Source organism: Spirosoma gilvum, from assembly GCF_054776815.1.
This window is the reverse complement of sequence record NZ_BAAHBH010000005.1, coordinates 461,374-519,044: the sequence shown is the minus strand read 5'-3', so window position 1 is coordinate 519,044 and position 57,671 is coordinate 461,374. Positions and strand designations below refer to the sequence as shown.

Here is a 57,671-nt window from a genome sequence, read left to right as displayed (position 1 = left end):
AACGATTCATCACTGACCAGTTTTCCAGCCAGTTGCAGATTATTGAGTTTAATCAGATCGGTAGTAAGCATGATGGTGCGGTTTACGCCAGCCTGAGTTCACTCAACAACTGTTTAATAACCTTATCGGTGGTAATACCTTCGGCTTCGGCCCGGAAGTTGAGGGCGATACGGTGGCGAAGGATTGGGTAGGCCAGCGTCTGAATATCATCGGGGATCACCGAGAATCGCTCATTCAACACCGCACGCGCTTTGGCGCACAGCACCAATGCCTGACCAGCCCGTGGACCCGCTCCCCATTGGCACCATTGTTTGACAAACGACGAAGGCGAACCATCGGGGCGGGTGGCCCGGACGAGTTTATTGATGTAGTCGATCAACTCATCGCTGATATGTACCTGACGCGTCAGCTTCTGCAACTCAATGATTTCCTGGTCCGACAGTACCGTTTGTAGTTCGGGGCGGGCCGTACCCGTTGTGCTTTTCAGAACGTTCAGCTCTTCGTGCTCGGCGGGGTAGCTAAGCTTGATGTAGAGCAGAAAACGGTCGAGCTGCGCTTCAGGAAGGGGATAGGTTCCGGCCTGCTCAATGGGGTTTTGGGTCGCAATGATCAGGAATGGCTTCGGCAGTGGGTAGTCTTTTCCGCCATAGGTAACCTTATATTCCTGCATGGCTTCGAGCATGGCGGCCTGCGTTTTGGGGGGCGTCCGGTTGATCTCATCGGCCAAGACAACGTTGGCAAAAATAGGCCCCTGATTGAACACAAACACCTTGTGGCCCGTTTCGTGGTCGTCTTCCAGAATTTCGGTACCGACAATATCGCCCGGCATGAGGTCGGGCGTAAACTGGATGCGTTTGAACCGCATAGCCAGCGCGTCCGACATGGTTTTCACCATCAGGGTTTTGGCTAGTCCCGGTACCCCTTCGAGCAGGCAATGGCCACCTGCCAGTAAGGCAATCAATACCTCGCTGATGGCTTCCTGCTGACCGATAATTACCTTGCCAATTTCGTTGCGTAGCTGGGGTAATTTGGCCACCAGCTTTTTGTAGTGAGTTAAGTCTGTTGATTCCAATGTATTATCTATCAGGCTGTTTTAAAGAAAATGGATAATGAATAATGAAAAATGGATGGTGTGTTTTGCTGGTAATCAAACCATTAAAACTATTCATTTTACATTGTACATTATTCATTCCTTATATCATACATATACCATGGCGTAGGTGATAATATTGACGCCAAACTTAGTATTGTCTTCGGCCAGAAAGCGTTTATTACGGAAGTCGTAATCCCACTCGCAGCCATAATCTTTGTTGCTGTACAACACTCCAATGCGCCCGTTTATGGTAATGGCTTTCAGGTAATCATGCACCAGGTCGTCACCCCAGCCGTTCAGCTCGAACGACGTGGTTGGCGGACCATCGTCAAACTTAAAGAAACAGGTGTAAATGGGGTGTGTATTCGGAATTTTCTGCAAGGCTTTCGGGCCGAAGGTTCGGGCCATTTCCTGCTCGAATGATTTGGCAAACAGGCCATCGACATCATGGTTACAATCGTCGACGAAGACGAAGCCGCCATTTTGCACATACCGTTTGAAATGATCGCGCTCCTGAGCCGAAAACTCCACTAGTTTATGACCGCTGAGGTAACAGAACGGACTTTTAAACAAGTCGGGACTGCTCAGTTGCACCACCCGCTCCTTCTGATCGACCGGCAGGGTTGTATACTCGACCAATGAATGCATCAAATTAGACGGCATTCGCTGGTCAGTATCCCAGTCACCAGAGGTATACTGAATGCGGGTGAAAAAGAATGGTTTCAAACTTGTTTGTTGAGAAGTAGTATCAACCTCAATTCCAGTGGAATTTACAGAATAATACTATTGGGTGTTAATATTATATTCATCTTAGAATCGGTCAGTCAACTCAGAGCAACTGGCTGGATTCCTCAATTTCAATCCTAAAAATACATTTTCTGCGGCTAAATCGCTAGATGTCCAAAGAGGATTTTGCAAAAATCAGTAGAGGATTTACAAATGAGATGAAGAAGGGGTTAGGTAGAGGTTCTTGCAAAAGTCCTATAACGGTTTTTCCATGACAAAATCTTCCATCAGAAATCCGTCGCCAATGTCGATGTCTTCCTGTCCGACGATGGCGAAACCGACCCGTTCGTAGAATTGAATGGCTTTGTTGTTCCGATTGACATTTAGCCCTAATCGGTCGTTGTTGTTTGCCTTGGCTACTTCGGCCACTGTATCGATCAGCAAACGGCCCACGCCCTTACCCTGGCTAGCCGGGAGGAGGTAAATTTTGTGAATCTTGGTTAGCGATTGGCCTTTATAATTGAACTCATACGAACAGTATCCCAGGTATTCCTGGCTAGTATCGTCTTTAGCCAACAAGAAGACATGCTGCTTGTCGTTGGTCTGGCTTTTGAGTGAATCCAGACTGTACATCATATCGAGCATGTAGCTAATCTGGTCAGGTGATAGAATTTCGCCAAATGTATTAGGCCAGGTTCGATTGGCGATGTCCTGAATGATCGGTAAGTCTTGTTCGGTGGCTTGGGTAATAGTAATCATAAAAGATATAGCAGCTTTAACCAACTAGGCATAGGAATTCGTAGACACGGATTGAACGCAATTATTGTATGGCTTACGGAGTGATGAAGTTACGAAAGAAGTAGTGAAACGTCCGATATGGCTAAGGGGCGACACCGGGCTTGGTCCAGGCCATGAGCAGGCTGTCTTCGTAAGTACCATCCTGATTTCGGGTTTTGTTTTTCATACGCCCTTCCAGCACAAAGCCCAGGCTTTGATATAAGCCAATCGATTTCTGGTTCGAGGCTCTGGATTCGAGTTCTACCCGGCTTACCTCTGGAAATACCTTCTGAACATCATTAAGGAACGCCTGAAACAGTTTTTTGCCGACGCCTTTACCCTGATAAGCTGGATGTACGGCAATGGTTAAACCTGTCAGGATGTGGTCAAAAATACGCAGGCCGTATTTGGATGCGTGAATTTCGGCAACAACCGCGTCCGATTCGTTGATGGCAACCAGCATAAGACCATACTGGGCGGTTGTTTGAAAAAGGTTTTCGATATAGATCTTCGTAATTTCCGACTCAGTGCGGGCGATGCCCTGACTAATCCGGGCGACTTCCCGGTGAAGGGCAAGGATAGCGTCTTTGTCAAAGGGTGTTGCGTTTCGGATATGAACCATATAACTAAAAATTGGTCGACTAGCCTCCACTACAAATTAGATCATATCCGACAGGCTGATGAATGCTTGTTAGATTATTTGTTAAATGGATTTATGATGACAACCTGTTGATCTAATCCCACAAAGTCATCGACATTTTGAGTGATTAGGTGGCAATCGTTTTCGCGGGCAGTTGCTAAAATGATGGCATCAGGAAGCTTAATTTTACGAAGCTTTCGATACGTAATAACTCGGTCGGCTATGGCTTGATTGATAGAGAGGAGTTCTAATGAACTGAATAGCTTACGAGTAAATGACTCCTCGATTGCATCGGCAAATGGATAGCCAATAGCTTATCAACGAAACACATAATGTATCACCTGATTGGGCAAAATCGCTAACTGCCAGAGTCCCTTTTGATACATAAATAGCAATATTACTATCTAACAAGAGCTTATTCCCATTCATCGCGAAGTTGCTTTTGCCACGTCGATGGGTCTTCAATTTGTTTGAAGAAATCAGGAGATGCCTGATCCTTAAGAAGTTGATGGATGGTATCGAAGTTTGATGCCTGATCGGCAGGCGTTAACTCTCGAATAATGACTTCAACGTCCTTTCTAAAAGATCATCTACGTTTGGCAATTGAATGGTAGCACTTTCAAGGTGGATGTGATATGTGTGCGAAACCATGGTTAATAAGGTTTGTGACCCTGTAAAAATAACCTAAAAACAACAGAACCGCTATAATGCGGTTCTGTTGTTAAAATCCAGGGTGCTGGCATTACACCGCGTCTGATAAACTCGTAAACGTAAACTCCCGAATTTTCATGGGCGGAATCAGGTAGTTTTGGTCGGTTTCGGTACTGACAACGCGCTCCGGCTTGCCCAGCGATTCCAGGTTGTTGAGCATAATGATCGGACTTTCGTTGAAGCGGAAGTTTTTGACCGGGTGTTTGATCTTACCATTTTCAATGTAGAATGTCCCGTCACGGGTGAGGCCGGTAAGCAGGATAGTCTGTGGATCGACGGTGCGAATGTACCAGAGCTTCGTGACCAGAATACCACGCTGGGTGCTCTTGATCATCTCGTCCATCGACGCGTTTCCACCCATCATAATCAGGTTTCCGGGGAAGGGAATTGCTTTTTTACCTGTTTTCTGTGCCCAGAAGCGCGAGTATGACAGGTTTTTGACCACCCCTTTCTCGATCCACATGGTTTTTTCCTGAGGTCGCCCATCGCCCGACCAGGGCGATGCCGGTAGTTCAGGATGGGTGGGATCGGAGTAAATCGTAACGCGTTCATCGACAATCTTATCGCCCAACCGTGATTTACCACCTGCTTTGCTGAAGTACGACCGTCCTTCATCGGCCGACCGGGCATCCAGATTGAAGTAGATGTTTTCCAGTAGAACGGCAGCGGCTGTCGGCTCCAGAATAACGGTGTATTTGCCGGGTTCGATGGCGCGTGCTTCGGCCGAACCCTGCCCTTTTTGAATCGCTATTTTGGTGGCGGCTTCGGTATCCAGTTTATTGAAGTCGCTATACCCACGCGCCACGTAGCCAGAGCCTTTGCCATCTTCGGTCCGAACGGTCAGCGAAAAGTTGACGTTGGTGCTGGGGTAGTAGGCAAACAGCCCTTTCGAGTTCATCATGGCCGTGTAGCCATATTGGTCCTGTAAAAAGCCAGCCGCTACCAGTTTCTGATCGCGAGCCAACTTCAAGCTTTTGGCCACGGCATCGGCTCGGGTATCGGGGGTGATTTTGGCGGTAGAGTCGAAAAAACCGGCTGATTTGATATATTGTTGCGGCCCCAGAACGCCCACATATTCAGGGTTTTCGGGTGCCAGTCGGGCCAACTCTTCGGAGCGCCGAACTACTTTTTCGATGGATGCATCATCGAACTCATCGATGGTAGCTACGCCCACTTTTTTGCCAAAAGCAGACTGAACCACCAGATTTTTATTAATGAGCGAGCCGCTCGTCGATACTTCATTGCGGGCATAGCGCAGGTTACCCCGCTCTTCGCCCAGCAGATTGACCTCGCACTCGTCGGCTTTTGAATAGCTCAATACTTTTTGCAGCAGAGCCTTCGCTTCGGATTCTGTAAGTATGATTGCCATGTTTTTAGGTAGGAGCGAGGAGTTAGGAGCGAGGAGTGAGGAGCGAGAATGGCTGACGCATATTCTTTTGGCTTGCGCCAGCATTCTCGCTCCTCGCTCCTCACTCCTAACTCCTGTTTTTTATATTTTCCGGGCTGTATTGATCACATTAACACCATTGAAACGGGCGGTCGAACTACCGTGCGAAACGGCACTCGATTGGGGTGGCTGGCCTTTGCCGTCGAAAAATGAACCGCCTAAGCGGTAATCTTTTTCATCGCAAACGGCTACGCAGGAGTTCCAGAATTCCTGCGTGTTCGACTGATAGGCAACGTCTTTGAGCATACCCGCAATTTGACCGTCTTTGATTTCGTAATAGAGCTGGCCCCCAAACTGGAAGTTATAGCGCTGTTGATCAATTGAAAACGAGCCATCACCGATGATGTAAATCCCTTTCTTCACATCCTTGATCATCTCCTGAACCGACAGGGGTGTTTTGCCAGCCGCCAGCGACACGTTGGCCATCCGCTGAAACTGCACCGAACTCCAACTGTCGGCGTAGCAGCAACCCTGCGATTCCTTCTCGCCAATAATATGCACCTGATCCCGTATGGCCTGGTAATTGACTAGTGTACCATCCTTGACTAGATCCCATTTTTTGGTCTGAACGCCTTCGTCGTCATAGCCAACAGCGCCCAGCGAGCCAACCTGCGTTTTATCGGCAAAGAAATTGACCTGTTTGCTGCCGTAGTTGAAGTTTTTCGACTGCCATTTATCGAGCGTGGCGAAACTGGTTCCGGCAAAGTTAGCTTCGTAGCCCAGCACACGGTCGAGTTCGAGGGGGTGGCCGACAGATTCGTGAATGGTTAGCCACAGGTGTGAGGGGTCGAGTACCAGATCGTACTTACCCGCTTCGACCGATTTGGCGGTATGTTTGGCCTTCGCCTGCTGAGCAGCCGCAATGACATCTTCCAGCATGTCGTAGCCTTTGTTGTAACGGGTGGTGATGCCCGTAACTTTATCGGCTGGGTTGGTTTGCAGGTATTCGTAGCCCATACCGACGGGAGCGCTTAAGGCGTTACGGGTTTCAAATTTACCCGATTTGGCATCAATGGACGTAACGTTGAAAATGGGCCAGATCCGGTGAATGTCCTGATCGGCGTAGGTGCCATCGGTGGAGGCAAAATACTTTTGCTCGTTCACCATAAACAGCACCGAGTTGATGAAGTTGGCGCCATTTTTCATCGCTGCGCTGTTGACGCCCATCAACAGGTCCACTTTTTCTTTGATGGGGACTTCAAACGCATTTTTCGTAATGGGCGCTTTCCAGCTTACCTCACCGTAGCCTTTTTGCGGAGCTAACTGAACCGGCTGCTTCATCAGCTTTGCGTTGGCCTTGGCAATGGCAACGGCTTTTTCGGCCGCTTTGGCGGTATCGGCCTCACTTTTGGCATCGACTACAGCGGCAAAACCCCAGCAACCGTCGGCAATAACCCGAACCCCAACCCCGTACGATTCGGTGTTGACGATGTTCTGAACTTTGTCTTCGCGGGTAACCACAAATTGATTCAGGTAGCGACCTATCCTAACGTCGGTGTACGAAGCCCCTTTGCTCTTGGCAGCATTCATGGCTGCATCGGCCAGGCGTTTTTTGGTGGATACGTCCAGACCGGGTTCCAGTAACATTTCGGGGCTGACCGGTCGGGAAAAGGCAGGAAGCGAGGGCAGCAGGATACCAGCGGCTCCGATGCCCAGCAGTTGGTTGAAATCTCGACGATTCAAGGTTTGGTTCTCCTATTTTATTGAATGAATGAAGTGTAGTTAACACTAGGGCAAGTTACGGATTGAACATTAAAATCTGGAATTTTACCATAGTCACTACGCCAATTGCCAATGTTTGTTGGCTTTTTGCGAATAAAAGCCAAATGAGTAAAAAATGCTCCTGTTTACTGTTTGGATGGTAAAAGAGCCGTTTGAACGGTAAGTAGACAGTAGCCCGACCGGTCAGATTATTGAAAAATATAAAGGAGCTGTACAGCAAATACAGCTCCTTATGAATTAGGTTGAAATTGGTCTTTATACGGCGTCAGACAAGCTGGTAAACGTGAAATCCCGAATCTTCATCGGCGGAATCAGGTTGCCACCTGCCCGAACGGGTTTACCCAGGGCTTCGACATTGTTGAGCATGATAACCGGGCTTTCGTTGAATCGGAAGTTTTTAACCGGAAATTTGATCTGACCGTTTTCGATGTAGAATGTGCCGTCGCGGGTCAAGCCTGTGTAGAGCTGCGTTTGAGGGTCAACAGCGCGGATGTACCAGAAACGAGTGACCAGAATGCCCTTGTCGGTGCTTTTGATCAGATCGGCCAGCGATTGGGTTCCACCCATCATAATAAAACCACTTGGTCCTGGAACCGGCTTAACGCCTTTTTTCTCAGCCCAGTAGCGCGAATACGCCATATTCTTAACAACTCCGTTCTCGATCCAGGTACGTTTCTCCTGAGGGATGCCTTCGCCACCTCCTCCACCGAAGCGACCAGCACCACCGCCACCCCCTCCTCCGCCAAATGGCGATAGAGGTAGTTCGGCATTCATCGGGTCGGTAATAATGGTGACGCGTTCATCGAAGAGTTTTTCGCCTAAACGGGTGCCGCCCCCTTTCTTGCTCAGGAATGAGCGCCCTTCATCGGCACTGCGGGCGTCGATGCTACGCATCATGTTTTGCAGCAGTTCGACCGAAGCTGTTGGCTCCAGGATAACGGTATATTTCCCTGGCTCTAATGCTTTAGCGTTGACTGATGCCAACGCTTTTTGCATGGCAATTTCAGTAGATGCTTTGGTGCTGAGCTTACTAATGTCGGTTACGTCTGGATTAGCATAGCCAGAGCCGGTACCATCGGCGGTACGAACGGTGATCGAGAAATCAACGTTTGTCGATTTGTTATAGCCGAACAGTCCCTTGCTATTGCCAATGGCGGCAAAGCCGGTAGTATCTTCCATGTACCCCGCAGCCGTCAGGTTCTTTTTCTTGCAGGGGTCGATGCTGTCGAAAGCAGCCTGTGCCCGGAATTCAGGATTGATTTTGGCGGTGCTTTCGGCGTAAGTAGCTGTTTCCAGATACGTTTGCGGACCCAGCATAGGCATGTATTCCGGGTTTTCGGGGGCCAGTCGGGCTATTTCCTCAGCCCGCCGAACGGTTTTTTCCAGCGAGGCATCATCAAACTCGTTGATGGTGGCCGTACCTGAACGCTTGCCGAAAACGGCCGTTACCGACAGCCCCAGGTTGTCAGATTCACCGCTAGTAGACACCGAGTTTCGGGCATAGCGGATGTTGCCAGTTCGGCTTCCATTCAGCCCTACGCTCATTTCGTCCGCCTTCGAGTAAGACAGGACTTTATCTATTATCTTCTTTGCTTCGTCTTTACTTAAGATAGCCATGTCTTTCGATAGGAGTTAGGAGCGAGGAGTGAGGAGCGAGAATGGCTGACGCAACCCAATGGTTGCCGGATGGATTCTCACTCCTCGCTCCTCACTCCTAACTCCTGTTTTTTATATTTTCCGGGCTGTATTGATCACATTGACACCATTGAAACGGGCAGTTGCACTGCCGTGCGAAACGGCGCTCGATTGTGGCGGCTGGCCTTTCCCATCGTTGAAGGCACCGCCAAGCCGGTAGTCACGCTCATCGCAGACGGCTACGCAGGAGTTCCAGAATTCGCGGGTGTTGGCCTGGTAAGCCACGTCTTTCAGCATACCAACGATCTGACCATCTTTGATTTCGTAGAACAACTGGCCGCCAAACTGGAAGTTATAGCGCTGCTGATCGATGGAGAACGAGCCATCGCCGATAATGTAGATGCCTTTCTTCACATCCTTAATCATCTGATCGACGGTCAGCGGGGTTTTGCCTGGCGCCAGCGACACATTGGCCATGCGCTGGAACTGTACCGAGCTCCAGTTGTCGGCGTAGCAGCAACCTTGTGATTCTTTCTCACCAATGATGTGCACCTGATCCCGAATGGCCTGGTAGTTGACCAGGATACCATCCTTTACCAAATCCCAGCGTTTGGTTTTTACGCCTTCATCATCCCAACCAACAGCCCCTAACGAACCCGGCTGGATTTTATCCGCAAAGAAGTTGACCTCTTTGCTGCCGTAGTTGAAATTCTTGGTTTGCCATTTGTCGAGCGTAGCGAACGACGTACCGGCATAGTTGGCTTCGTAACCCAGTACCCGGTCGAGTTCGAGCGGGTGGCCCACCGATTCGTGGATGGTCAGCCACATGTGCGACGGGTCGAGAATCAGGTCATACTTACCCGCTTCGACCGATTTCGCCGACACTTTCTCTTTGGCCTGTTTGGCGGCTGCGACAATGTCTTCCATCATGTCGTAACCTTTGTTGTAGCGGGTCGTAACGCCCGTAACTTTATCGGCCGGGTTAGTTTGCAGGTAATCATACCCCATACCCATCGGCGCACTCAGGGAGTTGCGCGTGGAGAAGCGTCCGTTGGCAGGATCAATAGCGGTAACCGTGAAATTCGGTCCGATACGATGGATATCCTGATCGGCGTAGGTGCCATCAGTGGAGGCAAAATACTTCTGCTCGTTGATCTGGAACAGGACATTGTTGACGAAGTTGGCACCGTTTTGCATCGCAGCCGCGTTGGCCGCCAGCAGCAAGTCCACTTTTTCCTTAACGGGTACTTCAAAGGCGTTCCGTTTGATGGGTGCTTTCCAGCTTACTTCACCAAAGCCTTTCTGAGGAGCCAGTTGGACTGGTTCGGTCAGGAGCCGGGCGTTGGCTTTGGCAATGTTGACAGCGGTTTCGGCGGCCCTGGCAACAACCGACTCATCACGGGCGTCACCTACTGAGGCAAAGCCCCAGCAGCCGTTGGCAATGACGCGTACACCCACACCATACGATTCGGCGTTGATGATACCCTGTACCTTGTTTTCGCGGGTGAGCACAAACTGGTTCAGGTAGCGGCCAATGCGTACATCGGCATAGGTAGCCCCTTTCGACTTGGCGGCATTCAGCGCGGCATCGGCCAGGCGTTTCTTTTTTGAAACATCCATACCGGGTTCCAGTAGGGCTTCGGCAGGGACGTTACGGGAAAAAGCAGGCAAGCTGGGCATGATGATTCCAGCAGCACCCATGCCTAAAAGTTGGTTAAAATCTCGGCGGTTCAAGTTTGTTATTTAGTTAAGTAGATGATAGTCATTCAATGGCCTTTTTTAGTCATGGATTGTTTCAGCAACAAATGACAATTGAATGACCGTATTTTATACTGCGTCTGACAAGCTTGTGAAGGTAAAGTCTCTGATTTTGAGGGGTGGAACCAAGTTGCCACCGATACGGACGGGTTTCCCCATAGCTTCCAGGTTATTGAGCATGATAACCGGACTTTCGTTGAATCGGAAGTTTTTGACCGGAAACTTGATCTGACCGTTTTCGATGTAGAATGTGCCATCGCGGGTCAGGCCTGTATAAAGCAGCGTTTGCGGATCGACGGGGCGGATGTACCAAAGCCGGGTGACCAGGATGCCTTTCTCAGTGCCTTTGATCATGTCGGCCAGCGACTGCGTACCGCCTTCCATGATGAAGTTTCCGCCGGGAGGAGTTGCATGAACACCTTTCTTTTCGGCCCAGTAACGCGAATAAGGCATGTTTTTGACCACTCCTTTTTCAATCCAGGTTACTTTTTCCTGGGGCCGCCCATCGCCACTAAACGCACCACTGGGTACCTCTAAATTGGTTGGATCGGAGTAGATAGTGACGCGCTCATCGAAGAGTTTTTCACCCAGACGCGTACCGCCCCCTTTCTTACTCAGGAACGAACGACCTTCGTCGGCATTACGAGCGTCCATCGACCGGACCAGCGCCACCATAAGCGACGCATCGACGTTGGATACCAAAGCTGCTGGTTCCAGAATAACGGTGTATTTACCGGGTTCCAGCGCACGAGCGTTCACTGAGGCCATGGCTTTTTGCATGGCAACTTCAGTCATGTTTTTTGTGCTCAGTTTCGAGACATCCGTCACGTCCTGCGTGGCATAGCCAGAACCTAATCCATCGGCCGTTCGAACGGTAATCGAGAATTCGACGGAGGTTTCCCGGTTATAAGCCGATAGGCCTTTGCTGTTCCCGATGGCATTGAACCGGGTCGAATCTTCCATATACCCGGCAGCTACCAGATTCTTTTTGCGGCAGGGATCAAGGCTGTCGAACGTAGCCTGTGCGCGATAGGCCGGGTCCATCTTAGCCGTATTTTCGGAATACGGGTCTGTCGATAGATAGGTTTGTGGACCGAGGGCGGGCATGTACTCCGGATTTTCAGGCGCCAGCCGGGCAATTTCTTCAGCCCGCCGAACAGTTTTTTCCAACGACGCGTCGTCAAACTCGTTGACGGTGGCCGTACCGCTCTTTTTGCCAAAAACCGCCGTTACGCCCAGCGATAGATTCGTGCCTTCGCCACTGGTCGATACCGAGTTACGAGCATAGCGAATGTTGCCCGTCCGACCGCCCGACAGGTTGACGCTCATCTCGTCGGCTTTCGAGTACGAGAGAACTTTGTCGATTATTTTCTTTGCTTCTTCTTTACTTAAGATGATTGCCATGTTTTTGGATAGGAGTTAGTATGTAGGAGCGAGGAGTGAGAATGCTGACGCAAGCCAAAGAGAGTGTGCGTCAGCATTCTCACTCCTAATACTCGCTCCTCACTCCTGTTTTTTATATTTTCCGACCAGTATTGATTACGTTGACTCCGTTGAAGCGTGTGGTCGGGCATCCGTGCGAAACGGCGCTAACCTGCGAAGGCTGGCCCTTACCATCGAAGAACGACCCGAATGTTCGGTAATCGTCTTTGTCGCAAAGCTGGGCGCAGGAGTTCCAAAATTCCTGCGTGTTGGATTGGTAAGCTACATCATCGAGCATCCCGACGATTTCGCCATTCTTGATTTCGTAGAAGAGCTGGCCGCCAAACTGGAAGTTATACCGTTGCTGGTCAATGGAATACGAACCACGTCCGATGATGTAAATCCCTTTGTCGACACCCTTGATCATATCGGAAACCGAGCGTTTTTCAGTGCCGGGTTGCAGGGATACGTTCGGCATCCGCTGGAATTGTACCGAGTCCCAGTTATCGGCGTAGCAGCAGCCGTTTGACTCTTTTTCGCCCAGGATAGCTACCTGATCCCGAATGGCTTGGTAGTTGACCAGAATGCCATCTTTGATCAGATCCCATTTTTTGCAGGGAACGCCTTCGTCGTCGTAGCCAACGGTGCCAAGGGTGTTCGGCTGCGTTTTGTCGGCCACAATATTTACCAGTTTACTGCCGTAGTTGAACGACTTACTTTTCCATTTATCAAGCGTAGCAAAACTGGTTCCGGCGTAGTTGGCTTCATAACCTAGCACTCGGTCAAGTTCGGTCGGGTGGCCGACGGATTCGTGGATGGTCAGGCCGAGGTGGTTGGGGTCCAGAACGAGGTCGTACTTGCCGGGCTGAACGGTTTTGGCGGTCAGTTTTTCTTTCGCTTGTTTAGCAGCCAGCATGGCGTCTTCCACCATGTCGTACGAATTGCGGTAACCGATCAGGCCATTGGGAGCCGCAATTTTTTCAGAAGCCAACCCGTCGAGGTATTCATAGCCCATACCCATCGGCGAGCTGAGGGCATCTCGGGTTTTGAATTTACCGGCTGCCCGGTCTACGACCGAAACGGTGAATGTGGGCCAGATCCGGTGAACATCCTGGTCGATATACGACCCATCCGTAGAGGCAAAATACTTTTGTTCATTGATGAAAAACAGGTTTGAGGTCATGAAAGCTGCCCCGTTTTTCATGGCTTCCCCGTTTACCTTCATGAGCAGGTCGATTTTCTCCTGAACCGGAATTTCGAAGGCGTTTTTCTTGATGGGCGTTTTCCAGCTTACCTCGCCCACACCCTTCTGCGGAGCCAGTTGAACGGGTTCGGTCTGGAGTTTCGAGTTCGCTTTGGCAATTGCTACGGCGGTTTCGGCAGCTTTGGCAATTCCGTCGGGGGTTACGTTGCTGGTAGCGGCAAAGCCCCAGGTTCCGTTGGCGATTACCCGAATTCCTACCCCAAACGACTCGGCGTTGACGATGTTCTGCACTTTCATTTCGCGGGTGAACATGAACTGTTGCAGATAGCGTCCAATACGGACATCGGTGTAGGTGGCACCTTTACTTTTGGCTGCGTTAAGGGCAATATCAGCCAGGCGTTTCTTGGTGGCGTTGTCGATGCCTACACCCCGGCCACTGGCTTCCAGCAGGTATTCGGACGACACAGAGTTGCCCAATACCGGCACTCCAGTTGTCAGCAGGCTACCAATGCCTAATCCAGACAACTGGATAAAATTTCGTCTTTGCATGTAGAAAATGAAAACTTAAAGGGGTTACTTGTTGATGACTAAGCGGGTAATCCCGTAAAAAGCTACGAATATGGCTAAAAATGCTGAAGAGATAGTAATTGAAAAGCTATTTTATGAAGAATGGTAATTGTAAGTGCCGTGCTTTACCTAATATTATTCGGTAAAAATACTTATTGGCAACACATTTTATAGAAGGTAAAAAACGAATCCAACAACCATACAGGCTATGCAGGCGCAACAATGGGAAGAGTTTATTCAGGATGTGCTGATTTCCATTCATGCCAATATCCGTGACCTTGAAGAAAAACGAGGCTTTGCGGATCCTATAGAATACGATTATATTGATGGAAGGCTCTTTAGCTATGTCGAAATGCTGGCCATTCTGCGTGCATCGGCCCGCGATACCGGTATTGATCCAAGGTCGATTGGTTTGTAGTTTAAAGTTTCAGGTTGGCTGACGCATCAATTAACCCTGCGTCAGCCAACCTGAAACTTTAAACTATTTTTACAACCGCACGAGCGTTCGGGTGGCGGTGGCTGGCTGATTAAAGCCAAGTTCAAAAAAGTTCTCGATTTTTAGTTTACCACCCTGTAGCTCAATCTGGTAACCCGTTCGTTTCGAAGAGCTGGATAGCATATTCTGGACCAGAATTGTATTGCCCTGAACTTCATACTGATAAATACCACTGCCTATTTTCGGTAGAAGATACCCGCCGGAATTGACCTCTTTGCCCCGGTTCACCTGTAGGCTATTGGGCAGTGGAACCCCGTTGAATGTTGGATTAAAAATGAGCGTGTCTTTACGAGCCGAGCTTTCGATCCAAGTGCCTGTTAATGTCTCAGGGGAAACCGTATCAGATTGCTTACAAGCCAGAAAGCCAACACTGAGTAGCAGAAGAGAGCAGATAGAGCGTGTACGCATAGGAAGGTTTTTGTAGTATAGACTCAACTTAGAGAAGCAGGGTTGGAAAGAGGCTGAAAATTGTAGAGGATGGGTTAACGAGTTAAACGGGTTTTCATACCACTTACTAACTCAAAAGTACCTATCAGTAAGTTGGGCTTTATAAGTCGGTGTGTTTCTGTTCATTTTGTGATTGGTTGCTAGATAGTAGTCCGTAACGATACTGAACCCTACTCACCTTCACGAAATGTTTGGCTTTATTTTCTTCTTTCTGACAGCCTGTTTTTATATAGGACTGGCCATGATTACTGCCTCTAAACCGAACCTTACTGGCGAAAACGCCATGGGCTACGGACTGGGATTATTCTTTATTGGGGCCGGATTTACACTGACCAGCCTGGCACTTTCGATCACTATTCGCATAACGGGTGGTTTTGACTGGATTTCACAGGATACCGGTACCCGTACGCTGGTTGTATTGTTGACCTGGTTGGTTGTGGCCGTAACCACTGTCTTTTGCGCCATATTCAAATGGGAGTGGTATAATGATACCCTTTACCCAGAGTTTTTACGTTGGCTGGCCGTTCGCAATGGGCAGATCTGGCTGTCGTTACCCTGGTTAGTAACCTGTGCGCTTTCGATTAATACGAACTGGCAAGCTTCGGTTTCGCCCTATGCGTTAAAAATGCCTTTCTGGTTTGCTCTTGGTGTAGGCGTCGTATATAGTGGAGGGTTATTGTTTGGCTATCTGCGTGAATCGGCAAAGTCAATCGAGATTCGAACGGCAGAAGATCAAGAGCAGCGAGACCGATGGCATCAGCAAACGTTAGATGAGATTGCTGTCCAAAAACCAACCGATCCCATTATTAATCTGTTGAGCCACTCGAATCGCTTTCGGGATGACGATGTGCGGGAAGCTGCCCTCGCTAAGATACAAGCGCACCCAAATTGGGAAGCAGAAATCCTTGAGTTATTGAAAGACAAACGAAGCTATCGGGAAGTGTACTATTTTCTGGATGGTAATCAGGTGGAGCATCCCGATCAGTTTTTAGAGCCACTTAACCAGAGTATTTTGTGGCTGGCCGAAACCATAAAAGGAGATATTGTAGACAGCAACAACCTTCAGCACTGGAGTTTCGATATGTATGGGATCGACCGAGTACTGAGAGCCATCGACGAACAGTTTATCAATCGGGGAGTTGATTTTTATCCAAGCGTAGTCAAACTGAAACAAGCACTGGATACGCCACCTCCCGAGCGATTCAAAGATGTCCGATTTTCGATAACCGGAGAAGTTGATAGGTGGCTGAAAAGCCACAGGAAGTGAGTAGGCTGTTACTTCCTGTTAAGTAACTTCCCGAAAGCTTTGAGCTTTCGGGAAGTTAAAAACGGCCGTTATTTTTTTGCCTTTTTAGGCTTGGTTTCTTTCGCTTCAGCCTTTTTCTCTGGCTCTGGTGCCGATTTGGCCTTTGATTCTTTGGTCGCTTTAGGGGCTGTGGTTGGTGTTGCTTCCGCGCCCATAACCGAACCACGAACAAACGTTCCCCAGGTTAAATTGTCGCCCCCTTTCTGCGCTTTTTTCGCCCGATCGATGGCCATATTAGCAGCCGCTTCTACCACCCAGTCGAAGTTTTCCTGGCCTACCGAATGCACATCTGCATCGGGAGCGGGGTTGCAAAAGTCAATAGCGATGGGGATACCGTCGCGTACGGCAAATTCGACCGTATTGAAGTCGTAGCCCAGGCCATGATTGAGTTTTAATACATAGTCGGTCATGGTAGCCAGTAGCTTTTTGCCTGCATCGCCAGTGGTTTTCATTTGGGCTGCGTACCGTAGGTGGTGCGGATTGCGGGGTTCATATGGCATAATCCGAACATCTTTTCCACCAATGCAATAGCACCGGAAATAGTCGGTAAAGTCGATCGCTTCCTGATAGAGCATTACCAACTGACCCGTTTCGTCATAGGCTTTAAACATCTGATCTGGATTGTCAACTTTATACACGCTTTTCCAGCCACCACCCGCATGAGGTTTCATAAAGGCCGGAAAACCGATGTGGTTAAAAATGCCCTCCCAGTCCATATGCCGCAGATTTCGGAATGAGTTATGATTCGTATCGTCTGGGCGCTCTTTAGAAGGCAGTAAGATAGTTTTTGGAACAGGAACGCCTAACTGGACGGCCAGGGCATTATTGAAAAATTTCTCATCGGCACTCCACCAGAACGGGTTATTAACAACGGCGGTACCGGTTAGGGCTGCATTTTTCAGAAAAGCCTTATAGAAAGGCACATCCTGCGAAATCCGATCGATAATAACGGCATAGTCGGTAGGGACACTTTGCTCAACCTGTTCGATGGAAACAAATTCGGCCGGAAACCCACTTTGCTTTTCGTTTACGCGGTCGACAAATGCCTGAGGAAAGGTATTTTCCTGCCCAAACAGGATGCCTATTTTGGTTTTCTTGTTCATAATGAAAGGGTCAATTGCTGACTAAAGTGATAACAAAGAACCTGAGTATCTGTTCAGTTGAGGTGGCAAGTTGCGGTTGTTTTCGATGAAAAACAAAAAAGCTCAACGTTGAGAATGTTGAGCTTTTTGTAGCGGTATAACTAATATTTAATTATAGAATACTGAACAAACGTATTTACTTAATACCAGGCCATCATCGTTATATTGTTGAATATAAAGATGTAAGCCTTGATCGGTGAGCCGAAAATTTGGTTTGACAAAATCGAATGTTAACATAAGTCAAGTGAGGTAAATAGTGTTATTAGGACACTAATGTGCAACTATTGTGCTAGATTAGTATTTTTCTGTAGAAATTTTTATATCCTTCTTAGTGTAATGTATATATAATTTTATATTAATGTTTTCAGGTGATGCTCCATATGGGAGACATAATCCTCAAATAGCCACCCTAGCGTTAATTTTTCAATAGTATTGTTAACTTGGTTGGAATAGGGAAGTTGAATAGGTAGTGCTAATACTTCGAAAGGAAGATTGTCGATTACGTATACGATCTGTGTATTCAGACTGCCCCAAAGCAGCAGTAAGTGGGGCAAAGGCAGCATCTGATAGTGATTGACAGCTACCAATTTATTCTGGTCATAGCGCTGTACCGGGTAGGGCTCTTCGGCAAATTGAGCATCAGTAAATCGTTTCAGATTATTGATGGCCGAATCAATCAGATGGCCCAGTATTTCTTTACGCGACCATTTGCCAGGAGTATTCAGTGTAAGCTCCTGCTCCGATAGGGCATTGAGTGCAGCAGGAACGTCGATAATGTACGTACGGAGCCGATCCAGAGCGTTCATAAAAAAAGTGACTGGAATAGTGCTACTACAAGATGAATAAAAAAGCGGCTTTCCAGCCGCCTTACTCAGATCATACTTAAATATCTCGGGAACTGATCTTTCCAGACAGGCCAGTCGTGGTTGCCCCAGGGAGTTACATCCAACCGATGTCGGATGCCTTTTCGGCTCAAAATACCCGACATATGGTAGTTATCGTCTTTGCAAAAATCGTATTCCGACGTGCCTAGCACAATATTCATGTGGTAGAACTCATCATTATGGGCGTTGGGCAGAAAGTCGGGTGGGTTGTTGTAATAAACGTTATCGTCGTAGTAGCCACTCAGAAACGATCTGATGTCGAAAGCGGCTCCCATGGTGAACAGATGACCCACTTGTTCGGGATGACGGAAGGCAAAATTCAACGCATGATACCCACCAAACGAAGCCCCTGAAACACCCACTTTTTGGACATTACATTCGCGCTGTATGCCAGGTACCAGTTCTTCGTGCAGAAAACGGTCGTAGAGCACGTGGTTCCAGATACGGGTGCCGGGATGGAGGTGTTTGGCATACCAACTATCGCGGTCTATACTGTCGATGCAAAACAATTTGACTTTCCCGGTTTCAACGAACCAACGAGCCGTTTCGGTCAGACCAAAGTTTTTATATTCATAATAACGTCCCATCGAAGTGGGAAACAGCAAGACAGGGTATCCCCAGTTGCCATAAACCAGCATGTCAATATCACGGCCAAGGTGATGCGAATACCATCTGCGATAATCTTCCTGCACGTTGTTAGTGGGTTGATGAGAATCGATAAAATTTGGTTGAAAATAGGATAAATCGCGGTCTCAGACAAAAACAAAGCCATCGGTGTCAAAAAAATTAGCTACTTTGTGAATTGTGATCACTACGCTTCTAGCTTTTTTTGTGCTTATGGCTGACTTTGTACCGGCCCCTTCTTACGCTGAACCACCCACCGTAACGGTTCAGCGCGATGATTCATTACACTCTGTACCGCTTAATCGGACGGTCCATCTGGACATTGTGCTCCCGCCCGGTTACGAGACTTCTCAAAAACAATATCCAGTGTTGTATCTGAATGATGGTCAGGATTTAGAACGGCTCAGAATGAAGACTGTTCTGGAGTCGCTGTATCAGAAACAGACAATTCGGCCTTTTGTGCTGGTTGCCATTCATGCTGGTGACCGCATTCAGGAGTATGGAACAGCGGCTCAGGCCGATTATATGCAACGAGGGAGTAAGGCAGGTCTGTACACTGATTTTGTATTGACCGAATTGCTTCCCTATATCAAGAAACATTATCGGGTTCGTGCCGATCCGGCAGACGCTGTATTTGCTGGCTTCTCATTAGGTGGTCTATCCGCGTTTGATATTGTGTTTCATCATCCCGATCATTTTTCGAAAGCAGGGGTATTCTCCGGCTCGTTCTGGTGGCGTAGTAAAAGTACGGCCGACGGCTACCGCGACGAAACCGACCGAATCATGCACGACCTGGTCAGGAAAGGTTCTTACCACAAATCGCTCAAATTCTGGTTTGAAACCGGCACAGAAGACGAATCCAGCGACCGGAATAACAACGGCGTAATCGATTCCATCGACGATACACTCGATCTGATGAGCGAGTTGGTCAAAAAAGGATATACCTATTCGGCAGGGTCGCCATCGTCCGACATCCGGTATGTCGAAATTAAAGGTGGTAAGCACAATCAGGATACCTGGAGCGAAATTATGCCTGACTTCCTGACGTGGGCCTTTTCTAACGAGTGAAAAGATGGAAAACAGAGTGACCGCACTAGGTTTACTCATAATCAATAGTTTCCTACTACTGCTATAGGCTCAGTTTGCATAGACAATGCGGAGCTTCTGGTTATGCCTACTCCTTTTTACCTGCATTCGCCCTGTTGTATGTATTTTGTGTAACTGGATTTACACAAAAGCGCAACTTAAAGATAGGCAGATAGTTATATTTTGAAATTAGTTAGATTTCTTAAGTAATTAATTGGGCGTTATCGATAAGATCGCGTACTTTTCAGGAATAAGTAACCCCTCACGTACTCAACGGCCAGTACTCTATAAGTTTAAGAGTAACGGACTCTCCAGTGTCTGCGCCCCGACAGACACTATGAGTCAATTCTGATCACTATTTAAGGCTTAACTAGCGAAGTACTGGTGACGTTTTCTGACCCACCGAAACATACTATTACCTCAAACCAACTAAGATGAACTACAGGAAATCAGTACTCCAGTCGGAGAAGCACCAGTTTGTTCAGCAACTACGTAACGAAAACCACCCAATTCATCCAGCCGCCGTAAAAACCTCCTTTTCAAGAGAAGCTATGGCAGGCCTTGAAGAAAGGGTAAAGGGACGTATCGTCTGGCCCTGGTCGCCAAGTTATAACCAGGATCGTCAGGAATTTGATAATATCTATCCGGCCTATCCGCTGGTTATTATTTACGCAGTCACTTATTCTGATGTACGAATTAGCTTAGAATTTGCTCATAAATATAGCCTCCATACGGCTATCCGTTCGGGTGGACACAGCTTTGCTGGCTATTCGGTCTGTGATGGATTGGTAATTGATGTAAGCGGACTCAATAATATATATGTAGATGTAGCTAACCAGACCGCCTGGATTGAAACAGGCTGCAATTTCGAAAAAATCTGTCCGACTTTGGAGCTTTATCATCTACACATACCAAGTGGGGGCTGTCCTACGGTTTGCATTGGGGGGTATATGCAGGGTGGAGGCTATGGTATGACATCGCGGATGTATGGAATGAATTGTGACAATGTGCTGGCGTGTACAGTTATGCTTGCCGATGGTCGTATTGTGGTTGCAAGCGATACACAAAACGAGGATTTGTTTTGGGCCATCCGAGGAGGAACAGGTGGTAATTTCGGAGTTCTGCTCAGTATTAAATACAAGCTGCACCGGCTAGGTAAAATCTATGGATTACAATTGAAATGGCCAATTGAGCCGGCTATTGATATTGCAGCCGAAGTATTGTACACCATACAGGAAAAGTATTTGCAGCCTGATGCTTTTCCTAACCTCGGTATTGAAACCATACTGACATCCGACCCCAATGATACAAAAAGCATATTTTTCTGTGCAACATGGATTGGCGACCAGGATGCGTTTATGGAAGTATTACAACCGCTACTCCATCTCGGAATGCCCGAAGCGTTACCAATAAAATTTGACAACTATTCCGTTATAAACGAATATGTTTTGCAAGACACGCCGAATACTCCCGACGATGTGGAAGCCTACTCACGAAGCACCATTATTGAGCGTTCGCTGAGTTGTTCGGAGTGGAAAGATATTCTGCAATTCTTTCTGACTGCCCCTAATCAGTACACCATGATAGACCTTGAGTGTTATGGGGGGCAAATCAACAAAATCCCGGAAGGTACCAATGCGTTCATCCATCGCACTGCCAAAATGGATTTTTTCTGCCTTTCTTTTTTCGACGCTAAAACAAACGATCAAAAGGAGTGCGAAGAATGGATGGAAGCTTACTATCGGTTTATGGCAACCTATAGTAATGGGCACTCCTATCAGAACTATCCTGACCGCAATCAGAAAGATTTTAGGTGGGCCTACTGGGGTACTTATTACAACCAATTGGTAGCAATCAAGAACAAGTACGATCCGACTAATTTTTTTCATTATCAGCAGTCTATTGGGCCGGGCCTTCTCGAAGACAATAACCAGATACTCTTATTTATACCGAAAGAAATTATCTATGAAACCTATTAGTTGGGTACTACTGATTTTTTTGGTTTGTAGGGGTGGATATGGATTAGGGCAAACACCCGTATTGGTTAATTCGAACGAACGGTTAATGATAGGGCAGGAGATCGACTATTTGATCGATTCCAGCAGAAGTTTGACGATCGATGATGTACTCCGAAAACCTTTTCAAAAGGGCAAGGCTGAAATTCTGAACTTAGGTACAATCCCGGATAATGTATGGATTCGATTTTCCGTAGCCAGCAAAACCGAGAAGGAGCTTTATCTTGAAATTGTAGCACCGCTCATTGATACGCTTCAGCTAGTTGAGATTCAAAACGGATCGCCTAAAGTGCTGTTTGAAGGGGGTATGGGTAAACCGTTCAGGGAGCGGCCCATTCGTTCAGAGAATTGGCTCTTCAACCTTAATCTGAACGATGGAGCTATGCATACCTATTACCTGAAAGTGCATAGTTTGTTTCCATTTCAGATGCCCATTGCTGTTTCTGCAAAAAACAAATATGCCGAGTACAATCAAGGGTATCACCTGTTCTGGGGGCTTTACATTGGCTTCATCCTGTTCGCTTTCATTTATAACTTTTTTATCTACCTGGTGGTCAGGGAAAGACGATATCTTTATTATATTTTATATATTCTGTTTTCGCTTACATTTTATCTGGGCCTCCAGGGCTACGACTTTCAGTTTTTATGGCCCGATTATCCTTATCTGAATTATCTGTTACCCGTTGCCATTTGCATTAACAATGTTCTGGTGACGCTATTCACGATGGATTTTCTGGATATTACCCGTAACCAAAAACTTGAATATTACTTCAGTCTTGCCCTGATCGCCAGCTTTTCAGGAGTAGCACTCATTAACCTGGCGGGTGGTATCGCTATAGCCGTAGGGCTTGGACAGTTGCTGAGCCTGGTTGCTTGTCTATTCTACATCGTGGCCGCCGTTCATAGTTATCGGCGTCGGGTGCCGGGTGCCCGGTACTTTCTGGTGGCCTGGACCATCTTCCTGGTACTTGTTTTCATTTACATTCTGGGTTTGAATAATGCGGTTCCCGTTAATTTTTTCACTTCGCATTGCATCTTCTTTGGGCATATGACAGAGGTGGGATTACTCTCCTTTGCACTGGCTAGTCGGATTAACTGGCTTAAATTGGAGAATGAGCGAAAACAAAAAGAGATTATCTATCAATTGCGACTGAATGAGGAAATTCAGTTGGAAGCTAACCGTGTACTCGAACAAAAAGTAATTGAACGGACCGCCGAGTTAAAAGCGTCGCAGGCTTTACTGATCCAAAAAGAAAAACTGGCTAGTTTGGGCGAGCTGACGGCTGGCATTGCCCACGAGGTACAGAATCCGCTCAATTTTGTCAACAATTTTTCGCAGGTATGTGTAGAGCTTGTCGATGAGATAAATGGGGAAATTCAGGAAGGTCGTATAGACGAGGTGCGGCTAATTACGGGTGACTTACGTCAGAATCTGGAAAAAATTACTCACCACGGCAATAGGGCCAGTAATATTGTCAAAGGTATGCTGGAACACTCCCGCATAGGCCCTGGAGAGATACAGCCGACTAATCTGAATGTACTAGCTAATGAATATCTACGGATAGCTTATCATGGGCAGCAAGCTAAAGACAAAACGTTTACTGTGTCGCTCAGAACCGAATTTGATGCGAAACTGCCTATCCTCAATCTTGGTCCACAGGAGATTGGTCAGGTGTTGTTAAACCTCTATAATAATGCTTTCTACGCCGTTTGGCAACGGTCCAAAAGCTCCCAGCCTGGAGGTACCTATGAACCAACTATCTGGGTAAGTACGCACGCAACGCCAGGAATGGTCCATATACAGGTTCGAGACAACGGCCCTGGCATTGCCGACAGCATTAAAGCAAAGATTTTTCATCCTTTTTTTACGACCAAACCAACTGGTGAGGGCACAGGGCTAGGTCTTTCGTTGAGCTATGATATTGTTACGAAAGGATATGGGGGCGAATTGTGGGTAGTGAGTTCTGAAGGAGAAGGGGCAGAGTTTAACATTAAATTACCCGTTTAGCCGACGCATTAATTTTTATGTATTAATCAAGGCAGAAATGAGCTGGTTTCTGATAGAGACGAAAGCTCAGCATAAGCACAACGAAAAGTGTGGCTGAATGGTAAGCTGCTGAGAAAAGCAGAAGCATGTCGATTAATTAACCAAGCTACCTATAACCTAAACCCAATGAGTCTATTTGATTTTCCCAGAGTTCATTTCAGTGGCAACGTCGATATCAATGTTCCCACTATGAACAATGCTTTTTACTTTCCACTGGCCTTATACGATCAGACAAAATCCGTTGCGTTTATACCGCCCCGGCTCTACTTTTCAAAAAAAGAGATTATCCAGGGCGTAACGCCACCAATACCCAACTTGCCAATCTATTTCGACGAACTAAACCAGTATTATTATATTGAAATAGAGCCAATCAATACAATTCAACTCTTGCGGACCTGGTGTATGACACCCTTAGGCTCGCCAGAGTTACCCGATGTGGCGTATAAACCTTATTACGAGGCCGCCAACCTAGATTTGGCAACGCTGGAAGGTTGTAATCCCATTACTGGACAGTGCCCAGGTTACTGGAATATGTATGGCGATATGAGCGTTGCGTTAAGCGACGTTAGTGTAACTGGCGTGCAAACGTTTGACGGTAGCCAAATAAACACCTGGACAAAAGAAACGCCCAACCTTCCAGATTCAATCAGCACATTATTACAGGCAAGTTTGGACTTTGATTCAGTACCCGGCAACGGTACCACTACCGCCTGTATGGTAGAGACCATATCCAGTCAATCCATTTATGCCAATATATTTTGTGATACAGTGAATCTGTTTGACAGCAGTTCGGGCGAGGTTTATTTTTCGGGTGGTCCACTGAGGTTTGGCGCACTTATCTACAGTGGTTTCCGGGTCGTGAACTGGATGCCACCGATGGCAGGATCGGGACGCTTTTGTTCTGCCGTCTTACTGGATGAATTGGATACCTCTCAGAAAATGGCATTGATCCAGTTCTTTACTAATAACAAAGACTATGACAACCGACCTTTAAAAGGCGTTTTTGTAACCTTTGCCATACTTGAAGTTTTTGAAAACCGTTTCGATCAGAATTATTACAGCAAGAATGGCACAAAGTCGAATCCGGCACAGGCAACTATAGTTGGCAGCCTTACACCCTGGTATGAAGGGGATATGTATTCCGGCGTGATAGGTCGGAACCTCACCGCCTTTCAACCCGGTATAAAACCCATTTATCAAAATAGTACTGTTGGGCCAGTCGATATGGCGCCCGTAACAGCTTCCCTAAGAGAAATCGATGGAGGTAAGGCCATCTTCTCGCTAGATATGGGTAACTCCTGGCCAGAGATGATGTCTAGTGCCATGAGCCAGCCTGCACACCGGGGCGATGCTACCTTTGAATCAGCCTGTCTGGGCGTGTTGCAGGTCTGTTGCAGCAACAATCCAGCTACTATCCTTGCCACCATCCCGATCAACCCTGCTGATAATTCGAGGGCATCGGTATTTACAACAGGTTGCCTGTTCGATTTTGTGCTCAATGACCCATCGGTAATAGAAGCGGCCAGATGCAATCTCATTAATGTCTATCTGCAAACATCTCCGTCTGATCAGCCTCTTCCTATTCTACAGGAGTCGGACTATATGATCTGCCTTGATCAGAAAGGTTTATATGCTGAGCAAGGTGATTTGCCTTCTGGCGGTTACCGGGTTAACTCCAGTAATCGGGAGCCTTGCACCATCCGTATCTTTCAGAAGGGCTTACCTGTAACAACGCCTATAACACTGATCGTAGGTGAGTTTGCTGTACCCGAGGCAGGTAATGACCCTATGGGGGCTCCCGGTCAGGTAAAATCACTGCAACTGGCCGATATGAGTACGGTCGATCTATCGGTTTTTCAATCGCCCCTAAGTTATAGTGCGGTTTATTATTTTACCTATCCCGGTCAGTATAACAACAATACTATCCCGGTTTTTGCACCCAGCGGTTACACAGTGATGGACACGGGAAGTTTTCTCTGTTTAAGAGTACTTCCAGCAAAGGACTATAGTCAATACCTCGACGCTGCCCATCCTAACTATACACCCCCAGATTTTACCGTTGTGTACAACGAGATTTTCCAGCTCTACGATGTTAATTATCCTGTTATGGCTGAAGTCCAGCCATTTACAGCTCAGGTCTGGGAAACGCCATTAATGGCTGAGTTAGTAGGGAAATACACCAGTCCTGATTTCTGGAACCAGATAGCTTACATGCCCAGATCGAGAGAGTTAAGTGCCTGTCAGTACGACCTGTTGCAGGCCTGGATCAAGAAAGTAAAAGGAACAACCATTAACTAGTCAGCACAATGCGTTTAAATTTATTCGCAGGCGTTTCATGCTTGTTGTCAATAGCCCTATTGCATATAGGTAACCCTGGCAACTATGGCCGATTGAATCCATCCTTCCAGAATACCCGCACTGCACCATCGTTTATGGTGGCGCTGAAGCCAGTTTCTCTAAAAAAGGCTATCCCGTTTTTGCAATCCTGCGCATGGGCAAGAATGGGCGACAAGGTTTTGCTGATTGGCGGGCGTATAGAAGGCTTTCATGGATTATCGGCTTTATCCTCACCATTCAATAGCAAAAAAGCCAATACGTCTGTATGGGTCTTAAACCTTATTAATTTTTCGGCTCATGAAATGCCTTTGAACCAGAACGATCCAGCTATGCTTCAATTCTTTTCAACGAATATGGAGTTTTATCAGGACAAGGATACGCTGTATCTGGCTGGTGGCTTTGGTATTCGAAACCCCGGAGAGCAACGGAGTAACCATACATTTAATCGAATGGTAGCTATCCAGGTTTCGAAACTGATCCGGGAAGTAGAAACGAAGGGGTCTATCCGCAAAGCCATTTTACGTACAACCTCTTCCCCTTATGTACAAGTGACGGGCGGTGAACTGAAAAAAGTAGGTAATGTATTTTACCTCATGTTTGGTCAGAAATATGATACACAGTATGATGAACAGACAACGGGAATATATACCAGTGCATTGAGGAAATTTCGATGGGACGGGGGAGCTATTACCGACACAAGCTCTTATATAAGTCCAATCATGCATCGACGGGACCTGACATTAGCTACCCTCATTCGGAAATCGGGAAATTTTTATATGGCTTTTGGCGGAGTGTTTACCCCCGATGGAGATGGCTATCAAAATCCTATCCTTATTGATCCAAACGGCCTTACGGTTAAAATGGATACCTTGAAACAGATTACCAGCCAGTACGATTGTGCTTATGCTTCTTTGTATGACCCTTTGAGCGACACAAATATTATTCTACTGCTGGGGGGCATTGGTATGAATCAATATCATCCTGTTACTAAAAGTTGGGAACATGGTGATAAGAAGGAGTTACTGCCGTTTGTCAAGTCGATAACACAGATAAAAGTACAAAATGGAAAGTTATCGCAACATGTTCAGCTTCCACCCAACGAAGCTGAAATGCCTGGCTTTATTGGGGCGAATGCTATTTTCTTTCCTCATTCCAGACTGTATTACAGCAATGGTATAATTGACTATAGTAAACTGAAAGGCGATTCTACGTCTATTGGTTATGTATATGGAGGCATTCAATCCAGTTTTCCAAGTTCTGATCTTACCCCAACGTCAATCAATAAGACACTCTATGAAGTAGTCCTTTATAAAAAGAGATAAGGGTAAACAGCATCAGTGGTTATTGCCAAACAGTCATTCAAAAATGATCATGGAATTGCCTGGTAACCTGCCTTCTGCTCTGGGGATTTCTACAGTAGTAAAAGACCGGATAAATTTGGTAGTTTGCGGTCACTATGAAAACGTTACTGATAACAAACTTTCTGGTGCTTGCGGCTTCGCTGGCTTTCAGGAGTCCCGATGTGTCCATCCCGACCAAACATTCTATTGGTTCTGAAAACTATAAACTTGTCTGGTCGGACGAATTTACTGAGCCAGGTCTACCCGATTCGACCAAATGGAGCTATGAAGTAGGTGGGAATGGCTGGGGAAATAACGAACTCCAATACTATACCGCCCGACGTCCGGAAAATGCCCGTATCGAAAAAGACAAACTCATCATCGAAGCCCGAAAGGAAGCCTGGGAAGGTAAAAGCTATACCTCCGCCCGACTCGTTACGAAAGGTAAAGTAGAGTGGAAGCATGGCCGTATAGAAGCGCTGGCTAAGCTTCCTGCCGGTCGGGGTACCTGGCCCGCCGTCTGGATGCTCGGATCTGATATTTCAAAAGTAGGCTGGCCCCGTTCGGGTGAAATCGACATTATGGAACATGTTGGGTTCGATCCGGGAGTTGTTCACGGAACCATACATACCGAAGCGTACAACCACGGCAAAAAGACCCAGAAAGGTCAGCAGGTGGCGGTGAAAAATGTAAGCACTGATTTTCACCTCTACGCCATTGAATGGACGGCCGACAAAATCGATTTCTTCGTCGATAGCCAGAAATACTATACGGTGGAGAAAGCCGTGCTAGGCAAAGAAGTAACCCAGTGGCCTTTTGAACAACCTTTTTTCCTGATTCTGAATATGGCCGTCGGCGGCAACTGGGGTGGTCAGAAAGGTGTTGACGAAAGCATCTGGCCCCAACGCATGGAAGTCGACTACGTACGGGTGTATCAGTAGGAAGAATTGAAGGGAAAAAAGAAGAAGGGGATAGCCAATGATAGGTTATCCCTTTTTGCTTTACAGCAAATTTTCTAAAGAATTTTTAGCGCTGGTGTTTCCCTGAAAAAAGCTGTTGACGACTAAACTAATAACCAACTCGATTTCATTTGACGAGCTTTTATTCACACCACACCTTCCTTTTACACTAAAATGTCTGAGGAAGTCGGGCTGGAAAAGGAGAGGGAATACCTGCGAATGGTCTATGGCTGACCCCAACAGGAAATTCTCATGAAATAGCCGCTTCGCGTACGGGGCGGCTATTTACTTTGATTTAAGTGGATTTCGGAGAAGGTATATTTGTAAGCACACCGAATTTCACTACAAACTGTGTACGCTTCACTTGTGTCTGATTCTTTAAAAGAAATCGCTGATTGCTTCCTTTATTTTATTGGTTGAAACAATAAACGGCTTTTTAGTAATGGTTACCGTAATAGGCGTTTTAGGGCCTATTGGCGAACCGATTACTTCATAAGTGCCTTCAACGGCACCAATGGCCGTTTTGATGTGGAAACTACCCTTCGAATCGTTACCTTCGAAGGTGCCCCCTTTATCCTGAATAGCGCTACCGGCCTTAGCTGTAAATTGGCTGGGTGTTCCTGGGAAATCGATCTGGAAAGTACTCATGTCTTTGTTTGTAAATGATTAGGGCTGACTCGGCTACTGTATTGAATAAAATCCAGTATTGAGACGAAATTGTTTGCGGAAGTAATGGCCAACTCAATTTTCAAAATAACTTCCCCGGCTTTCTGACCGGGTTTAATAGCTCACTGGTAAAAGGTAGCATTCAATTGGTAGAAATTTGCTTAAGCTTGCCAATTTTGTATCTTACTTGCTGATAATCAACCTGAACTGCTTCATGAATAAGTTGCTACTTCTTTGCTTCGGGCTAGTTACAACGGTCGCTCAAGCCCAGACTACTTTTTCTGTTTCATTCGCGGCTTCGCAAAGCCAACAGCCACTCGATGGACGGATTTTGCTCATGATTGCAAAAACCAATAAGACAGAGCCCCGTTTTCAGGTTAGCGACGGTGTGGCTACGGCACAACTGTTTGGCATTGATGTGAATGGGCTGAAACCTGGTCAGGTCGCCACGATTGATGCCAGTGTGTTTGGCTATCCGAAGCCAAGCCTGAAAGATCTGCCGTCAGGCGATTATTATATACAGGCTGTATTGCATAAATACGAAACCTTTAAACGGAAAGATGGGCATGTGGTCAAGCTGCCGATGGATCGTGGAGAAGGCCAAAACTGGCGCGTCGCTCCCGGTAATCTGTTCAGTAAGCCGCAGAAAATCAGTTTAAAAACGGGTACTAAGCAAACCATAGCTGTGGTCATGGATCAGGTAAACCCGCCCCTGGTGGAACCGAAAGATACCAGATTTGTGAAGCACATTAAGATTCAGAGTAAGCGGCTGACCGAATTCTGGGGGCGACCGATGTATCTGGGCGCACACGTCCTGCTTCCGGCTGGTTTTGATGAACATCCTGAAGCGCGTTACCCTCTTTGTATCTTTCACGGCCATTTTCCTGCCGATTTTGCGGGCTTCAGCGAAACACCACCTCCTGCCAATATGGACACGACTGATTATATCGAGCGCTTTCATATTTATGGTTATAAAAAAATTGTAGCGCAGGAAGCCTATGATTTTTATAAGAAATGGACGAGCAAAGACTTTCCTCGAATGCTGATCATTGAAATTCAACATGCCAATCAGTATTACGACGACTCATACGCGGTGAACTCCGAAAACCTTGGCCCGTATGGTGATGCCATTATGTATGAACTATTGCCCGAAATTGAAAAACGGTTCCGAGGCATTAGTCAGGGATGGGCACGGTTTACGTATGGCGGAAGTACCGGCGGCTGGGAGGCACTGGCGGCTCAGGTATTTTATCCCGATGAGTTTAACGGTTGCTTCGCTGCCTGCCCTGACCCGATTAGTTTCGATGCCTATACGGTTTTTAATCTGTATAAAGAGAAAAATGCGTATTATCAGGAAGGACCCTTTCGGCGAACACCTCGCCCTGGTCAGCGGAATTATCTAGGGCAAGTGCAATGGACAATGGAAGAAACCAATCACCGCGAGCTGGTTATCGGTACGCATACCCGCTCAGGCGATCAGTTCGATATATGGGAGGCCGTGTTCTCACCCGTAGGGCCGGATGGCTACCCGAAGCGAGTATGGAATAAAATGACGGGCGAAATTGACCAGTCGGTAACCACTTACTGGCGGGAACATTACGATTTACTGCATATTCTGAAACGAGACTGGAAAACGATCGGCCCTAAGGTTACCGGAAAAATCCATATCTACTGTGGCGACATGGACAATTACTACCTTAACAATGCCGTCTATCTGATGGAAGATTTTTTGAAAAGCGTAAAAAATCCGCCTGCCTACAGTGAAGTGGCGTATGGCGATCGGGCTGAACACTGCTGGAATGGTGACCCAACGCAACCCAACTACATTAGCCGACTGCGCTATAATTTGATGTACGTTGACAAGATACTAAAACGTATTGAAGCTAACCATCCAGCAGGTGCTGACCTGACAAGCTGGAAATATTAATTATGAATGATAAATGATGAATTATGAATGAAAGAGGTCAGAAAGATTCTATTCATATATCTATTTTTTATCATTCATAATTCATCATTTATAATTGAGATAAGAAGGCCATTGTATCAATGCCGTCGGCGTAGTCGGTGAGGGTTGGGCACTGGGTTTGGCCGAAAGGAACGCTTCCTGGCCGCCACCCCTGTGCCGAGGAGACTACCTGGATTTGATCTGTATGGTCTGTCAGCCAGTTAGTAACGTCATCCTGCGTTTGGTAAGTCTGGTAGTAAATGACCGAAATAGGGGAGACCAGACCGTCATTTTTCGTGACCAGCAGGTACCCATTGTCAAGGTGGGGAATGGCGTTGATCAGGTAGACGGATTTGTTGTAATCGTAGTTGTTCTGATACTTGTGGTTATCCAGATAAAGCCTGGCCTGTGGCTCCAGCGCACGCAGTAGGGGGGTAAAATCGTACGGTTCGCCATTGCGACCTTCCGGTACAAGCAGCGTCGATACATTCCGGCAACCTAGTCCATAATAATCCGAAATGTCATGGCCAAGTTTTAAAAATTCATCGTCCGATTCTTCACCTATTAATAAACCTACCGAAGTCCGATTTTTTCGGATTATATGAGGCTTTTTCGCAAAATAGTATTCAAAGTAACGAGAGGTATTGTTGCTGCCCGTAGCGATGTAGGCGTCGGCTGCATTCAGGCGTTCTGCTTCTTCGATCCACTCTGAGATAGCTGGATTGATCTCCTTTAATTTTTGTATTAAATAATGGATAAGTACAAAATCCTGGGTGCTGAGCTTGGCTAATAATTTATGCCCGCTCATTAGTACACAAAGCAAATCGTGAAAGCCAACGGCTGGAATATTGCCTGCCATCACAACCCCAACAACTTTGGGTGTCTGGGGCTCAACGGCATATTGACTGGTCCAGGCAGTGAGTTTATTTGCAGTCAGAAACTGATCGGCAATAGCCCGTAATGCATTTTGTGAGTTAGTGGGTGTGAACCAGTTATTTTTGTGGTAGGCTCGCTGGGCAATTTCGTCCAGTTCGGGCTGAGCGTCGGCCGACCGAAGGAAGTCGCCCAGGGCCACGAACGTTTGTAGGCGTTCAGAGTGAAGCATGTAATAAATAAACAAATGGAATACACCATCAACTAATGTAATGAAATTTTAGTTTGCGGTCAACCTTTAAATAGTTATATTTGTTGTTCAATTCAGAGAGATAAATATTTACGTTATATAAATTAAGTACTACTCATGGCAATCATGATCACCGACGAGTGCATCAACTGTGGTGCCTGCGAACCTGAATGCCCTAATACAGCGATCTACGAAGGTGGCGTCGAATGGACCTGGGGTGGAGGAACCGAATTATCCGAAGTTGATTTCGGTGATGGCACGGTAGTGGGCGGCAAAGATCCACAAGCCCCCGTTTCCGACGAGTTCTACTATATTGTAGCTGATAAGTGTACGGAGTGTATGGGCTTCCATGAAGAGCCACAATGTGCCGCCGTTTGCCCGGTCGACTGTTGTGTGCCCGACCCGGATCACGAAGAGGATGAAGAGACACTTTTAGCGAAAAAAGCCTGGCTTCATGCCGAAGCGTAAGGCAAGCTAAGATTTTAATTTTTTCCAGAAAGGCCTGCTCAGTGCACTGAGCAGGCCTTTCTGTTTTTTGTTCCGAACAAACGGGCTGACGAAAATAGATATCAACCCAGAAAACATAATTTTTTTGAAAAAATAATATTTGGCAAATAGATCAATAAGCCAAATATAGTCTCAATGAAGATTTTTTCTTATTTTTCAGTATTTAGGCTAGAATAAGTAGCATAATTTAAATAAAATTGACTAAAAAACACAAAACAGCTTAATTTTTTTGCACTATTGCTTGCGTAGAATAATTTATGTGACAAAATTTGCTTCGAAATAAGACCACAGTTACTACTCTACGCAACCAAATTTATAGTATGAAAAAAGCAATTTTACTTCTTAGTTCTTTGTTTTTAGGTTACGGTGTTCAGGCACAGGATACAACTGCTGTTGCACCCGGAAAATTTACGTTCTCGGGCTATCTGGACACCTATTACTTCGGTAATTTCAACAATCCGAAGAGTCAGTCAAATTTGGGTTTAAACGGTAGTGGGGTTGGGAATGCGCGTGCTTTTGACCAGAAGGCTGGCCAGTTCGGAATAGGATTGGTTCAGGCCAAAGCGGCTTACTCGTCTACACATGTGGATGCCGTTATGGACTTAACATTTGGCACCTTCTCAGACCTTGGGAACTATGGTAACAATTACGGTCTGCTAGGTACACCTGGTTCGACAGCTTTAGCCATTAAGCAAGCCTATGTTACACTGAAAGCATCTGACAAGCTGTCGTTTACGGCTGGTCAGTTTGGAACGCACATTGGGTATGAAGTGATCGACGCTCCGGTAAACTACAACTACTCGCTGTCGAACCTCTTCAACAACGGTCCTTTCTATCACATCGGTCTGAAAGCACAATATGCCTTCAGCGATCGGGCTTCGTTGATGCTGGGTATTGTGAACAACGTGGATAACCTGTTCGATAACAACAAAAAGAAAGGCTTTATCGGTCAGTTCTTTTTCTCGCCGGTTTCGGGCTGGAACGTGTATTTGAACGCCATCATGTCGAACGAAGCATCGAAAGATGTGCTGAATACACCGAGCAACACCGTTGCAGTTAGTGCGGACAACGCCATGTATCAACTCTTCGACCTGACGACAACCTACCAAATCACCTCGAAATTCTTCCTGGGACTGAATGCGGCTGCCGGGTCGCAGAAAGGTGATTACCAGGGCGCAGGTGGTCCTGTTGTGTCAAAAAACTGGGGTGGTGTCGCTGTGTATACGAACTATGCCTTCTCGGATAAATTTGGTTTAGGTGCTCGTTACGAGACGTTTGATAACAAAGGCGGTGCTCGTGCGCTGACGGATGCTGCCGGAAACGGTGCCAGCGTAAATTCGATCACCATCACAGGTAATATCACCACCGGCGATGGCCACGTATTGTTGAAGCCTGAATTGCGGATTGACAGCTATTCAGCCAACAAGTTTGAAAAGAACGATGGCTCGTTGACGACTTCTCAGACGACACTGGGTATGGCTGCCATCTTCAAGTTCTAGTCAGTATCTCCGTTTTCTTAACCTAGTTTTCAATTAACCAGTACAACAAAAAACCTCAATTATCATGCAAAAGCCCAATTACATTCCTCTGGTTTTGCTGTTGGTATTCGCCATTCTGGGCATAATACCCGGCTTTAATGGCGTACCAACGCAGATTGTGACCGAAGGCATCAACTCAGGTGATACGGCCTGGATGCTGGTGGCTACAGCCCTTGTTCTTCTGATGACTCCTGGTCTGGCGTATTTCTACGGCGGTATGGTGAACAATAAAAACGTGATTTCGACCATGTTGCAGAGCTTTATTGCCATGGGTGTGATCAGCGTATTGTGGGTGATCGTTGGTTTCAGCCTGGCATTTGGTTCCGACATTGGTGGATTTATCGGTAACCCAATGGATCACTTCATGTTCAAAGGTGTTCTGGACGGTAAGCCCTGGTCGCTGGCGGCTTCAATCCCACTGGTTGTATTTGCTTTCTTCCAACTGAAGTTTGCGGTTATTACGCCTGCTCTGGTAACGGGTTCGATGGCTGAGCGTGTCAATTTCCGCTCGTATGTCCTGTTCATGATCCTGTTCAGTGTGTTCGTATATGCTCCGCTGGCACACATGACCTGGCACCCAGAAGGTATCCTGTTTAAGCGTGGTGTACTCGATTTTGCAGGTGGTACGGTTGTTCACATGTCGGCTGGTTGGGCTGCTCTGGCTGGTGCTTTATACCTGAAGCGTCGTAAGTCGCATGTAGAAGCTAGCTATTTCCCACCTGCCAACATCCCATTCGTTCTGTTGGGTACAGGTCTGCTGTGGTTTGGCTGGTTCGGTTTCAACGCTGGTTCGGCAGTTGCTGCTTCGCCATTGGCTGCTTCAGCTTTCGCAACGACCAACACGGCTGCTGCTGCCGCTGGTCTGGGCTGGGTATTGTTCGATGCTGCTAAAGGCAAAAAAGTATCAGCTCTTGGTTTCTGTATCGGCGCTGTAGTAGGTCTGGTTGCTATTACGCCAGCCGCTGGTTTCGTAACGGTTCCAACCGCTATTTTCATCGGTACGGTAGCGGCCATTATCTCGAACTATGTGGCTCATCTGCGCTCGAAATCAACGCTGGACGACACGCTGGACGTATTCCCCTGCCATGGTGTAGGCGGTATGGTTGGTATGGTGATGACGGGTATTTTCGCTAGCAAAGGCGTGAACTCAGCCGTAGCCATTGAAGGTTTGGCTTTCGGTGAAACAGGTCTGTTCATCGAACACATGATTGCCCTGATCGGTGTATCTGTTTTCGCTTTTGGTATGTCGTTCGTACTGCTGAAAGTTACGGATCTGATCCTTCCGCTGCGCGTAACGGAGGAAGACGAGAAAGTTGGTCTGGACGTAAGCCAGCACGACGAGTTCCTCATCGAAGCTTAGAAGAATGTATGGTGTATGATATAGGATGGATTTTTTGACCTATATCATACACCATACCCCATACATAATTTATAGTAATTGATCATACATAGTAATCATACACAGTATACACTACTATAATGTATTAAAAAACGGCAGAGCCACAGGCACCCTGTCTGGCCATAATGTCTGGCAGTTTTATCTGTGGTTTTGTTGTACTCATGGAGCCGCTCCCACTTGGGGGCGGTTTCCTGTTTTTATAGACATAGTCAGGAATGGTCAAATGTGGTCAGAGATTGTCAAGTATGGTCAAACACCGTCTTACAACCCTTGACCATTCTTGACAATCTCTGACCATTTTTAAGCCAGCAGCATAACCAGTAAGGCTATAATGGCAGGCATGGCCTGAACCCAGAAGATGGATTTTTGCGCTGTTATGGCTCCGAAAATTCCAGCCACAATGACGCAACCAAGGAAAAAAACGGCGACATTTATGCGCCAGACGGGGTCCTGAATCAGTAATGACCAGATCAATCCAGCCGCCAGAAAACCATTATACAGTCCCTGATTGGCGGCCAGCGATTTCGTTGGCTCAAACAACTCAGCGGGAAACGATCGGAAGGTTTTACGGCCACGGGTAGTCCAGGCAAACATCTCCAGCCACAAAATGTAAATATGTTCGACGGCAACAAGTCCGATCAGGATTTTGGCAAGTAGGGTCATAGGCGGAGTAACTATTAGGTGAGACGATTTGCCAAATATCCAGAAACATTAACACATTGGCAATCAGTTCGCCAATTGAGTCAGGAGCATACCGAGCCTGCTCCGGCAACCCGATGTTTTCTGGTCGCGAATTTTGAGACTAATTAACGCATGACTATAAACCAGGGGGAACCATCAGCCGTCTGGTCAAGACGTGGCTAGCACAATCAATAGTAGAGCTAAGTTTTTTCGCCTACTAACTAATGAAGTAAGGCTGTATCAGCATCCTGCTGAACCTCAACCTGAGAAGTTATCTGCCTTCGGCCCGTTAACAATACCAATAGCGCGATAATTGATGAACCTGCCATCCCTAGTACCATCGGAATAGCCGAAGGTAACTCGAACAGACTGATAAATACGGATATCAACGTGCCCATACCCATTTGAAGTGCGCCCATCAAGGCCGAGGCACTACCAGCGTTTTTGGCAAATGGAGCCAACGATAACGCAGCTGCATTGGGGTTGGTAAAACCAATACAGCAGAGAAAAATGAACAGAAAAATAATTGTGATCGGAAGCGTCAGCCAACCCAATAACGCTACTGTCAGAAAAATTGATCCAATGAGTACCTGACCTACCAACGCCATGTTGATAATCTGCTCGCTCTTGTAGCTGCGCAGCAGTAAGGTATTTACCTGACTGGAGCCTATAAAACCAACCGACAGAAAAGCGAAGATCCATCCGTATACTTTTTCATCGGTATGGAACACGTCCATAAACAAAATCGGTGAGCCCGAAACATAGGCAAACAGGCCAGAGAAGGCGATGGCGCTGGTGAAGGCATAGGTGTAAAATTGAGGTTCCCGCAACACCTGCCAGAAATTAAGTAAAATTGGTTTTGGCTTCAACGAAATTGCCTCATCTGGTTTATAAGTAGATGGTAACCAGAAGTAGACGGCAATAAAAATAGCGATGCCCAGCCCCATCAGAATGAAAAACACCGTTTGCCAGCCCAGGGCTGAGGTCACATAACCACCAATGGTTGGGGCAATCATGGGCGAAGCACCCACCACCAGCAGTAAAAGGGAAAATACTTTAGCATTATCCTTTACCGGAAACAAATCACGCACCATGGCAACCGACGAAACCGCTGCTGCGCAACTTCCAATCGCCTGTATAACACGCATGACGATTAATCCGTCGATACTCGTCGTAAAAGCGCAGCCTGCTGAAGCCAGTATATAAACGATCAGTCCGATGTACAATGGCTTTTTTCGACCAAACCGGTCGAGCAGGGGGCCGTACAGAAGCTGGCCTACTGAAATACCAATGAAAAACCCGGATAAGGAGAGGGAAACTTTGGCTGGGGTGGTGTGTAGATCTTTGGCAATAGCAGGGAAACCCGGTAGATACATGTCAATAGAAAAGGGCCCCAGTGCGGTTAAACTACCTAAGATCAGAATCAGAAAGAAATATGTCTTTTTGGACATTGGAAATTAATCAGGTGATAGGAAAGCGATTGAGATAGTCTCTCCGACGAACTAGGGCTGTGAGTTATCCGGTGATTACCCAACACATGGTGTAGCAGATAACCACCGGATAACTCACATGGTTAAATTCGATCGGCAACATAAGCCGCTACTTCAGCTAACCGGTTTGAGAAACCCCATTCATTATCGTACCAGGAAGCAACCGATAGCAAATTTCCCTCTTTGGCCGTTAGGGGTAGATCAATCAGTGAGGAATGAGGATCGGCCACAATGCGAGACGATGCCCATTCGCCTTCCAATACGGCCATAACCCCTTTCAGAGGCCCTTCGGCGGCAGCCTTGCGGAATGCATCGTTGACTTCCTGTACAGTACAGGATTTTTCAGTGATCAGGTTCAACTCCGCAATACTACCTGTACGCGTGGGAACCCGGTAGGCCTTGCCCGTAATCTTAAGATCCGGCCAAATGAACTGCAAGGCCCGCGCAGCGCCTGACGAAGAAGGAATGATATTCTCAGCGGCAGCCCAGGAATCACGTCGGTCTTTCATTGGCTGATCGGTCAGCGATTGCGTGTTGGTATAGGAGTGTACAGTTGAAAAAAGGCCGTACTGGATACCGAAATTTTCTTTAATCACTTTGATGGGAGATGCCAGACCATTGGTGGTACAGCTGGCCATACTGATAATCTTGTGCTTTTGAGGGTCGAAGTCGTCCAGGTTGATTCCTTTCAGGAGTACCGCATCACAATCAGCCAACGTCTTACTTGGGGCACTAACGAGTACATAACTGGCTCCCCGATCGATGTGGGCCTGAGCCCCGGCCCGGTTGGTTGCCCGACCTGTGCAATCAACGACCAGATCAACCCCGAGGGCGGCCCAGTCCGGAATTTCTTTTGACGAATTGATGTATTCAATTTTCTGATCCCCAATAATAAGCGAGCCTTCATTTCCAGAAACGGGCTGCTGCCAACGACCATAATTGGTATCTACTTCAAACAAAGCGGCCAGGGTTGGCTCATCCCGAATATCCGAAATAGATCTCGGTACAAACAAGTTCTTACCAAGACCAACTCGAAGAAATTGCCGCCCGATACGGCCGAATCCATGCAAGGCAATGGGTTTCATACTGATTGTGATTAGATGAAAAAAGGTTTGCTGTACATGCATAAGTCAAAAACAAACGGCTTGGTTCGTTTCTGGTATGGGCTGTTGATAGAATAGAATTGAGGCTAATCGGGGAGCCGTTGAATGGTTTGTAGGAGTTTGCGGAAGGCAATGGGTAATACTGTAGGACGGCGGGTCGTGCGATCCACGTACACATGAACGAAGTGTCCCTGGGCAGCGGCCTGCGGCTCATCATTCTTAAAAACACCCAGTTCATAGCGTACGCTGGAGTTGCCCAGGTGAGTAACGGCCAGGCCCACAGTTATACTGTCGGGAAACGAAACCGGGCTGAAATAAGCGCACTGCGTTTCGACGACCAACCCAATGATGGGGCTGGTCTGGATATCCAACGCATTGTGCAGGATCAAATACTGATTGACAACCGTATCAAACCAACTGTAATACACTACATTATTCACATGGCCATAGCAATCATTGTCCATCCAGCGGGTGGTTAGGGTTTGGAAGTACCCAAAATCGGACCGTGTTTTAGCTGTTACCCGCATCAGGTTAGTAGATATAAGAAAGGATCGGCAGACCTAAGGGATTGGTAGTTCTGACGGGAAGTTAGGCCAATAATTTTCAAAATCTTATTGCTGTGTCGAAGCCGTTATCGGCTGATTTAAACAGCTAATATATACTGGCCTTTTTCACCAATGCGTTGCCGCGTCTCTTCGGTGATGTATCGGCTTTGGTCGATTTGCTGCGGCTGGTCTCTGTGGCAGAAATAGCTGTGAATACTGCGTCGGTCTTTATCGGTCAGGTTGGTGGTGCCACCGTGCCAAACGTGTGAGTTAAAAATAAACACCGTACCAGCGGGCGCAATGATCCGAATTTCGTCCGGGTGTTTATCGCTTGGGTCGGCCATGTCCTGATCGGGTAAACGGTTCAGTTTATGCGTTTTCGGTACGATGCGGGTAGACCCGTTGGTTTCGGTAAAATCGTCTAACAACCAGATACTGTTGCAGACCTGGTAGGCGCCGTTGACCACTGTATTTTTCCAATCAACATGAAGTTTTTGATGCCCTTTGCCCGGTTTGGCGGCCCGATAGTTCAGCGACGACAGCTTGTATTGAGATCCCAGAACGGCTTCAATACCCGCCAACGCGCGTGGGTGGGTGTAAAATACATCGAATACCTGCCCTTTATTGACCAAATCGGCCAATCGGTCAGCCCCTTCTTCTTTAGGGTGACGAATGTATTTGGATTGGGCCAGTTCATGGCCAGCCTCTTCGCCTTCCAACGTCATTAATTGGGCTAAGCGGTCATTTATTTGGGCCACCCGTTCGGGAGACAGAAGTTGCCCTAAATTTAGATAGCCATACGTTTCTAAAAACTCGGTTTCTTCCAGGGTAAGCATGGCAACGTCGTTTAATGATCGGATTTTGTCACAAAAGTATCAAGGCCATAAAAAAGGTGCAATAGCGACTGGTAGTGAAGAGTAAAGCCGTTGAAAGCAACCGTTCGAATTCTTAGATGCGAGATACTTTTCGTGAACGCTTTCTGGGTTCAAAATCCACTAATCGAATTGTTTCTTTCCGAAAGTTTACTTTTTATCATTATTTCAACCGATAATGCTGTCTTTGCCACAGTCAGAAGGAGGGTAGCAACCGAAATGCCTGATTGGACAACTTGATCAAATTTGGATTTTACCTAGCAAACGGACGATGAAACGTGTTACGATTAAAGAGATTGCTCAGGAATTAAATTTGTCGATCTCTACGGTTTCCCGAGCCTTGCGCAATAGTTGGGAAATCAATCCAGAAACCAAACAGAGGGTCCTGGAGCTGGCCCAGCGACTCGACTATAATCCTAATCCGATCGCCTTAAGTTTACTGAGTAGTCAAAGCCGCGATCTCGGAGTTATTGTCCCTGAGATCGCCAATCCTTTCTTTGCAGTCGTGATTGCGGGTATTGAGGAAGTTGCCTTTGCTCAGGGGTACCAGGTGGTTATTTACCAAAGTCATGAAGATTATGAACGGGAAGTAGCGAACGTAAAGCACATAAATAACCGGCGGAAAGATGGCCTGCTGGTGTCAATGGCCACCTCCACGAAGGACTATGCCCACTTCAGAAATCTTCACGATCGTGGTTTCCCTATTGTCTTTTTTGATCGGGTTTGTGAAGAGATTGACACCCACAAAGTGCAGGTAGATGATTTTGAAGGAGCTTACCTGGCTACTGAGCATTTAATTCAGCAAGGCTGTGAGCGGATTGCTCACTTATCGGGACCTGATAATTTATTGACTAGCCGCCGTCGCACACACGGATACCGAGCTGCCTTGCTGGACTATAAACGCCCCATTCGGGGTGAGTGGATTATTAGTTTACCGTTCAATTCAACAGCGTCCCTGGAAGCTACGCGTACCCTGTTGGATCAATCTGAACGCCCTGATGGTATTTTTGCGGGTAGCGATACCATTGCGTTAGGTTGTCATGCGGCCATTAGTGAAGCCGGTTTATCGATGCCAAAGGATGTAGCCCTGGTTGGTTTTGCGAATTTACCGTTTGCTTCCATGTTAAATCCGCCTTTAAGTTCGGTGGCCCAACCTGCCTTCGAGATGGGGCAATCGGCGGCTGCGTTACTGATTGATTTAATTAATAACCCTACCAGTCATTCAACACCAATCAGTAATGTCTTAAAGACTAAGCTAATCATCAGAAAATCCTCTCAACGAACAGTGTAAAATTTATCAGCTAATAGGAGATAAGCTTTATAAGAAAGTACAGCTAGTTGTTGTTACTTATCTGCCGGATAAAATGATTTAGTTTCTTCAATTTTTCCGACAATATTTTGATTGAACTCGTCAAGCTCTTCGGCTGGCACCCAGAGTTCATTATGAATTGGGCCACCTACATTTTGCACGTCAAACTTTTTAAGGTAGTCAATCTTTACCTCAAATTTTGTAACAAATCCAGAGCCTGACGCCGGTACATTCCAGTCTCTGGCGATTTGAATAGCATATTCTTCATTCATGACCGGATAGAATATAGGTTGCTCAGGTAATCTTGGTGGAAACGCTTTCCAGCCCGATTGTTCAATCAAAGCAAGCTCTTTTGGCCCGACTGGACGGAAAAGTGTGGTGGCCATAGTAAAATATTGTTGTACTTATGTTCAATGCTTATCTAAAACAAGCTCAGGTTCTTCGACTTCCATTAAGCCCTCGGCATTTACACCCGTCAAGCGTACGGGAAGCGTTTCGTTGATGAGCAGAGGGTCATATTTGGCAACGACCCGGAGGTAGTTTTCTGTAAAGCCCTGCATCAGGCCATCCTGAACGTCTTCTTCAAAAAGTACAGTAGCGGTTTGGCCAACCTGTTCGTCATAAAAGGCACGACGTTTTTTATCGGACAGAATGTGCAGCATTTTCGACCGCTCGGCCCGTATATGACCCGGCACCACCGGTTTGATGTTTATGGCCGTCGTGTTGGGACGCTCAGAGTAGGTAAACACGTGCAGATACGAAATTGGTAGTTCGTTCAGGAACAGATACGTTTCCTTAAATTCGGTATCCGTTTCGCCGGGATGACCCACAATCACATCCACGCCAATGCAGGCATGCGGCATCAGTTCTTTAATTTTCTGGACCCGATCGACATAGAGTTCGCGCTTGTACCGACGACGCATCAGCCCCAGTACCCGGTTACTACCTGATTGTAATGGGATATGAAAATGCGGTACGAACCGTTTCGACTGAGCCACAAACTGGATGATTTCGTCGGTCAATAGATTTGGCTCGATGCTGGAGATACGGAATCGTTCGATACCTTCAACTTCATCTAATGCCCGAACCAGATCGAAAAAGGTTTCCTGTCGTTGGCCGTTGATCAGCCCAAAATCGCCAATGTTTACGCCTGTCAGCACAATCTCCTTAACGCCACGACCGGCAATTTCCTGAGCTGCTTTGATTACATTGGCAACCGTATCGGAACGGCTTTTGCCCCGCGCCAATGGAATGGTACAATACGCACACGGATAATCACAACCATCCTGCACTTTCAGGAAGGTACGGGTACGGTCGTTGAGCGAGTAGGACGCATGATACTCGATGGCTTCTTCGATGGGTGAGTTGAAAACCTGAGCAGGTTGGCCGGTTGGTACTTTGACAAACGTTGGCATCAACTCATGCAGCCGGAATTTCTCAGATGCTCCCAATACCGCATCGACTCCCGGAATTTCGGAAATCTCCTGTGGTTTCAATTGAGCATAACATCCCAGAATAGCCACATAGCCATCAGGATTAATTTTTTGCGCTTCGCGGACAATTTTCCGGCATTTTTTGTCGGCATTGTCGGTCACGGAGCAGGTGTTGATGATGAAGATGTCGGGTTGCTGGTTGAATTCCACGCGCTTATAGCCATGCTGTTCCATCAGACGGGCCAGTGTGGATGTTTCGGAAAAATTCAGTTTGCAACCGAGTGTATAAAAAGCAACTTTTTTCACAGCAGATGATCTATCTTGCAAAATTACAAAAAAACGGCGGGCTGGGTTCCGTTCGGATTGCAACAGAAGTTGAACCTGTTTAAACTATTCGTTTTGTAGAAAATGTAAGACTCTTTTTTGTCATTCCGACCGGGACGCGTAGTCGCAGGAGGAATCTCAAATCGCTCATTAGTCAAGCTTGAGATTCCTCCTGCGACTACGCGTCCCGGTCGGAATGACAAAAAATCGATCCAGTTACAGCGAAAATTAGAAAGTTTAAACAGGTTAATTGTTTCACGTTACAGGTTTAGCGTTTTAGGTTGGCTGATGCACAGTTGCTTTCGTATCAATCAACCGCTAAGGCCGACCGCCTAAAGCATTAAACGGATTAGCTTTGCAGTATGCATTTATTTTACCAGCCCAATCTGAATTCGATTGATTCGGTTTCCCAACTGACTGAAGATGATTCGCGCCATGCCGTGAAAACTTTACGCCTGAGTGTTGGCGAGGTTATTGCTGTGACGGATGGACAAGGAAATCGGTTTACTGCCGTTATAACTCAGGCCGATGCCAAGCGTTGTGGTTTTCGTATTAAAGACACTCATACGACTCCATCCAGGCCATTTTCGGTTCGGATTTGTGTGGCACCGACCAAAAATCTGGATCGTATCGAATGGTTTGTAGAGAAAGCCGTGGAGGTAGGAATTGAGCGGATCAGCTTTTTTTTCGGGCAGCATTCCGAACGGCGGGTACTCAAACTGGAAAGGTTGGAAAAGATTGCTATTGCGGCTATGAAACAGTCCCTACAGTCGTTTTTACCCCGTCTGGATGAGGCTGTTTCGTTTGGTGAACTGATCAAAACAATCGAGGATGAAGATCGGTTTATTGCACATTTGCCCAGCGAGGATTCGCCTGCTAACGAGCCAGTGATTAACTTAGCAAAAGTGACCGTACCCAACCATCGATATGCCGTGCTGATTGGACCGGAAGGCGATTTTTCGGAAACCGAGTTGCAACTGGCTTTGTCGGCTGGTTTTCAAATGGTAACATTAGGCGCTAATCGACTTCGAACCGAAACCGCTGCCCTTACAGCCTGTCAGCTATTGAATTTTATAAACGCATGAAAAAACTACTGCTCGTCTTCACCATTCTGCTCTCAACATCCTTGATTGCACAGGCGCAATATGCCTATAAAATTGCCAAGCTAAAGTATGGTGGTGGTGGCGACTGGTATGCCAATAAAACCTCATTGCCCAATCTGATCAAGTTTGCGAATGCGAATCTGCGGATGAACATCTTCCCGGAAGAAGACATCGTAGAAGCCGGTAGCCCCGATATTTTTGGGTATCCGTTTGTGCATATGACGGGTCACGGCAACGTTACGTTCAGCGATGCCGAGGTGCAGAATCTTCGCCGGTATCTGATGTCGGGTGGATTTTTACACATCGACGATAACTACGGACTGGATAAGTTTATCCGTCGGGAGATGAAAAAAGTGTTCCCAGAGCTGAACTTCATTGAGTTGCCGTTCAATCATCCGGTGTATCAGCAGAAGTTTAAATTTCCGAATGGACTGCCTAAAGTACACGAGCACGATGGCAAAGCTCCTCAGGGTTTCGGGCTGATTTACCAGGGGCGTCTGGTCTGTTTTTACAGCTATGAGTGTGATTTGGGGAACGGTTGGGAAGACCAGAGTGTGTACAATGATCCCGAGCCCGTACGTCAGCAGGCATTACGGATGGGGGCGAATTTGCTGCAATACGCAACAACTACGAATTAGAGTTCTAGAGTTTCTGCGGCTAAACAATATGCTGGTTGCGTAGAACCAAAAGGAATTGAGGTTTACGGCGAATTAGTAGCATTTGCTCAGACTTAAATTATTTGAGGAAGCTGGGGCTAATCCGATAGGAATTCGTTAGTTTTGTATAAATATTTTTAGTGACTTGTAGTTTCACCCTCTAATTAGTAAAGATTGTGATTGTACTGGCCGCGTTCATTGGGCATTGGTATTTGTCCCTGTTCTGCCAAACATTTTTCTTACACCGCTATTCAGCCCATAAAATGTTCTCGATGAGCAAATTCTGGGAGCGGTTTTTTTACACGCTGACGTACATTTCGCAGGGTTCATCGTACCTGAGCCCACGGGCGTATGCGGTTCTGCACCGGATGCACCATGCGTTTAGCGACACCGAAAAAGATCCTCATTCGCCACATCATACGAAGAACATATTCACGATGATGTGGAAAACGAAAGATATTTACAACGCTGTTCTGCATCGTAAATATGCTGTTGAACGTCAGTTCGACCGCAATTATCCAGAATGGAGTTTTATTGAAAAACTAGGCGATTCGTGGGTGTCGCGGATTGGCTGGGGTGTGCTCTATAGCGTATTCTACATCTTTGCGTTCATTTATCTGGATATGCACTGGGCCTTCTTCTTTTTGTTGCCAGTGCATTTTGTAATGGGACCTGTTCACGGGGCTATCATCAACTGGAGCGGCCATAAGTATGGATACTCGAACTTCGACAACCAGGATAAATCGAAAAATTCGCTGGTTCTGGACGTAGTTATGATGGGCGAGTTGTTCCAGAATAATCACCACAAGCGTCCGAATGCTGCTAATTTCGGGGCGAAATGGTTTGAGTTTGATCCAACCTACCCACTTATCGGTATCCTGAACAAACTTCATATCGTCCGGTTACGACCGTCGGCTGAAGCTAAAAAAGCACAGCAGGAAGTTGGTCACGACCGTCGAGTCGATGCCCAATAGCAATAGAGCCAATATCAACAGGAAAAGCCCTGAATCGATCGATTCAGGGCTTTTCCTGTTTAGGGCACTAACAAGTTGATGTTGACTTACTTGAGCTACAACAGTGCTTTAGCGATGTCTTGCCACGACTTTACGCGCCGAAATTGAGTATCTTCCCTATTATGAAGGGCATCGAAGAGAAGGCCCTCCCCCTGAAATGTGCGGAGGTTTCTCGGTAAGTCATCAATCAGAAAATCTGTATTCAGAATGCTTTTATCGCCCAGAAAAATATAGTTGTGCCAGGTAATAGCCGGGAAATGCAGTTGTAACCAGTCCCACTTCTCACGCAGCGAGTTCGGAAACTCCTGAGCGGCCGAAGCTACGAAAACATCGTATTTCTGCATCAGATCGGCAATTACGTCCTGAGCCCCTTCCATGACCGGAATATCGGCAAAGAAACCCGGCTCATACACCCGTTGCGATAGGGTATAATATTCGTGTTCATCAAACAACTCGTGAAATGACTTCTCTTTCAATTCTTCGAGGGTGTAGCGGGGCATTTCGCCTTCCAGATACAGTTTAACGAATTTAGCGTGTGTGTCGGCCATGACATCATCCATGTCGATGGCAATGCGTTGTTTCATAATTGTCTGATCGGACCGCCGACGCGGCCGGGATTTAGCTGATTTAACTGACCGACTTTGATTTTGCTTTCAAAGAAAGCTAATAGCACAAAATCATAGTCGGTCAGTTAAATCACATAAATCCCGGTTTAAATTGTTCAAGATAATCGGCGACTCGCCGGACAAATTGGCCACCCAATGAACCATCGACAACGCGATGATCGTAGGAGTGAGAGAGGAACATTAACTGACGAATGCCAATGAAATCGCCCTGTGGGGTTTCGATGACAGCCGGTTTTTTGACGATGGCACCAAACGCCATAATGGCTACCTGAGGTTGTACAATGATCGGCGTTCCCATGAGGTTGCCAAACGTCCCGATGTTGGAAATGGTGTACGTACCGCCCGCCAGATCGTCGGCGGTCAGCTTGTTCTCACGGGCTCGTTTGGTTAGATCGTTTACCTTTTTAGTCAGTCCTACCAGGTTATATTGATCCGCATTATGGATAACGGGTACGATCAAATTCCCATTGGGCAAGGCCACGGCCATCCCGATGTTGACCTGCTTTTTGACCAGAATAGTATCATCCTCCACCGATACATTGATCATCGGGAAGTCCTTAATGGCTTTCACAACCGCTTCGACCAGAATTGGTGTATAGGTCAGATTTTCGCCGGTCTGTTGTTTGAAATGGTCTTTTACTTTCGTTCGCCAGTCGACAACCGGAGTCATATCGGCCTCCACGAATGAACTAACATGGGGCGAAATCTGCTTCGACTCAACCATACGCTGAGCGATCATCTTTCGCATCCGATCCATCTGGATAATGTCGGTTTGCCCATTTAGAGAGCGTGGTGCAGCGGGTTGGGGGCTGGGGGCCAGGTGCATGGGGCCGACAGGCCGCACAAGGTTTTCGACACCTTGCTCCTTGCGCCCTGTTGCACGGCCCTCAGCGCGGTCAATTACATAAGCGAGTATGTCCTTTTTAGTAACCCGATTGTCGGCGCCAGAGCCGGGAATACGATCCAGTTCATCACGCGAAACCGCTTCCTCTTTGGCAATATTCAGGACCAATGGCGAGTAAAAACGGTTGGCAAAGACAGGGGCATCACTCGCTACAACTGGCTGGGATGTCGGTGAGGTAGGGCTGGTCTGAGCAGGTCGGCTGCTCATGGCTAAAATACTGGCTTCCAGTTCATGAGCAGATTCGGTTACTTCATGACTTTCGGTCTCAGGCTGGTCATTCGCCAATCCAGGACGGGCAATATCGCCAATCCCTTTTGGCATTTCATCAGCTTCGTCGGGCTGGTCACTGGATGGTTTTGAAGCCTGTTCTGTTGACTCTTTCGCATCGACCTCTATACGAGCGATGGGTGCTCCAATAGCGACCACATCCCCATCTTTTACCAGTAACTCTTTCAAAATACCAGCACGGGGAGCTGGTACTTCGGTGTCAACTTTATCGGTCGCTACCTCCAGTACAGACTCGTCGGCTTCAATACGGTCGCCCGGTTGTTTCAACCAGGTGATAACCGTACATTCCATTATACTTTCGCCCATTTTGGGCATGATCATGTCGATGAGAGCCATATTCGTTAAGGAGCGAGGAGCGAGGAGCGGGGAGTTAGAAGGGCTGACGCATCAATGTCTGAACAACCATTCTCACTTCTCGCTCCTAACTCCTACATACTAGTTCATAATTTCTTCCCGCAGCATGTTCAGCAAGTAGGTGCTGGTGAGCTGGATGTTCTGGTCGCGGTATTGGCCCAGTTTGAGCAGCCGCGTGACCGTACGAGTATCCGTGGCACAGGCAATCCAGATTGTTCCGACGGGTTTATCAGGCGTGCCACCGTCGGGTCCGGCGATTCCGCTGGTCGCGATACCTACGTTTGTTCCCAATGCCGTTCGGACTCCTTCGGCCATCTGCCGTACCGTTTCCTCACTTACCGCGCCAAAGAGTTCCAGCGTTTCAGGCTTTACACCTAATGCCGTCACTTTCACGGCGTTGCTGTAGCTGACAATGCTTCCCCAGAAGTACGCCGATGAGCCGGGCACTTTGGTGATTTGCGACGATACATACCCACCGGTGCAGCTTTCGGCAATTCCCAGCGACAGGTTTTTCTCTTTCAATAACTGACCAACTACTTCTTCGAGTTCGTCGTTATCGTAACCATACACATGCTTACTGATCAGTGGCATTACTTTTTCCACTTGCTCCGCCAATTCCTGATCTAATACCGCCTGATCGTCGCCAGTGGCCGTTAGCCGAAGTTTGACCCCGCCGAAACTAGGTAAGTACGCCAGTTTGATATGATTAGGTAGGGCATCTTCCCAGGCTTCGATCCGCTCGGCCAGGAACGACTCACCAATACCTACCGTCCGAATCATCTTGTGTTTGATGATAGGCGTCTGGAAGTGGCTGGTTAGTTTCGGTAAAATCCGGTTCGTCATGAGGTGCTTCATTTCGAACGGAACACCGGGTAGCGATACATATACCCGCCCTTCGTGTTCAAACCACATACCAGGGGCAGTGCCCCAATCATTCTGGATGTAGACGGCATTGGCGGGCAGATCGGCCTGAGCGCGGTTCAGATCGGTTATTTCCCGGCCTCGCTTGGTGAAAAAACTGGTTACCAATGCCAGCGCATCGGGGTTCCGAACCATGCCGACACCAAAATATGTGCACAGCGTTTTCTTGGTGATGTCATCTTTGGTAGGACCGAGGCCACCGGTAATGATGATGACGTCGGCACGTTGGTGGGCTTCGTGCAGTACCTGCAGGATGACGTCGGCTTGATCGCCTACCGACGATTTACGAACGGTTCGAATGCCGATATTGGTAAGTTCGGTGCCAATCCAGGCCGTATTCGTATCGATAATTTGCCCGAACAATATTTCGTCGCCGATGGTAATTACTTCGGCACGGATGGTGTTAGTCATAGAAATGAATAATGGGAAATGGATAATGTATAATGACTTGCGGACTCCATTCCAGTGATTGAATGAAAAAATATTTTACTGACTATCAGGCCGTTGAAAAATATTTTTCATTATACATTATACATTATGCATTCATCTCTGTCAAAAGTACGAAAAAACGATTTAGCGCCATTGCCAGTTACGAAATAGCAACCTGATAAATAAAATGAAGAATAAAACCATTTTTACGGCCACCTTGCTCGCCTTCGTCATCAATCAAACGAGCTTTGCTCAGGATTCGACTCGTCAGCAGCAATCGTCTGGGAGCGGCATTTTTGGCAAAATCCTCAAAGCCGTTACCGAAACGGCCCCCAGCACGTCGGGTGGTTTGACCAGTACCGATATTGCCTCGGGACTTAAAGAGGCCCTGCGCGTTGGGGTTACCAATGGATCGAATCAGGCATCGAAGCTGGACGGTTACTTTAAGAACCCATTGTTGAAAATTGCGTTCCCGCCCGAAGCACAAAATGTAGCAACGAGACTTCGTCAGTTGGGTTTCAATAAGCAGGTCGACCAGTTTGAGCTATCGATGAACCGGGCGGCTGAAGATGCGGCCAAGAAAGCGGCTCCTGTATTTGTGAAAGCCATCACATCGATGAGTATTCAGGATGCCGTTGGTGTTCTGCGGGGCAATGATGATGCGGCTACACAGTACTTACGCCGAACATCGGGGCAGCAATTGGTGACGGAATTTACACCTATTGTCGATAGTACGCTACGAAAAAACAACGCGACCAAGTATTACGCCGACCTGGCGAATATCTACAACAAAATACCGCTTGTTCAGAAAGTGAACCCGAATCTGACGGAGTATGCGACCAATAAAGCCGTTGACGGTCTGTTTATTCTGGTCGCTCAGGAAGAGAAGAAAATTCGGGAGAATCCGGCCGCCCGCGTAACGGATATACTGAAGAAGGTATTTTCGAAGCAGTAACGTGTAACGCGGGTGGAAACCCGCGATCTATATCAGCCTTAGTGCCTATAGATCGCGGGTTTCCACCCGCGTTACTGTTCCATATACGAGTCGTTATTGATATACTCCAGTTTATTGGCCCATACCAGTGCAATCTGAGTAGCTCGCTGCCGAACCTGCTCGGCGGTTTCGCCGGTAAAGTTTTCAGCCAACGTGGCTGTGAACAATTGAAGCCAACGCTCGAAATGGTCGATAGTAAGCGTATGCTGTTGATTAACAATTAAATGTGGGCGAAATGGATGTCCATCATAGGCATTATTTCCCAGGATAATCGACTCCCAAAAGGCATACATTTTGGGCAGGTGCTTCGACCAATCAACTTGGGCCACATCGGTGAAGACCGGACCGATAAACGGGTCAGCCTGTACTTTCTCATAGAACGAATCGACCAGAAACTTTATGGCTTCCGGCGAATCCAGCGTTTTTCTGGACATATTGCTATTGTGTTTTCGACAGGAATACAGCCGGTCGATGCTAGGCTGTATCCCTGTCGAAATAACCCTGATTCAGGCCGAAAACGTTTCCTTATACTGGTCTTCATTAAAGCCCAGCGCTACAATTTTTCCATCTGCTTCGATTAAGGGCCTACGAATCACCGAAGTTTTATCAAGCATCAGGGCAATGGCTCCTTCTGCATCGGTCGGCTTTTCAGCATCCGGCAGCTTTTTCCAGGTAATACCTGCGCGATTAACCAGTTCTTCCCAAGGTTTCTGAGTAAGCCAATGTTCAATCGTTTTTCGGTCAATGCCCTGCTTCTTGTAATCATGAAATTGGTAATCAACACTGTGGTTGGCCAGCCAGATACGGGCTTTTTTCACAGTGTCGCAGTTAGGAATGGCGTAAAGCGTATACATGAGGTGCTATGGAAATCGAACGAAAGGACGAATGTGCCTTTTGGATGAATGACGAAACAAAATTACCGATCAAACCGAAAAATGTCTGCATCCTGATTTTTCTTTCCCTGCATTAAGTCAGTGATGATTTCGGCGGCTAAAATGCTGAACAAAATGCCATTACCGCCAAAACCGAGGGCAAAATAGGTATTAGGATGATCGCTCACCGAACCGATATAGGGTAAGCCATCTACCGTTTCGGCAAACGTACCACACCATTCGTAGTCGATGTAGAACGGCAGATCGGGGAAAAATCGTCGGGCGGCCTGCTCAAGCTGTCGGCTTTTGTCCGTCAGTAATCTGTCGCGTTTGCGGGCGCTTTGAAACATTTCGTCTTTGCCACCAATCAGCATTCGGTTATCGTCGGTGGTGCGCATATACAGGTAGGGGCGGGCACTCTCCCAGACGAGCGCATTTTCGTACCAGAGCGTAGGCTGGGGCATAGGCTTACTCACCAGTGCATAGGAGGAGTGCAGCCGGACAATTTGTTTGGAGAGGTAGTTCTGCGATTCATACCCGCAGGCAATCACTAGCTTTTGGGCCTTTATCGTATTGCCATGCTCAAGTGTGAGCGTTACGCCCGTAGAATTGTGATGAATATCAGTCACTTCGACAGTATCATACACGCGGGCCCCTTTTTCGATACAGCACTGCAACAGCGCATGGGACAATCGATAAGCATCCACCTGAGCGCCATCGTGCGACAAAATAGCTCCGCTTTTTTTGATACCCGGAAAATGATGCTGTAACGTATCGGCATCCCACCAGTCGACCCGGATACCCTGTTTTTTACGCGCCTGAAATTCGGCTTTCAGCGGCTCCAGATCAGCTTTGGTAGACGCATAATAGACACTTTTCTTCCGGGAGAAATTTGTGTCGACTCCCAGTTGTTGCGTAATGTCCTGCACTTTTTGGATGGCTTCTACGCATAAATGATAGCTACGTACAGCCTGCTTTTCGCCAATCATGGCAATGAGGTCAACCAGCATGGTGTCGATTTCGTACTGCAACAGGGCGGTACTGCCTGATGTGCTCCCCATGCCGATATGCCTTTTTTCGAGTACAATGACCGGAAAGCCTGCTTCTGTAAGGTACCAGGCCATCAAAGCCCCTGTAATGCCACCACCCATGATCACTACTTCTTCTTTTTCATCCCTAAGAAGCGCGGGATATGCATTTAACACGCCATTTTTGTAAAACCAATACGGTTGTCCACTTAGTAAATCCATGAGTTGTTTTCAATAATAGCAGGTAAAACGATTGTGGAAGGCTGGTGTTTGAAGAAAGACCAGCAGATGAGTGGGTTTCCGGCTGCACTCTGTAAATTTGTAATTATGAAAAAATCAGACATCAATTTTTCGGTTGAACTCGACAAGGATAATGTTCCCGAAAAAATCTATTGGGACGCGACCGACAATCCAAACGAAGGGCTTAGCGATACACGGGCAATTGCTATTGCCCTCTGGGACCACTATCATAACAGCACGCTCAAAATCGACCTCTGGACAAAGGAAATGGAGGTAATCGATATGAAGCGCTTCCTGATCGAAATTATGAGCGGTATTGCCGATACGGCCGTAAACGCAACAGGCGATCAGCAGATGGCGAACGATATCGAAAAAACCTGCCGCGTGCTCAGCAAACGACTCGAAGAAGAAATTAAACAGCAGCAAAATCAACAGCAATAGGCACGAAGCCAACACATTGGCCGTTAATTTGCTAAGGTCTGTTTAAACATATTTTAAACACATCGGACCGCCGAAGCGGAGGCACAGAGAACACAAAGAGCTACTAATAGATTTTATTCCATTTTCTCTGTGTTCTCCGTGCCTCCGCTTCGGCAGTCCGATGTGTTTAATCCATTTCCATTTTCATGAAAAAAATTCTTCTGCTGCTTCTGGTAGCTCATGTTGCGCTTGCCCAAAAGGGGGGTATTCAGTTTCGGCAAATTCCGGTTGCGGCTGTTTTTCAGGAAGCCCGACGTGCTAACAAACCCGTATTTATCGAAATCTTTTCGCCGACCTGTCACGTTTGTCAGAGCTTTATACCGACCCTGGAAGATGCGCGGGTGGGTAAGGTGTATAACAGCAAGTTCATCAGTACGAAGCTTGATATTAATCAGCCTACCACTCAGCAATTTCTGACTAGTCGGCATCTGTTTGTGCCGTCGCTGCCTTTGTTTCTGTATTTCGACCCCCAGCAGAATATGGTTCACTTCGCTATGAGCAATAACTCAACGGATGAAGTGATTCGGCATGGCAACAATGCTCTGGACCCACAGACGCGTAGCCAGACCATGAAATCGCGGTATCAGCAGGGTGAACGGTCGGCCAATTTCCTGATCGACTACGCCATGTATGCCCGCATCACGCGGGATACGGTGGCAAACATGGCAGCTATGAATGAATACGCTCGTCAGCAGTCGTCGGCTACGTTTGCCAATGCTACCAACTGGGCGGCACTGCAAAAACTCGTGCTGGATTATGAAAATCCAATGTTCCAGTACATGCTGAACCATCTGGATACGTACCGGAAAGCGTATGGCGCTCAGGAGACCCAGCAAGTGGCCGAAAATATTCTGATGTCGTCGTTGTATAGTGGACGGGGAGCACAGTTCCCCATATCGAAGATTCTGGACGTTAAACAGGGGTTGATCAAGATTGGAATTGATCCAAAAGTGTCAGCTAATAGGACGTTACTGCCTGAAGTGAATGCTTATTTCCGTGCTCATCAGACGGCTAAGGCAGTTGAACGAATGGACAATCAGGTGAATTCGAACCAGCTAACCGTGCCAGAGTATATGTACATTACCCGACTATTTAACCGGAGCAGCCCTGACGCCACTGATGTGCCAACCGTTGTGAAATGGATCAATAAAGGCTTAGTCCTAAAACCAGCTCCGAAAGAACAGGCCGACCTATACTATGAACTGGCCGAAGCGTACCGCCGGGGTGGAAAAACTGCTGATGCGCAGAAAGCCGCTCAGAAATCGATGGAGTTGGCTCAGGCCAGTCATATTGATACCCGACGGAATGTTGAACAGATGGGTAAACTGAAGTAGTTCTCGCTAACACAGGATACAAAAACGGGGCACCTTGCAAGGTGCCCCGTTTTTGTTATAACCGTTTAACTAAGGCTTATCGATTAGCCGTATTGGGATGTACATTACTGTTTATACTAACAGCTTTAGCCCCTGTTCCTCCAACAATTCCTTTGGCAACAAATGTGTAGAATCGACCAGCGTAAGGCTGTAGTGTAGCAGTCGTTACTACAGTTGTTGTGCCAGTTAAGCGGAGTTGTATGGGCACAGCCGTTGTACCATAAGCAATCGCCGGGATCGCTACAAATGTGGCAGCGCCTTTAATAGGGGCTACTCCTGTTACAACAACAGTACCACTAACAACCAAATCATAAGTAGCATCGGCGTCAGTTCCCGATACAAAATTGACCAGCCGTACATACGCTTTGGAAGGGTCGGAAGCCGTCAAATTATCGGTTAATGTTAGGGTGCTATAATTTGGCGAGGTACCGTATAAAAATACTGAGTAGTATACATCCGACTGTGTAGTCAGATCGGTTGTCGCAATGGTCGCATCAGACGAAGCCGTTGTACTGGCGGGAATAACGATCTTCACTTTTGATGTACCGGGAGTTAACAATGCATAATCCTGATTCGGAAACGAATTCGTATAGCTCAATGGTGCTGCTACCGCTGGAGGAACCGTATTAACGCCCGAAAACCGCTGATCGTTTACGTAAATGTCAATCCCGCCCAGATCGGGGGCTACATGATAAAACCTGACACGGGCTCCCGTTGCCGGAGCAACCGAGTCCAGAAAATTAGCTTTGTCTCCGCAAGCCAGCAGGAAAAGGCTTAGACAGAGAACGGATATGAGATTTATGATCTGTTTCATAGATGGCATGAGTTGGGGTTCGAGTAGGGCGGGCGGAAACCCGCCACTCTAGTTTGTTAATAGCGGGTTTCCACCCGCCTTACTATTTCTGACTGAACCAGGGCTCAACCGTGTGGTAATCGAGCGCATTGCCGCCGTATTTATCGAGTGATGCCCGGTTCCAGACATACTCTGAATTATACCGAGGGCGGACGCGGTAGGCTACCTTGCCATTGTTGTCTGGGAAAAGTTGAGTGCCACTAGGTGGTGTAAAGCCAATATACACAGCAGGATCATAATGGTACCGACGCAGATCGACCCAGGTTTCGATGATACCATGACCGACCAGCGCCAGATATTTTTGCAGCATAATATCGCTGATCTTAAGCGCACCAGCCGATTGAGCCACGGCCGCACTGGTCAGGTATTTTGCTTTATCGGCAGCCGCTACACCGGCATAATCCATAGCCGCACCGATACCCGCCTGATAAGCTGCCAGGGCCGTCGCTTTATCGCCTTTGATAAAGGCCGCTTCGGCTTTGATGAACTGGATTTCGGTATAGGTCAATAGTGGGAACGGCGCACCATCCCGATAAATGTATTTACCCGGTGTTGTTCCTGAAACGACCAGGTTCGGCAATTCACCCCAGAAAGTAGGAATCCGTTTGGTATTACCATTCACGTTGTTGGGATCGCCCTGCGTTGGCACTACACCCCGATAAACCCCATCAGGAGACGCCGTTGTCAGAATGGGTTGGCGGGGATCGGCAACACCGCCAAATACCCGGCCATCAAGCAGACTAACCAGAAAATCTGTCTGGCGATACGTACCAAGGTTGCTGCGGGTAACACCGAAGAAATTCATCAATGCCGAGTTGCCACCTGCCGTAAACGGAATGTTGAAGTTATCGGCATTGCTGGCCAGCGACTTATTGCAGTAATCGATGACCACATCAGGGTTATAACTGGCCTTATTGCTGGTGTGGTGAGCATTGCGAGCCAGCACGCCATAGGCAAACTTGATCCATTTAGAGCGGTCGCCACCGTAAACCAGATCACCTCGTGCCAGCGAAGCCTGCGAAACGGCTCCATCCGTACGATTGAGGTCGGTAAGCGCATCGTTCGCCAATTGCTTCACGTAGGCATATACTTCCTCCTGCGTATCGTAATCGAACACATACCGGTTCGGTTCAAACGCTTCTTTCAGCACAATTTCGCCGTGATAATCGGTTGTCGTTTGCCAGCTCCAGGCGAAGATCGCTTTCGCCACACCACTGTAATCCCACTTTTGTTTGGCTTTGGCATCGTCGAGCATGAGCTGAATATTTTGACCCAGGTTCCAGTAGTTCATACGCCAGATCATCCCGGCATTATCCGAACCGGCATCGTACCCCATCCGGTCCCAGTTGTTATTGACCGTAGCCTCGCTCCAGTTCTGGACGTATTTGCCAATAAACCGGGAATCGAACTGCTCCCCAAAGGCCATCTGGGCAAACATTGGCGGTAACAGGACATAACCTTCCGCGATCTGCGGGTTGGAAGGGTCGCGGTTTATATCTAAGTATTTATCGCAGCTACTCATCGTGATCAGGCTGAGCAGCAAGGCAAATAAAGTAAGTCGTTTCATTGATATAAAGATGATGTAGGATGTATGAAGTAGGGTATATGATACAGAAACAAGGTCGCCCCAGGAATTATATCATATTACCTATATCATACATCATATATAAGTTTTAGAAGCCTACACGTAAACCGGCCGAGAAACCACGGGGAACAGACAACGTACCGAAGTCGATACCACCAGCTCCTACACCACCCGATGTAGCCGTTGTACCGTTTACGTTCGGGTCGGCTCCGGTATAGTTAGTCACCAGAAACAGATCCGTTCCGTTAACGAAAACACTGGCCTGCTTGAACACTTTCGACTTGTTCAACATGGCTGTTGGCAGTACATAACTCAGCGTTACGTCGCGCAGACGTAGCCAGTTGATGTCTTTTTCGACAAACTCCGATTCTGGAATCGAACTGTAATAGTCGGTTGACCGGAGCGTTGGAATGATCTGGATCGTATTGGGCGTGGGCGTGCCGGTATCTTCTTTACCATCGCGCAGAACCCCTTTGAACACCACCGGCGTATCGCGGTCGAGCGTCTTTTTGCTCAGACCTGTACGCCAGAGGTACATCGCCGTTCCGTTGAACACATCGCCCCCTTTGCGAATGTCGAGCAGGAACGACAGACTCAGCGACTTATACCGAAACGAGTTCGTCAGACCAATC

53 protein-coding genes (2 of these 53 only partly in view) are annotated in these 57,671 nt (G+C 47.3%); 19 read left to right on the top strand and 34 right to left on the bottom strand.

The genetic code is table 11. From position 1 onward, the window contains the following. The 12 genes from ACYVFD_RS16235 to ACYVFD_RS16180 form a co-directional block, all read right to left on the bottom strand. Positions 1 to 71, bottom strand: partial view of a DUF58 domain-containing protein gene (locus tag ACYVFD_RS16235; protein WP_461091285.1) — the 5' portion only. The gene continues 781 nt to the left of window position 1, outside the view; only the first 71 of its 852 coding nucleotides appear in the window; its start codon is at positions 69 to 71; its stop codon lies beyond the left edge, outside the window. Positions 72 to 82: 11 nt separating this feature from the next. Next, entirely contained in the window at positions 83 to 1,072 is a 990-nt protein-coding gene (locus ACYVFD_RS16230; RefSeq protein ID WP_461091284.1) for an AAA family ATPase, read from the bottom strand. A 126-nt stretch (positions 1,073 to 1,198) separates the two neighbouring features. Continuing rightward, positions 1,199 to 1,819, bottom strand: coding sequence for a DUF4159 domain-containing protein (locus tag ACYVFD_RS16225; RefSeq protein ID WP_461091283.1), 621 nt, complete (start codon positions 1,817 to 1,819; stop codon positions 1,199 to 1,201). Between the two features lie 255 nt (positions 1,820 to 2,074). Next, entirely contained in the window at positions 2,075 to 2,578 is a 504-nt protein-coding gene (locus ACYVFD_RS16220) for a GNAT family N-acetyltransferase (RefSeq protein WP_461091282.1), read from the bottom strand. A gap of 121 nt (positions 2,579 to 2,699) precedes the next feature. Next, a complete protein-coding gene (locus tag ACYVFD_RS16215; protein ID WP_461091280.1) occupies positions 2,700 to 3,218 on the bottom strand; it encodes a GNAT family N-acetyltransferase in 519 nt (172 codons plus the stop codon). Positions 3,219 to 3,292: 74 nt separating this feature from the next. Next, positions 3,293 to 3,523, bottom strand: a complete 231-nt coding sequence (locus ACYVFD_RS16210) for a PIN domain-containing protein (RefSeq protein WP_461091348.1) — start codon at positions 3,521 to 3,523, stop codon at positions 3,293 to 3,295. Positions 3,524 to 3,978: 455 nt separating this feature from the next. Further along, positions 3,979 to 5,316, bottom strand: coding sequence for a TldD/PmbA family protein (locus tag ACYVFD_RS16205; protein ID WP_461091279.1), 1,338 nt, complete (start codon positions 5,314 to 5,316; stop codon positions 3,979 to 3,981). Between the two features lie 120 nt (positions 5,317 to 5,436). After that, positions 5,437 to 7,077, bottom strand: coding sequence for a TldD/PmbA family protein (locus ACYVFD_RS16200; protein ID WP_461091278.1), 1,641 nt, complete (start codon positions 7,075 to 7,077; stop codon positions 5,437 to 5,439). A 294-nt stretch (positions 7,078 to 7,371) separates the two neighbouring features. Then, entirely contained in the window at positions 7,372 to 8,733 is a 1,362-nt protein-coding gene (locus ACYVFD_RS16195; RefSeq protein WP_461091277.1) for a TldD/PmbA family protein, read from the bottom strand. Positions 8,734 to 8,844: 111 nt separating this feature from the next. After that, positions 8,845 to 10,452, bottom strand: coding sequence for a TldD/PmbA family protein (locus tag ACYVFD_RS16190; RefSeq protein ID WP_461091276.1), 1,608 nt, complete (start codon positions 10,450 to 10,452; stop codon positions 8,845 to 8,847). A 126-nt stretch (positions 10,453 to 10,578) separates the two neighbouring features. Continuing rightward, entirely contained in the window at positions 10,579 to 11,913 is a 1,335-nt protein-coding gene (locus tag ACYVFD_RS16185) for a TldD/PmbA family protein (RefSeq protein ID WP_461091275.1), read from the bottom strand. 112 nt (positions 11,914 to 12,025) lie between these two features. Beyond that, entirely contained in the window at positions 12,026 to 13,684 is a 1,659-nt protein-coding gene (locus ACYVFD_RS16180; protein ID WP_461091274.1) for a TldD/PmbA family protein, read from the bottom strand. Positions 13,685 to 13,910: 226 nt separating this feature from the next. On the opposite strand from ACYVFD_RS16180, the gene ACYVFD_RS16175 reads away from it, so the two are divergent. Continuing rightward, entirely contained in the window at positions 13,911 to 14,120 is a 210-nt protein-coding gene (locus tag ACYVFD_RS16175) for a hypothetical protein (RefSeq protein WP_461091273.1), read from the top strand. 69 nt (positions 14,121 to 14,189) lie between these two features. Here the strand turns inward: ACYVFD_RS16175 and ACYVFD_RS16170 are convergent, their stop codons facing one another. Further along, positions 14,190 to 14,606, bottom strand: coding sequence for a hypothetical protein (locus tag ACYVFD_RS16170; protein ID WP_461091272.1), 417 nt, complete (start codon positions 14,604 to 14,606; stop codon positions 14,190 to 14,192). 226 nt (positions 14,607 to 14,832) lie between these two features. Here ACYVFD_RS16170 and ACYVFD_RS16165 point away from each other — a divergent pair, with 226 nt between their 5' ends. Further along, on the top strand, positions 14,833 to 15,912 hold the full coding sequence (locus ACYVFD_RS16165) for a hypothetical protein (protein ID WP_461091271.1): 1,080 nt from the start codon (positions 14,833 to 14,835) through the stop codon (positions 15,910 to 15,912). 68 nt (positions 15,913 to 15,980) lie between these two features. Here ACYVFD_RS16165 and ACYVFD_RS16160 read toward each other — a convergent pair whose 3' ends face one another. From ACYVFD_RS16160 to ACYVFD_RS16150, 3 genes are all read right to left on the bottom strand, one after another. Next, positions 15,981 to 17,054, bottom strand: coding sequence for an ATP-grasp domain-containing protein (locus tag ACYVFD_RS16160; protein ID WP_461091270.1), 1,074 nt, complete (start codon positions 17,052 to 17,054; stop codon positions 15,981 to 15,983). A 389-nt stretch (positions 17,055 to 17,443) separates the two neighbouring features. Then, positions 17,444 to 17,899: a DinB family protein gene (locus tag ACYVFD_RS16155; RefSeq protein ID WP_461091269.1), complete on the bottom strand. Its 456-nt coding sequence runs from the start codon at positions 17,897 to 17,899 to the stop codon at positions 17,444 to 17,446. A gap of 65 nt (positions 17,900 to 17,964) precedes the next feature. After that, positions 17,965 to 18,669: an esterase family protein gene (locus ACYVFD_RS16150; protein ID WP_461091268.1), complete on the bottom strand. Its 705-nt coding sequence runs from the start codon at positions 18,667 to 18,669 to the stop codon at positions 17,965 to 17,967. A 145-nt stretch (positions 18,670 to 18,814) separates the two neighbouring features. Between ACYVFD_RS16150 and ACYVFD_RS16145 the strand changes: the two genes are divergently transcribed. The 6 genes from ACYVFD_RS16145 (at position 18,815) to ACYVFD_RS16120 (ending at position 28,367) form a co-directional block, all read left to right on the top strand. Then, the gene (locus tag ACYVFD_RS16145) at positions 18,815 to 19,669 is read left to right on the top strand and encodes an alpha/beta hydrolase (RefSeq protein ID WP_461091267.1); all 855 of its coding nucleotides are present in this window, start codon (positions 18,815 to 18,817) and stop codon (positions 19,667 to 19,669) included. A 452-nt stretch (positions 19,670 to 20,121) separates the two neighbouring features. Further along, positions 20,122 to 21,666 carry an FAD-binding oxidoreductase gene (locus tag ACYVFD_RS16140; RefSeq protein WP_461091266.1) on the top strand — a complete coding sequence of 515 codons (1,545 nt, stop codon included), beginning with the start codon at positions 20,122 to 20,124 and terminating at the stop codon, positions 21,664 to 21,666. Next, positions 21,653 to 23,710 carry a sensor histidine kinase gene (locus ACYVFD_RS16135; RefSeq protein ID WP_461091265.1) on the top strand — a complete coding sequence of 686 codons (2,058 nt, stop codon included), beginning with the start codon at positions 21,653 to 21,655 and terminating at the stop codon, positions 23,708 to 23,710. The genes ACYVFD_RS16140 and ACYVFD_RS16135 overlap by 14 nt, the downstream gene beginning before the upstream one ends. Positions 23,711 to 23,875: 165 nt before the next feature. Continuing rightward, positions 23,876 to 26,047: a hypothetical protein gene (locus tag ACYVFD_RS16130; RefSeq protein ID WP_461091264.1), complete on the top strand. Its 2,172-nt coding sequence runs from the start codon at positions 23,876 to 23,878 to the stop codon at positions 26,045 to 26,047. An 8-nt stretch (positions 26,048 to 26,055) separates the two neighbouring features. Then, positions 26,056 to 27,408, top strand: coding sequence for a hypothetical protein (locus ACYVFD_RS16125; RefSeq protein ID WP_461091263.1), 1,353 nt, complete (start codon positions 26,056 to 26,058; stop codon positions 27,406 to 27,408). A gap of 134 nt (positions 27,409 to 27,542) precedes the next feature. Further along, positions 27,543 to 28,367, top strand: coding sequence for a glycoside hydrolase family 16 protein (locus tag ACYVFD_RS16120; RefSeq protein ID WP_461091262.1), 825 nt, complete (start codon positions 27,543 to 27,545; stop codon positions 28,365 to 28,367). Positions 28,368 to 28,763: 396 nt separating this feature from the next. On the opposite strand, the gene ACYVFD_RS16115 is transcribed toward ACYVFD_RS16120, so the two are convergent. Continuing rightward, positions 28,764 to 29,033 carry a hypothetical protein gene (locus ACYVFD_RS16115; RefSeq protein WP_461091261.1) on the bottom strand — a complete coding sequence of 90 codons (270 nt, stop codon included), beginning with the start codon at positions 29,031 to 29,033 and terminating at the stop codon, positions 28,764 to 28,766. Between the two features lie 232 nt (positions 29,034 to 29,265). On the opposite strand from ACYVFD_RS16115, the gene ACYVFD_RS16110 reads away from it, so the two are divergent. Further along, positions 29,266 to 30,978, top strand: coding sequence for an alpha/beta hydrolase (locus tag ACYVFD_RS16110; RefSeq protein WP_461091260.1), 1,713 nt, complete (start codon positions 29,266 to 29,268; stop codon positions 30,976 to 30,978). 88 nt (positions 30,979 to 31,066) lie between these two features. On the opposite strand, the gene ACYVFD_RS16105 is transcribed toward ACYVFD_RS16110, so the two are convergent. Beyond that, positions 31,067 to 32,101: an acyl-CoA reductase gene (locus ACYVFD_RS16105; protein ID WP_461091259.1), complete on the bottom strand. Its 1,035-nt coding sequence runs from the start codon at positions 32,099 to 32,101 to the stop codon at positions 31,067 to 31,069. Between the two features lie 135 nt (positions 32,102 to 32,236). On the opposite strand from ACYVFD_RS16105, the gene ACYVFD_RS16100 reads away from it, so the two are divergent. The 3 genes from ACYVFD_RS16100 (at position 32,237) to ACYVFD_RS16090 (ending at position 35,524) form a co-directional block, all read left to right on the top strand. Continuing rightward, positions 32,237 to 32,587, top strand: coding sequence for a 4Fe-4S dicluster domain-containing protein (locus ACYVFD_RS16100; protein ID WP_461091258.1), 351 nt, complete (start codon positions 32,237 to 32,239; stop codon positions 32,585 to 32,587). Positions 32,588 to 32,946: 359 nt separating this feature from the next. After that, positions 32,947 to 34,125, top strand: coding sequence for a porin (locus tag ACYVFD_RS16095; RefSeq protein ID WP_461091257.1), 1,179 nt, complete (start codon positions 32,947 to 32,949; stop codon positions 34,123 to 34,125). A 64-nt stretch (positions 34,126 to 34,189) separates the two neighbouring features. Beyond that, positions 34,190 to 35,524 carry an ammonium transporter gene (locus ACYVFD_RS16090; RefSeq protein ID WP_461091256.1) on the top strand — a complete coding sequence of 445 codons (1,335 nt, stop codon included), beginning with the start codon at positions 34,190 to 34,192 and terminating at the stop codon, positions 35,522 to 35,524. Between the two features lie 339 nt (positions 35,525 to 35,863). Here ACYVFD_RS16090 and ACYVFD_RS16085 read toward each other — a convergent pair whose 3' ends face one another. From ACYVFD_RS16085 to ACYVFD_RS16065, 5 genes are all read right to left on the bottom strand, one after another. Beyond that, positions 35,864 to 36,226, bottom strand: a complete 363-nt coding sequence (locus ACYVFD_RS16085; RefSeq protein WP_461091255.1) for a DUF1304 domain-containing protein — start codon at positions 36,224 to 36,226, stop codon at positions 35,864 to 35,866. A 239-nt stretch (positions 36,227 to 36,465) separates the two neighbouring features. Further along, entirely contained in the window at positions 36,466 to 37,695 is a 1,230-nt protein-coding gene (locus ACYVFD_RS16080; protein WP_461091254.1) for a multidrug effflux MFS transporter, read from the bottom strand. Between the two features lie 122 nt (positions 37,696 to 37,817). After that, positions 37,818 to 38,819: a type I glyceraldehyde-3-phosphate dehydrogenase gene (locus tag ACYVFD_RS16075; protein ID WP_461091253.1), complete on the bottom strand. Its 1,002-nt coding sequence runs from the start codon at positions 38,817 to 38,819 to the stop codon at positions 37,818 to 37,820. Between the two features lie 104 nt (positions 38,820 to 38,923). After that, complete coding sequence (locus ACYVFD_RS16070; protein WP_461091252.1) at positions 38,924 to 39,364, bottom strand: acyl-CoA thioesterase; 441 nt, start codon at positions 39,362 to 39,364, stop codon at positions 38,924 to 38,926. Positions 39,365 to 39,480: 116 nt separating this feature from the next. Then, positions 39,481 to 40,218 (bottom strand): phytanoyl-CoA dioxygenase family protein, encoded by a 738-nt coding sequence (locus tag ACYVFD_RS16065; RefSeq protein WP_461091251.1) that lies wholly within the window; start codon positions 40,216 to 40,218, stop codon positions 39,481 to 39,483. A 307-nt stretch (positions 40,219 to 40,525) separates the two neighbouring features. Here ACYVFD_RS16065 and ACYVFD_RS16060 point away from each other — a divergent pair, with 307 nt between their 5' ends. After that, positions 40,526 to 41,545, top strand: coding sequence for a LacI family DNA-binding transcriptional regulator (locus ACYVFD_RS16060; protein WP_461091250.1), 1,020 nt, complete (start codon positions 40,526 to 40,528; stop codon positions 41,543 to 41,545). A gap of 53 nt (positions 41,546 to 41,598) precedes the next feature. Here ACYVFD_RS16060 and ACYVFD_RS16055 read toward each other — a convergent pair whose 3' ends face one another. Both ACYVFD_RS16055 and mtaB read right to left on the bottom strand, forming a co-directional pair. After that, entirely contained in the window at positions 41,599 to 41,949 is a 351-nt protein-coding gene (locus tag ACYVFD_RS16055; protein WP_461091249.1) for a hypothetical protein, read from the bottom strand. Positions 41,950 to 41,973: 24 nt separating this feature from the next. Further along, positions 41,974 to 43,302 (bottom strand): tRNA (N(6)-L-threonylcarbamoyladenosine(37)-C(2))-methylthiotransferase MtaB, encoded by a 1,329-nt coding sequence (gene mtaB / locus ACYVFD_RS16050; protein WP_461091248.1) that lies wholly within the window; start codon positions 43,300 to 43,302, stop codon positions 41,974 to 41,976. Positions 43,303 to 43,682: 380 nt separating this feature from the next. Between mtaB and ACYVFD_RS16045 the strand changes: the two genes are divergently transcribed. The 3 genes from ACYVFD_RS16045 (at position 43,683) to ACYVFD_RS16035 (ending at position 46,053) form a co-directional block, all read left to right on the top strand. Next, positions 43,683 to 44,405 (top strand): 16S rRNA (uracil(1498)-N(3))-methyltransferase, encoded by a 723-nt coding sequence (locus ACYVFD_RS16045; RefSeq protein ID WP_461091247.1) that lies wholly within the window; start codon positions 43,683 to 43,685, stop codon positions 44,403 to 44,405. Beyond that, positions 44,402 to 45,061 carry a DUF4159 domain-containing protein gene (locus ACYVFD_RS16040; protein ID WP_461091246.1) on the top strand — a complete coding sequence of 220 codons (660 nt, stop codon included), beginning with the start codon at positions 44,402 to 44,404 and terminating at the stop codon, positions 45,059 to 45,061. The genes ACYVFD_RS16045 and ACYVFD_RS16040 overlap by 4 nt, the downstream gene beginning before the upstream one ends. Before the next feature lie 194 nt (positions 45,062 to 45,255). Next, positions 45,256 to 46,053 (top strand): acyl-CoA desaturase, encoded by a 798-nt coding sequence (locus ACYVFD_RS16035; RefSeq protein WP_461091245.1) that lies wholly within the window; start codon positions 45,256 to 45,258, stop codon positions 46,051 to 46,053. A 95-nt stretch (positions 46,054 to 46,148) separates the two neighbouring features. On the opposite strand, the gene ACYVFD_RS16030 is transcribed toward ACYVFD_RS16035, so the two are convergent. From ACYVFD_RS16030 to ACYVFD_RS16020, 3 genes are all read right to left on the bottom strand, one after another. Then, positions 46,149 to 46,676 carry a 5' nucleotidase, NT5C type gene (locus ACYVFD_RS16030; RefSeq protein WP_461091244.1) on the bottom strand — a complete coding sequence of 176 codons (528 nt, stop codon included), beginning with the start codon at positions 46,674 to 46,676 and terminating at the stop codon, positions 46,149 to 46,151. A gap of 112 nt (positions 46,677 to 46,788) precedes the next feature. After that, positions 46,789 to 48,246, bottom strand: a complete 1,458-nt coding sequence (locus tag ACYVFD_RS16025; protein WP_461091243.1) for a dihydrolipoamide acetyltransferase family protein — start codon at positions 48,244 to 48,246, stop codon at positions 46,789 to 46,791. Between the two features lie 99 nt (positions 48,247 to 48,345). After that, the gene (locus tag ACYVFD_RS16020; protein WP_461091242.1) at positions 48,346 to 49,596 is read right to left on the bottom strand and encodes a competence/damage-inducible protein A; all 1,251 of its coding nucleotides are present in this window, start codon (positions 49,594 to 49,596) and stop codon (positions 48,346 to 48,348) included. A 205-nt stretch (positions 49,597 to 49,801) separates the two neighbouring features. On the opposite strand from ACYVFD_RS16020, the gene ACYVFD_RS16015 reads away from it, so the two are divergent. Then, positions 49,802 to 50,569 carry a DUF4197 domain-containing protein gene (locus tag ACYVFD_RS16015; protein ID WP_461091241.1) on the top strand — a complete coding sequence of 256 codons (768 nt, stop codon included), beginning with the start codon at positions 49,802 to 49,804 and terminating at the stop codon, positions 50,567 to 50,569. Between the two features lie 71 nt (positions 50,570 to 50,640). On the opposite strand, the gene ACYVFD_RS16010 is transcribed toward ACYVFD_RS16015, so the two are convergent. From ACYVFD_RS16010 to ACYVFD_RS16000, 3 genes are all read right to left on the bottom strand, one after another. Further along, positions 50,641 to 51,042 carry a group III truncated hemoglobin gene (locus ACYVFD_RS16010; RefSeq protein ID WP_461091240.1) on the bottom strand — a complete coding sequence of 134 codons (402 nt, stop codon included), beginning with the start codon at positions 51,040 to 51,042 and terminating at the stop codon, positions 50,641 to 50,643. 72 nt (positions 51,043 to 51,114) lie between these two features. Continuing rightward, entirely contained in the window at positions 51,115 to 51,462 is a 348-nt protein-coding gene (locus tag ACYVFD_RS16005; RefSeq protein ID WP_461091239.1) for an ArsC family reductase, read from the bottom strand. Between the two features lie 62 nt (positions 51,463 to 51,524). Continuing rightward, positions 51,525 to 52,730, bottom strand: a complete 1,206-nt coding sequence (locus tag ACYVFD_RS16000; protein WP_461091238.1) for an NAD(P)/FAD-dependent oxidoreductase — start codon at positions 52,728 to 52,730, stop codon at positions 51,525 to 51,527. 105 nt (positions 52,731 to 52,835) lie between these two features. On the opposite strand from ACYVFD_RS16000, the gene gldC reads away from it, so the two are divergent. Both gldC and ACYVFD_RS15990 read left to right on the top strand, forming a co-directional pair. Then, positions 52,836 to 53,189, top strand: a complete 354-nt coding sequence (gldC, locus tag ACYVFD_RS15995; protein ID WP_461091237.1) for a gliding motility protein GldC — start codon at positions 52,836 to 52,838, stop codon at positions 53,187 to 53,189. Between the two features lie 185 nt (positions 53,190 to 53,374). Further along, positions 53,375 to 54,562: a thioredoxin family protein gene (locus tag ACYVFD_RS15990; RefSeq protein WP_461091236.1), complete on the top strand. Its 1,188-nt coding sequence runs from the start codon at positions 53,375 to 53,377 to the stop codon at positions 54,560 to 54,562. A 76-nt stretch (positions 54,563 to 54,638) separates the two neighbouring features. Here ACYVFD_RS15990 and ACYVFD_RS15985 read toward each other — a convergent pair whose 3' ends face one another. From ACYVFD_RS15985 to ACYVFD_RS15975, 3 genes are all read right to left on the bottom strand, one after another. Next, a complete protein-coding gene (locus tag ACYVFD_RS15985) occupies positions 54,639 to 55,415 on the bottom strand; it encodes a DUF4397 domain-containing protein (protein WP_461091235.1) in 777 nt (258 codons plus the stop codon). 82 nt (positions 55,416 to 55,497) lie between these two features. Next, positions 55,498 to 57,021: a SusD/RagB family nutrient-binding outer membrane lipoprotein gene (locus ACYVFD_RS15980; RefSeq protein WP_461091234.1), complete on the bottom strand. Its 1,524-nt coding sequence runs from the start codon at positions 57,019 to 57,021 to the stop codon at positions 55,498 to 55,500. A gap of 106 nt (positions 57,022 to 57,127) precedes the next feature. Further along, on the bottom strand, positions 57,128 to 57,671 hold the end of the coding sequence (locus ACYVFD_RS15975; RefSeq protein ID WP_461091233.1) for a SusC/RagA family TonB-linked outer membrane protein. It continues 2,633 nt past the right edge of the window; only the last 544 of its 3,177 coding nucleotides appear in the window; the start codon falls outside the window, past its right edge — the gene reads right to left on this strand; it ends in the stop codon at positions 57,128 to 57,130.

Bases quoted from the DNA above. Each gene is read 5' to 3' on its own strand.
- ACYVFD_RS16220 (WP_461091282.1), bottom strand. From the start codon at position 2,578: ATGATTACTATTACCCAAGCCACCGAACAAGACTTACCGATCATTCAG.
- ACYVFD_RS16215 (WP_461091280.1), bottom strand. From the start codon at position 3,218: ATGGTTCATATCCGAAACGCAACACCCTTTGACAAAGACGCTATCCTT.
- ACYVFD_RS16205 (WP_461091279.1), bottom strand. From the start codon at position 5,316: ATGGCAATCATACTTACAGAATCCGAAGCGAAGGCTCTGCTGCAAAAA.
- ACYVFD_RS16195 (WP_461091277.1), bottom strand. From the start codon at position 8,733: ATGGCTATCTTAAGTAAAGACGAAGCAAAGAAGATAATAGATAAAGTC.
- ACYVFD_RS16190 (WP_461091276.1), bottom strand. From the start codon at position 10,452: ATGGGTGCTGCTGGAATCATCATGCCCAGCTTGCCTGCTTTTTCCCGT.
- ACYVFD_RS16185 (WP_461091275.1), bottom strand. From the start codon at position 11,913: ATGGCAATCATCTTAAGTAAAGAAGAAGCAAAGAAAATAATCGACAAA.
- ACYVFD_RS16180 (WP_461091274.1), bottom strand. From the start codon at position 13,684: ATGCAAAGACGAAATTTTATCCAGTTGTCTGGATTAGGCATTGGTAGC.
- ACYVFD_RS16175 (WP_461091273.1), top strand. From the start codon at position 13,911: ATGCAGGCGCAACAATGGGAAGAGTTTATTCAGGATGTGCTGATTTCC.
- ACYVFD_RS16170 (WP_461091272.1), bottom strand. From the start codon at position 14,606: ATGCGTACACGCTCTATCTGCTCTCTTCTGCTACTCAGTGTTGGCTTT.
- ACYVFD_RS16165 (WP_461091271.1), top strand. From the start codon at position 14,833: ATGTTTGGCTTTATTTTCTTCTTTCTGACAGCCTGTTTTTATATAGGA.
- ACYVFD_RS16160 (WP_461091270.1), bottom strand. From the start codon at position 17,054: ATGAACAAGAAAACCAAAATAGGCATCCTGTTTGGGCAGGAAAATACC.
- ACYVFD_RS16155 (WP_461091269.1), bottom strand. From the start codon at position 17,899: ATGAACGCTCTGGATCGGCTCCGTACGTACATTATCGACGTTCCTGCT.
- ACYVFD_RS16145 (WP_461091267.1), top strand. From the start codon at position 18,815: ATGGCTGACTTTGTACCGGCCCCTTCTTACGCTGAACCACCCACCGTA.
- ACYVFD_RS16140 (WP_461091266.1), top strand. From the start codon at position 20,122: ATGAACTACAGGAAATCAGTACTCCAGTCGGAGAAGCACCAGTTTGTT.
- ACYVFD_RS16135 (WP_461091265.1), top strand. From the start codon at position 21,653: ATGAAACCTATTAGTTGGGTACTACTGATTTTTTTGGTTTGTAGGGGT.
- ACYVFD_RS16130 (WP_461091264.1), top strand. From the start codon at position 23,876: ATGAGTCTATTTGATTTTCCCAGAGTTCATTTCAGTGGCAACGTCGAT.
- ACYVFD_RS16125 (WP_461091263.1), top strand. From the start codon at position 26,056: ATGCGTTTAAATTTATTCGCAGGCGTTTCATGCTTGTTGTCAATAGCC.
- ACYVFD_RS16120 (WP_461091262.1), top strand. From the start codon at position 27,543: ATGAAAACGTTACTGATAACAAACTTTCTGGTGCTTGCGGCTTCGCTG.
- ACYVFD_RS16115 (WP_461091261.1), bottom strand. From the start codon at position 29,033: ATGAGTACTTTCCAGATCGATTTCCCAGGAACACCCAGCCAATTTACA.
- ACYVFD_RS16110 (WP_461091260.1), top strand. From the start codon at position 29,266: ATGAATAAGTTGCTACTTCTTTGCTTCGGGCTAGTTACAACGGTCGCT.
- ACYVFD_RS16105 (WP_461091259.1), bottom strand. From the start codon at position 32,101: ATGCTTCACTCTGAACGCCTACAAACGTTCGTGGCCCTGGGCGACTTC.
- ACYVFD_RS16100 (WP_461091258.1), top strand. From the start codon at position 32,237: ATGGCAATCATGATCACCGACGAGTGCATCAACTGTGGTGCCTGCGAA.
- ACYVFD_RS16095 (WP_461091257.1), top strand. From the start codon at position 32,947: ATGAAAAAAGCAATTTTACTTCTTAGTTCTTTGTTTTTAGGTTACGGT.
- ACYVFD_RS16090 (WP_461091256.1), top strand. From the start codon at position 34,190: ATGCAAAAGCCCAATTACATTCCTCTGGTTTTGCTGTTGGTATTCGCC.
- ACYVFD_RS16085 (WP_461091255.1), bottom strand. From the start codon at position 36,226: ATGACCCTACTTGCCAAAATCCTGATCGGACTTGTTGCCGTCGAACAT.
- ACYVFD_RS16080 (WP_461091254.1), bottom strand. From the start codon at position 37,695: ATGTCCAAAAAGACATATTTCTTTCTGATTCTGATCTTAGGTAGTTTA.
- ACYVFD_RS16075 (WP_461091253.1), bottom strand. From the start codon at position 38,819: ATGAAACCCATTGCCTTGCATGGATTCGGCCGTATCGGGCGGCAATTT.
- ACYVFD_RS16070 (WP_461091252.1), bottom strand. From the start codon at position 39,364: ATGCGGGTAACAGCTAAAACACGGTCCGATTTTGGGTACTTCCAAACC.
- ACYVFD_RS16065 (WP_461091251.1), bottom strand. From the start codon at position 40,218: ATGCTTACCCTGGAAGAAACCGAGTTTTTAGAAACGTATGGCTATCTA.
- ACYVFD_RS16060 (WP_461091250.1), top strand. From the start codon at position 40,526: ATGAAACGTGTTACGATTAAAGAGATTGCTCAGGAATTAAATTTGTCG.
- ACYVFD_RS16055 (WP_461091249.1), bottom strand. From the start codon at position 41,949: ATGGCCACCACACTTTTCCGTCCAGTCGGGCCAAAAGAGCTTGCTTTG.
- ACYVFD_RS16045 (WP_461091247.1), top strand. From the start codon at position 43,683: ATGCATTTATTTTACCAGCCCAATCTGAATTCGATTGATTCGGTTTCC.
- ACYVFD_RS16040 (WP_461091246.1), top strand. From the start codon at position 44,402: ATGAAAAAACTACTGCTCGTCTTCACCATTCTGCTCTCAACATCCTTG.
- ACYVFD_RS16030 (WP_461091244.1), bottom strand. From the start codon at position 46,676: ATGAAACAACGCATTGCCATCGACATGGATGATGTCATGGCCGACACA.
- ACYVFD_RS16025 (WP_461091243.1), bottom strand. From the start codon at position 48,246: ATGGCTCTCATCGACATGATCATGCCCAAAATGGGCGAAAGTATAATG.
- ACYVFD_RS16020 (WP_461091242.1), bottom strand. From the start codon at position 49,596: ATGACTAACACCATCCGTGCCGAAGTAATTACCATCGGCGACGAAATA.
- ACYVFD_RS16015 (WP_461091241.1), top strand. From the start codon at position 49,802: ATGAAGAATAAAACCATTTTTACGGCCACCTTGCTCGCCTTCGTCATC.
- ACYVFD_RS16010 (WP_461091240.1), bottom strand. From the start codon at position 51,042: ATGTCCAGAAAAACGCTGGATTCGCCGGAAGCCATAAAGTTTCTGGTC.
- ACYVFD_RS16005 (WP_461091239.1), bottom strand. From the start codon at position 51,462: ATGTATACGCTTTACGCCATTCCTAACTGCGACACTGTGAAAAAAGCC.
- ACYVFD_RS16000 (WP_461091238.1), bottom strand. From the start codon at position 52,730: ATGGATTTACTAAGTGGACAACCGTATTGGTTTTACAAAAATGGCGTG.
- gldC (WP_461091237.1), top strand. From the start codon at position 52,836: ATGAAAAAATCAGACATCAATTTTTCGGTTGAACTCGACAAGGATAAT.
- ACYVFD_RS15990 (WP_461091236.1), top strand. From the start codon at position 53,375: ATGAAAAAAATTCTTCTGCTGCTTCTGGTAGCTCATGTTGCGCTTGCC.
- ACYVFD_RS15985 (WP_461091235.1), bottom strand. From the start codon at position 55,415: ATGAAACAGATCATAAATCTCATATCCGTTCTCTGTCTAAGCCTTTTC.
- ACYVFD_RS15980 (WP_461091234.1), bottom strand. From the start codon at position 57,021: ATGAAACGACTTACTTTATTTGCCTTGCTGCTCAGCCTGATCACGATG.